Origin of the sequence: Streptomyces sp. NPDC059582, from assembly GCF_042735715.1 — a bacterium.
In the GTDB taxonomy this organism is placed as follows: Bacteria; Actinomycetota; Actinomycetes; order Streptomycetales; family Streptomycetaceae; genus Streptomyces.
This window is the reverse complement of record NZ_JBHWCC010000010.1, coordinates 62,197-118,993: the sequence shown is the minus strand read 5'-3', so window position 1 is coordinate 118,993 and position 56,797 is coordinate 62,197. Positions and strand designations below refer to the sequence as shown.

At 71.1% G+C, this 56,797-nt stretch carries 50 protein-coding genes (1 of these 50 cut by a window edge); 26 read left to right on the top strand and 24 right to left on the bottom strand.

Translation table 11 applies throughout. The features are described from left to right. Window positions 1–1,293 carry the 3' portion of an amidohydrolase family protein gene (locus tag ACFV0T_RS12035; RefSeq protein WP_385777216.1) on the top strand. 318 nt of this gene lie to the left of the window's left edge, so the window shows 1,293 of its 1,611 coding nt (coding positions 319–1,611); the start codon falls outside the window, past its left edge; its stop codon occupies window positions 1,291–1,293. A 28-nt stretch (window positions 1,294–1,321) separates the two neighbouring features. On the opposite strand, the gene ACFV0T_RS12030 is transcribed toward ACFV0T_RS12035, so the two are convergent. Together ACFV0T_RS12030 and ACFV0T_RS12025 are read right to left on the bottom strand one after the other, a co-directional pair. Then, window positions 1,322–2,230 carry a serine protease gene (locus ACFV0T_RS12030; RefSeq protein WP_385777214.1) on the bottom strand — a complete coding sequence of 303 codons (909 nt, stop codon included), beginning with the start codon at window positions 2,228–2,230 and terminating at the stop codon, window positions 1,322–1,324. A gap of 156 nt (window positions 2,231–2,386) precedes the next feature. After that, complete coding sequence (locus ACFV0T_RS12025) at window positions 2,387–3,223, bottom strand: hypothetical protein (RefSeq protein WP_385777212.1); 837 nt, start codon at window positions 3,221–3,223, stop codon at window positions 2,387–2,389. 126 nt (window positions 3,224–3,349) lie between these two features. Between ACFV0T_RS12025 and ACFV0T_RS12020 the strand changes: the two genes are divergently transcribed. From ACFV0T_RS12020 to ACFV0T_RS11995, 6 genes are all read left to right on the top strand, one after another. Continuing rightward, window positions 3,350–4,561 (top strand): pyridoxal phosphate-dependent aminotransferase, encoded by a 1,212-nt coding sequence (locus ACFV0T_RS12020; RefSeq protein WP_385777210.1) that lies wholly within the window; start codon window positions 3,350–3,352, stop codon window positions 4,559–4,561. 99 nt (window positions 4,562–4,660) lie between these two features. Continuing rightward, window positions 4,661–5,089, top strand: a complete 429-nt coding sequence (locus ACFV0T_RS12015) for a hypothetical protein (RefSeq protein WP_385777208.1) — start codon at window positions 4,661–4,663, stop codon at window positions 5,087–5,089. Between the two features lie 235 nt (window positions 5,090–5,324). Continuing rightward, on the top strand, window positions 5,325–6,401 hold the full coding sequence (locus ACFV0T_RS12010; protein WP_385777206.1) for a substrate-binding domain-containing protein: 1,077 nt from the start codon (window positions 5,325–5,327) through the stop codon (window positions 6,399–6,401). A 17-nt stretch (window positions 6,402–6,418) separates the two neighbouring features. Then, window positions 6,419–7,597: a toxic anion resistance protein gene (locus ACFV0T_RS12005; RefSeq protein ID WP_385777204.1), complete on the top strand. Its 1,179-nt coding sequence runs from the start codon at window positions 6,419–6,421 to the stop codon at window positions 7,595–7,597. Next, on the top strand, window positions 7,594–9,132 hold the full coding sequence (locus tag ACFV0T_RS12000; protein ID WP_385777202.1) for a substrate-binding domain-containing protein: 1,539 nt from the start codon (window positions 7,594–7,596) through the stop codon (window positions 9,130–9,132). Before ACFV0T_RS12005 ends, ACFV0T_RS12000 begins: the two co-directional genes overlap by 4 nt. Continuing rightward, window positions 9,119–9,721, top strand: coding sequence for a hypothetical protein (locus ACFV0T_RS11995; protein WP_385777200.1), 603 nt, complete (start codon window positions 9,119–9,121; stop codon window positions 9,719–9,721). Before ACFV0T_RS12000 ends, ACFV0T_RS11995 begins: the two co-directional genes overlap by 14 nt. 258 nt (window positions 9,722–9,979) lie before the next feature. Here ACFV0T_RS11995 and ACFV0T_RS11990 read toward each other — a convergent pair whose 3' ends face one another. Further along, on the bottom strand, window positions 9,980–11,800 hold the full coding sequence (locus ACFV0T_RS11990; protein ID WP_385777198.1) for a phosphoenolpyruvate carboxykinase (GTP): 1,821 nt from the start codon (window positions 11,798–11,800) through the stop codon (window positions 9,980–9,982). Between the two features lie 314 nt (window positions 11,801–12,114). Between ACFV0T_RS11990 and ACFV0T_RS11985 the strand changes: the two genes are divergently transcribed. The 4 genes from ACFV0T_RS11985 (at window position 12,115) to ACFV0T_RS11970 (ending at window position 15,909) form a co-directional block, all read left to right on the top strand. Continuing rightward, window positions 12,115–12,828, top strand: a complete 714-nt coding sequence (locus ACFV0T_RS11985) for a hemolysin III family protein (protein WP_385777196.1) — start codon at window positions 12,115–12,117, stop codon at window positions 12,826–12,828. 111 nt (window positions 12,829–12,939) lie between these two features. Continuing rightward, a complete protein-coding gene (locus ACFV0T_RS11980) occupies window positions 12,940–14,508 on the top strand; it encodes an MFS transporter (RefSeq protein ID WP_385777194.1) in 1,569 nt (522 codons plus the stop codon). After that, window positions 14,505–15,143, top strand: coding sequence for a TetR/AcrR family transcriptional regulator (locus ACFV0T_RS11975; RefSeq protein WP_385777192.1), 639 nt, complete (start codon window positions 14,505–14,507; stop codon window positions 15,141–15,143). Before ACFV0T_RS11980 ends, ACFV0T_RS11975 begins: the two co-directional genes overlap by 4 nt. A gap of 34 nt (window positions 15,144–15,177) precedes the next feature. Continuing rightward, window positions 15,178–15,909 carry a Mut7-C RNAse domain-containing protein gene (locus ACFV0T_RS11970; protein WP_385777190.1) on the top strand — a complete coding sequence of 244 codons (732 nt, stop codon included), beginning with the start codon at window positions 15,178–15,180 and terminating at the stop codon, window positions 15,907–15,909. On the opposite strand, the gene ACFV0T_RS11965 is transcribed toward ACFV0T_RS11970, so the two are convergent. The 5 genes from ACFV0T_RS11965 to ACFV0T_RS11945 all read right to left on the bottom strand — a co-directional run bounded on the left by ACFV0T_RS11965 (window position 15,906) and on the right by ACFV0T_RS11945 (window position 24,738). After that, complete coding sequence (locus ACFV0T_RS11965; protein ID WP_385777388.1) at window positions 15,906–18,308, bottom strand: galactose oxidase-like domain-containing protein; 2,403 nt, start codon at window positions 18,306–18,308, stop codon at window positions 15,906–15,908. The two genes, ACFV0T_RS11970 and ACFV0T_RS11965, sit on opposite strands and share 4 nt — an antisense overlap. A 77-nt stretch (window positions 18,309–18,385) precedes the next feature. Further along, window positions 18,386–19,591 carry a glycosyltransferase gene (locus tag ACFV0T_RS11960; RefSeq protein WP_385777188.1) on the bottom strand — a complete coding sequence of 402 codons (1,206 nt, stop codon included), beginning with the start codon at window positions 19,589–19,591 and terminating at the stop codon, window positions 18,386–18,388. After that, on the bottom strand, window positions 19,588–21,237 hold the full coding sequence (locus tag ACFV0T_RS11955) for an ArnT family glycosyltransferase (protein WP_385777186.1): 1,650 nt from the start codon (window positions 21,235–21,237) through the stop codon (window positions 19,588–19,590). The genes ACFV0T_RS11960 and ACFV0T_RS11955 overlap by 4 nt, the downstream gene beginning before the upstream one ends. Continuing rightward, the gene (locus ACFV0T_RS11950) at window positions 21,234–22,502 is read right to left on the bottom strand and encodes a glycosyltransferase (protein ID WP_385777184.1); all 1,269 of its coding nucleotides are present in this window, start codon (window positions 22,500–22,502) and stop codon (window positions 21,234–21,236) included. The genes ACFV0T_RS11955 and ACFV0T_RS11950 overlap by 4 nt, the downstream gene beginning before the upstream one ends. A 202-nt stretch (window positions 22,503–22,704) precedes the next feature. Further along, on the bottom strand, window positions 22,705–24,738 hold the full coding sequence (locus ACFV0T_RS11945; protein ID WP_385777182.1) for a thioredoxin domain-containing protein: 2,034 nt from the start codon (window positions 24,736–24,738) through the stop codon (window positions 22,705–22,707). Window positions 24,739–24,894: 156 nt separating this feature from the next. Here ACFV0T_RS11945 and ACFV0T_RS11940 point away from each other — a divergent pair, with 156 nt between their 5' ends. Beyond that, window positions 24,895–28,095 carry a tetratricopeptide repeat protein gene (locus ACFV0T_RS11940; protein WP_385777180.1) on the top strand — a complete coding sequence of 1,067 codons (3,201 nt, stop codon included), beginning with the start codon at window positions 24,895–24,897 and terminating at the stop codon, window positions 28,093–28,095. Between the two features lie 126 nt (window positions 28,096–28,221). On the opposite strand, the gene ACFV0T_RS11935 is transcribed toward ACFV0T_RS11940, so the two are convergent. Both ACFV0T_RS11935 and mca read right to left on the bottom strand, forming a co-directional pair. After that, window positions 28,222–28,482 (bottom strand): hypothetical protein, encoded by a 261-nt coding sequence (locus ACFV0T_RS11935; protein WP_385777178.1) that lies wholly within the window; start codon window positions 28,480–28,482, stop codon window positions 28,222–28,224. Beyond that, window positions 28,475–29,356: a mycothiol conjugate amidase Mca gene (gene mca / locus ACFV0T_RS11930; RefSeq protein WP_385777175.1), complete on the bottom strand. Its 882-nt coding sequence runs from the start codon at window positions 29,354–29,356 to the stop codon at window positions 28,475–28,477. The genes ACFV0T_RS11935 and mca overlap by 8 nt, the downstream gene beginning before the upstream one ends. 158 nt (window positions 29,357–29,514) lie before the next feature. Between mca and ACFV0T_RS11925 the strand changes: the two genes are divergently transcribed. Together ACFV0T_RS11925 and greA are read left to right on the top strand one after the other, a co-directional pair. Next, a complete protein-coding gene (locus tag ACFV0T_RS11925) occupies window positions 29,515–29,913 on the top strand; it encodes a DUF4307 domain-containing protein (RefSeq protein WP_385777173.1) in 399 nt (132 codons plus the stop codon). Between the two features lie 252 nt (window positions 29,914–30,165). Beyond that, window positions 30,166–30,666 (top strand): transcription elongation factor GreA, encoded by a 501-nt coding sequence (gene greA, locus ACFV0T_RS11920; protein ID WP_385777171.1) that lies wholly within the window; start codon window positions 30,166–30,168, stop codon window positions 30,664–30,666. Between the two features lie 54 nt (window positions 30,667–30,720). On the opposite strand, the gene ACFV0T_RS11915 is transcribed toward greA, so the two are convergent. From ACFV0T_RS11915 to ilvA, 3 genes are all read right to left on the bottom strand, one after another. Then, the gene (locus ACFV0T_RS11915) at window positions 30,721–31,566 is read right to left on the bottom strand and encodes an ABC transporter permease (RefSeq protein WP_385777168.1); all 846 of its coding nucleotides are present in this window, start codon (window positions 31,564–31,566) and stop codon (window positions 30,721–30,723) included. After that, entirely contained in the window at window positions 31,563–32,585 is a 1,023-nt protein-coding gene (locus ACFV0T_RS11910; protein ID WP_385777166.1) for an ATP-binding cassette domain-containing protein, read from the bottom strand. The genes ACFV0T_RS11915 and ACFV0T_RS11910 overlap by 4 nt, the downstream gene beginning before the upstream one ends. A gap of 284 nt (window positions 32,586–32,869) precedes the next feature. Further along, on the bottom strand, window positions 32,870–34,099 hold the full coding sequence (ilvA, locus tag ACFV0T_RS11905; protein WP_385777164.1) for a threonine ammonia-lyase: 1,230 nt from the start codon (window positions 34,097–34,099) through the stop codon (window positions 32,870–32,872). A 144-nt stretch (window positions 34,100–34,243) separates the two neighbouring features. On the opposite strand from ilvA, the gene ACFV0T_RS11900 reads away from it, so the two are divergent. From ACFV0T_RS11900 to ACFV0T_RS11890, 3 genes are all read left to right on the top strand, one after another. Next, the gene (locus ACFV0T_RS11900; protein ID WP_385777162.1) at window positions 34,244–34,768 is read left to right on the top strand and encodes a MarR family winged helix-turn-helix transcriptional regulator; all 525 of its coding nucleotides are present in this window, start codon (window positions 34,244–34,246) and stop codon (window positions 34,766–34,768) included. A gap of 156 nt (window positions 34,769–34,924) precedes the next feature. After that, on the top strand, window positions 34,925–35,437 hold the full coding sequence (locus ACFV0T_RS11895) for a sigma factor-like helix-turn-helix DNA-binding protein (RefSeq protein ID WP_385777160.1): 513 nt from the start codon (window positions 34,925–34,927) through the stop codon (window positions 35,435–35,437). A 40-nt stretch (window positions 35,438–35,477) separates the two neighbouring features. Next, window positions 35,478–35,726: a hypothetical protein gene (locus ACFV0T_RS11890; RefSeq protein WP_385777158.1), complete on the top strand. Its 249-nt coding sequence runs from the start codon at window positions 35,478–35,480 to the stop codon at window positions 35,724–35,726. Between the two features lie 97 nt (window positions 35,727–35,823). Here ACFV0T_RS11890 and ACFV0T_RS11885 read toward each other — a convergent pair whose 3' ends face one another. Continuing rightward, window positions 35,824–36,978, bottom strand: coding sequence for a cystathionine gamma-synthase (locus ACFV0T_RS11885; protein WP_385777156.1), 1,155 nt, complete (start codon window positions 36,976–36,978; stop codon window positions 35,824–35,826). Window positions 36,979–37,152: 174 nt separating this feature from the next. Here ACFV0T_RS11885 and ACFV0T_RS11880 point away from each other — a divergent pair, with 174 nt between their 5' ends. From ACFV0T_RS11880 to ACFV0T_RS11865, 4 genes are all read left to right on the top strand, one after another. Then, window positions 37,153–38,271 carry a hypothetical protein gene (locus ACFV0T_RS11880; protein WP_385777154.1) on the top strand — a complete coding sequence of 373 codons (1,119 nt, stop codon included), beginning with the start codon at window positions 37,153–37,155 and terminating at the stop codon, window positions 38,269–38,271. Window positions 38,272–38,338: 67 nt separating this feature from the next. Further along, a complete protein-coding gene (gene msrA / locus ACFV0T_RS11875) occupies window positions 38,339–39,007 on the top strand; it encodes a peptide-methionine (S)-S-oxide reductase MsrA (protein WP_385777152.1) in 669 nt (222 codons plus the stop codon). A gap of 698 nt (window positions 39,008–39,705) precedes the next feature. Then, window positions 39,706–40,353 carry a DUF2637 domain-containing protein gene (locus tag ACFV0T_RS11870; RefSeq protein WP_385777150.1) on the top strand — a complete coding sequence of 216 codons (648 nt, stop codon included), beginning with the start codon at window positions 39,706–39,708 and terminating at the stop codon, window positions 40,351–40,353. Between the two features lie 211 nt (window positions 40,354–40,564). Beyond that, on the top strand, window positions 40,565–41,671 hold the full coding sequence (locus ACFV0T_RS11865) for a serine hydrolase domain-containing protein (protein ID WP_385777147.1): 1,107 nt from the start codon (window positions 40,565–40,567) through the stop codon (window positions 41,669–41,671). A 99-nt stretch (window positions 41,672–41,770) separates the two neighbouring features. Here ACFV0T_RS11865 and ACFV0T_RS11860 read toward each other — a convergent pair whose 3' ends face one another. Further along, a complete protein-coding gene (locus tag ACFV0T_RS11860) occupies window positions 41,771–42,223 on the bottom strand; it encodes a DUF5707 domain-containing protein (protein WP_385777144.1) in 453 nt (150 codons plus the stop codon). Between ACFV0T_RS11860 and ACFV0T_RS11855 the strand changes: the two genes are divergently transcribed. Next, window positions 42,222–42,389, top strand: a complete 168-nt coding sequence (locus tag ACFV0T_RS11855) for a DUF4291 family protein (protein ID WP_385777143.1) — start codon at window positions 42,222–42,224, stop codon at window positions 42,387–42,389. The genes ACFV0T_RS11860 and ACFV0T_RS11855 overlap by 2 nt on opposite strands. Before the next feature lie 195 nt (window positions 42,390–42,584). After that, the gene (locus ACFV0T_RS11850) at window positions 42,585–43,202 is read left to right on the top strand and encodes a hypothetical protein (RefSeq protein ID WP_385777141.1); all 618 of its coding nucleotides are present in this window, start codon (window positions 42,585–42,587) and stop codon (window positions 43,200–43,202) included. Between the two features lie 12 nt (window positions 43,203–43,214). Here the strand turns inward: ACFV0T_RS11850 and ACFV0T_RS11845 are convergent, their stop codons facing one another. Further along, window positions 43,215–43,604, bottom strand: coding sequence for a VOC family protein (locus ACFV0T_RS11845; RefSeq protein WP_385777139.1), 390 nt, complete (start codon window positions 43,602–43,604; stop codon window positions 43,215–43,217). 223 nt (window positions 43,605–43,827) lie between these two features. After that, complete coding sequence (locus ACFV0T_RS11840; protein WP_385777137.1) at window positions 43,828–44,868, bottom strand: NAD(P)-dependent alcohol dehydrogenase; 1,041 nt, start codon at window positions 44,866–44,868, stop codon at window positions 43,828–43,830. Window positions 44,869–45,049: 181 nt separating this feature from the next. Here ACFV0T_RS11840 and ACFV0T_RS11835 point away from each other — a divergent pair, with 181 nt between their 5' ends. Further along, entirely contained in the window at window positions 45,050–45,958 is a 909-nt protein-coding gene (locus ACFV0T_RS11835; protein WP_385777135.1) for a helix-turn-helix domain-containing protein, read from the top strand. Window positions 45,959–46,031: 73 nt separating this feature from the next. Here the strand turns inward: ACFV0T_RS11835 and ACFV0T_RS11830 are convergent, their stop codons facing one another. From ACFV0T_RS11830 to ACFV0T_RS11815, 4 genes are all read right to left on the bottom strand, one after another. After that, entirely contained in the window at window positions 46,032–46,715 is a 684-nt protein-coding gene (locus tag ACFV0T_RS11830) for an ABC transporter ATP-binding protein (RefSeq protein ID WP_385777134.1), read from the bottom strand. A gap of 123 nt (window positions 46,716–46,838) precedes the next feature. Continuing rightward, the gene (locus ACFV0T_RS11825) at window positions 46,839–48,311 is read right to left on the bottom strand and encodes an ABC transporter permease (RefSeq protein WP_385777132.1); all 1,473 of its coding nucleotides are present in this window, start codon (window positions 48,309–48,311) and stop codon (window positions 46,839–46,841) included. A 190-nt stretch (window positions 48,312–48,501) separates the two neighbouring features. Then, window positions 48,502–49,746, bottom strand: coding sequence for an Ig-like domain-containing protein (locus tag ACFV0T_RS11820; protein WP_385777130.1), 1,245 nt, complete (start codon window positions 49,744–49,746; stop codon window positions 48,502–48,504). A gap of 234 nt (window positions 49,747–49,980) precedes the next feature. Continuing rightward, window positions 49,981–50,334: a hypothetical protein gene (locus ACFV0T_RS11815; RefSeq protein ID WP_385777128.1), complete on the bottom strand. Its 354-nt coding sequence runs from the start codon at window positions 50,332–50,334 to the stop codon at window positions 49,981–49,983. A gap of 110 nt (window positions 50,335–50,444) precedes the next feature. Here ACFV0T_RS11815 and ACFV0T_RS11810 point away from each other — a divergent pair, with 110 nt between their 5' ends. Then, window positions 50,445–50,759: an LAETG motif-containing sortase-dependent surface protein gene (locus ACFV0T_RS11810; RefSeq protein ID WP_385777126.1), complete on the top strand. Its 315-nt coding sequence runs from the start codon at window positions 50,445–50,447 to the stop codon at window positions 50,757–50,759. A 41-nt stretch (window positions 50,760–50,800) separates the two neighbouring features. Next, window positions 50,801–51,607 (top strand): hypothetical protein, encoded by an 807-nt coding sequence (locus ACFV0T_RS11805; protein WP_385777124.1) that lies wholly within the window; start codon window positions 50,801–50,803, stop codon window positions 51,605–51,607. Window positions 51,608–51,648: 41 nt separating this feature from the next. Here the strand turns inward: ACFV0T_RS11805 and hutH are convergent, their stop codons facing one another. From hutH to ACFV0T_RS11790, 3 genes are all read right to left on the bottom strand, one after another. Further along, window positions 51,649–53,187, bottom strand: a complete 1,539-nt coding sequence (hutH, locus tag ACFV0T_RS11800) for a histidine ammonia-lyase (RefSeq protein WP_385777386.1) — start codon at window positions 53,185–53,187, stop codon at window positions 51,649–51,651. Window positions 53,188–53,278: 91 nt separating this feature from the next. Then, window positions 53,279–54,421, bottom strand: a complete 1,143-nt coding sequence (locus tag ACFV0T_RS11795) for a diguanylate cyclase domain-containing protein (protein ID WP_385777122.1) — start codon at window positions 54,419–54,421, stop codon at window positions 53,279–53,281. 138 nt (window positions 54,422–54,559) lie between these two features. Further along, complete coding sequence (locus tag ACFV0T_RS11790; RefSeq protein ID WP_385777121.1) at window positions 54,560–55,360, bottom strand: enoyl-CoA hydratase/isomerase family protein; 801 nt, start codon at window positions 55,358–55,360, stop codon at window positions 54,560–54,562. Window positions 55,361–56,797 lie beyond the last annotated feature (1,437 nt).

Here is a 56,797-nt window from a genome sequence, read left to right as displayed (position 1 = left end):
ACGCTCGACGGGGTGCGCCGCGCGATCACCGGCTGGAACGGCTACGGCGACGACCTCGACCTCGACTGGCGTTCGGTGGGCGAGTACCTCGACCGGCTGGACCGCGGGATCGCCGTGAACGCGGCCTATCTGGTCCCCCAGGGCACGGTCCGCGCGCTCGCCGTCGGCTGGGAGGACCGGGAGGCGACACCCGCGGAGCTGGACCGGATGCGGCAGCTGGTCGCGGAGGGCCTGGAGCAGGGCGCCGTCGGCCTCTCCTCCGGGCTCACCTACACCCCCGGGATGTACGCCCCGGACGCCGAACTCACCGAACTGTGCCGGGTGGTGGCCCACTACGGCGGCTACTACTGCCCGCACCACCGCTCCTACGGGGCGGGCGCGCTGGAGGCGTACGCGGAGATGGTGGCGCTGACCCGTGAGGCCGGCTGCGCGCTGCACCTCGCCCACGCCACCATGAACTTCGGCGTGAACAAGGGCCGCGCGCCCGAGCTGCTGGCGCTGCTGGACGAGGCGCTGGCCGCGGGCGCCGACATCACCCTCGACACCTACCCCTACACCCCCGGCTGCACGACCCTGGTGGCGCTCCTGCCGAGCTGGGCGAGCGAGGGCGGCCCGCAGGAGATCCTGCGGCGGCTGAGCGACGAGCCGACCGCCGAGCGCATCCGCCTGGACCTGGAGGTCACCGGCGCGGACGGCTGCCACGGCGTGCCCGTCGACTGGGACACGATCGAGATCTCGGGCGTCACCGATCCGGCGCTGGGCGACTTCGTCGGCCGTACGGTCCTGGGGTCGGCGCGACAGCGCGGCGAGGCGCCCTGGACCACCGCCCGCCATCTGCTGCTCGCGGACCGGCTCGGCTCGACGATCCTCCAGCACGTGGGGCACGAGGAGAACGTCCGGACGATCATGCGGCACCGCGTGCACACCGGCGGCTCGGACGGCATCCTCCAGGGCACCAAGCCGCACCCGCGCGCCTACGGCACCTTCCCGCACTATCTCGGCCGGTACGTGCGGGAGTTGGGCGTGCTGTCGCTGGAGGACTGCGTCGCCCACCTCACCGGACGCCCGGCGGCCCGGCTGCGCCTGCCGGACCGCGGGCTGGTCCGCGAGGGCTACCGGGCCGACCTGGTGCTGTTCGACCCGGCCACGGTGGCGGCGGGCTCGACGTACGACGCCCCGCGCACCCTGCCGACGGGCATCCCGCACGTCCTGGTCGACGGCCGCTTCGTGATCGAGGACGGGCGCCGCACGGACGTGCTGGCGGGACGGGCGGTCCGCAGGACTCCCCGGTGACCGCCCGCCGTTCACCCGCCGGCCGCCGCTACGGCTTGGGCAGGGTGCAGCCGCTCGCGCTCAGGTTGAGCTTGTTGCCGGTCGTGAAGCACGCCGGGATCTGGTAGATCTCCTGCGCGTAGTTGATGCCCTCGCGGACGGTCACGTTGCCGTTAGCGTCGACCTCGCAGGGGTTGTTCTCCGTGCACCTGCCGCCGTCCTCGTTGCCCGTGTTGTTGACGGCGACCACCTTGCCGGTGGCGTTGTCGACGACCGGGGAGCCCGAGGTGCCGCCGATGGTCTGGCAGGCGGAGGTGTAGCGGACCGAGTCCTTCCAGGTCCAGGCGCCCTCCTTGATGCGGTAGACGAACCCGTCGATGTTGCAGGCGTAGGTCCGCTTCCAGTACCCGGAGACGACCGTGATGGCGGTCCCGGCGACCGGGTGCGTGTCGGCGACGGTGAGCGGGCTGATGCCGTACGAGCTCTGGATCTGCGCGTAGGTGCTGGTGAGCTGGTAGATCGTGACGTCCGTGTCCGTCATCGTCGAGTAGGCGACCTTACTGGCGCGCAGGGTCGCCACCCGGGTGCCCGCGGAGTTGAGCAGTCCGAAGGTGCGGCTGGACGCCTGGCCGACGATCACCTCGCCGGGCTCCGGGAAGCCGGTCTCCAGGCAGTGGCCGTTGGAGAGCACCAGCGCCGGGTCGGTGGTCGCGGAGTTCGGGAAGCGGATCACGGAGCCGGAGCAGTTGCTGAGCGAGACGGTGCCCGCGAAGGTGACGGCCCGGAGCGTGGGGGCTTCGGCCGGCGCCGGACTGTCGGCGCTCCTCGCGGATACGGATACGGATACGGCCGCGGACACCGGCGCGGGCGCCTCCGGTGCGGGCGCGGCGGCCGCGGGTGCCGCGCCCGCCCCGGCGATCACCAGGGCGAAGAGTGCGGCGACGAGAGGCTTTCTCATGTGGGGGTCCCCTCTTGCGACGGAGGCGACCGGAGGTCTTCCCGGTCGCCACTGTTTTGTCATGCGCATTGTGATTGCAGAGGGGTGGGTGAGCAAGGAGCCCTTTCCGGCCGGGGGCTGGCCGGATCCGGCGGACGCGCCGGGCCGCCACCCGGCTCAGCCACCGTGCCAGTGGCCGTGCCCGTGGCCGTGCCCATATCCCCCGCCGGAGCCGCCCGAGGCCGAGGCGCTCGCGGTGGGGGTCGGGGGGACGGCGGCGGCCGTCGTACCGGCGGTGGAGGGGGTGGCCGAAGGCTCAGCGGTCCCGTCCGGGGCTGCCGGGGCACTCTTCGACGGAGTCAAGGAGGGTGCGGCGGGCGTGCCGGAGGGGGACGGGGCACGGGCGGCCGGGGGGCCGGTCGTCACGGCGGGGGCCACCGGTACCGTCGCCGTCACCCGTTCGGCGTCCTCCTCGGGGACCGTGTCCGCGGGCGCCGCGGACTCCCCCGCCGTACGGTCCCGCTCGCCCCGCGCGCCGCCCGGCGAGGACCCGGAGAAGGAGAACCCGGCGAGGACCGCGGCGACGGACACGACCCCGACGGCACCGGCGACGATCGCGGGCCGCCGTCTGCGGGCCGCCGTCTGCTTCCGCCGGGCACGCCGGCCGGGACCGGAGGACTCCCCGGACTCCTGTGCTTTCCCGGACGTCCCGGACGCCCCGGCCCCGGCGGCCCCGAGCCGTCCGGCGTCGACCACCACCGCGGGCAGCTCGCGCGTCTCGTCGTAGGAGTTCGTCCAGCCGTGCGCGGCCGCGGGATCGGCGTACTCGTCGTACGCCGGGGTCGCCGCCGCCTGCGGTCGGTACACGTTCGGGTGCGCCGGGGACCCCGCGCCGGGGCGGGCGTCGGGAGCACCGGCCGGGTCGTGCGCGGCGTTCGCGGCGTGTGCGGCGTTCGCGGCGTGTGCGGCGTTCGCGGCGTGCGCCCCGTGCCGCTGCGGAGATGAGCTGGACATGATCGCGGATTGTAGGGACGGTGGGGCCGCCGGGACAGCCGCCGGACGATATCCGCACAAACCGCCGCGTCTCACGTGGTGGAAAACACGACCCATGAGGCGTTACCGAGCCGTAAGCTCGCGGACATGCAGGTGATCCAGTCGACCAAGCTCGCCAACGTCTGTTACGAGATCCGGGGCCCGGTGCTCGAGGAGGCGATGCGGCTGGAGGCGGCCGGGCACCGCATTCTCAAGCTGAACACCGGCAACCCGGCCGCGTTCGGCTTCGAGTGCCCGCCCGAGATCCTGGAGGACATCCTCCGCAACGTCTCGTCGGCGCACGGGTACGGCGACGCGAAGGGCCTGCTGGCGGCCCGCCGGGCCGTCGTCATGCACAACCAGACCCTCGGCATCGAGACGGACGTCGAGCACGTCTACATCGGCAACGGTGTCTCCGAGCTGATCGTGATGGCCATGCAGGGCCTGCTGGACGACGGCGACGAGGTCCTCGTCCCGGCCCCCGACTACCCCCTGTGGACCGCTGCCGTCTCCCTCTCCGGCGGCACCGCCGTGCACTACCGCTGCGACGAGCAGTCCGACTGGATGCCCGACCTCGCGGACGTGGAGCGGAACGTCACCGACCGCACCAAGGCGATCGTCATCATCAACCCGAACAACCCGACGGGCGCGGTGTACGACGAGGCGATGCTCAAGGGGCTCACCGACATCGCCCGTCGGCACAACCTGCTGGTCTGCTCGGACGAGATCTACGACAAGATCCTCTACGACGGCGCCACCCACACCCCGACCGCCGCGGTCGCGCCCGACCTGCTCACACTCACCTTCAACGGCATGTCGAAGGCGTACCGGGTCGCCGGCTACCGCGTCGGCTGGATGTCGATCTCCGGCCCGCGCGCCCACGCCGACTCCTACATCGAGGGTCTGACGATCCTGGCGAACATGCGCCTGTGCGCGAACATGCCGGGCCAGCACGGCGTGGTCGCCGCGCTCAGCGGACGCCAGACGATCGGCGACCTGGTGCTGCCGGGCGGGCGCCTGAAGGAGCAGCTGGACACGGCCTACGAGCTGCTGACCCAGATCCCGGGCGTGACCTGTGTGCGGCCGAAGGGGGCGCTGTATCTGTTCCCCCGCCTCGACCCCAAGGTGTTCAAGATCAAGGACGACCGGCGGATGGTGCTCGACCTGCTGCGCAGCGAGAAGATCATGGTCGTCCAGGGCACCGGCTTCAACTGGCCCGAGCCGGACCACTTCCGGGTGGTGACCCTGCCGTCGGTCGGGGATCTGCGGGACGCGATGGGCCGGATCGGCACCTTCCTGGACGGCTACAGCCAGCCCTGACGCTCACGCCGCGTGGACAGCCGGACCACTTTTGTGAAGCGCTCAACTTTAGACGAAATCTAAGCTAGGATGGTTTCCTGTCACTGAGGAGGCCATCCCATGTACGAACCGATCCGCAGCAAGTCGGTCCACAGCACGATGGCCGGCAGCACCTCCGACTTCCCGCACCGCTCCCGCGAGGAGGAGCTGGACATCCAGCTCGCGGGCCATCTCGCGGCACTGCTCACCGTCACGGACGAACTGCGCGGCTCGGCCCCCTCGGCCGAGCTGGACACCGCGGCCGAACGGCTCGCGCAGCAGGTGGCCCGGCTGCGCGGAGGACGCGCGCCGGCCCGCGCCACGGTGACCGCCTTGGGCGACGCGGCCCAGCAGACGGCAGGACACCAGCGGGCGCACGCGCTCGCGGGCCGCGCTCTCGTCGTCGCCGCCTCCCGCGCCGACACGGCGGCGGCGATCCTGGCGGCCGAGCGCATGGACGCGCACGCCGCCGCGCTGGCGGAGCTGCCGGAGCTGACCGCCACCGGCTGACGCCCCCTCACCGGGCCCCCGACAGGCCCCGGTCCCCCGAACGGCCCCGGTCCGCGTGCACCCGCAGCGACGCGCGGACCGGGCGCCATGAACGCCCCCTCCGGTCTCCCCCGCGCCGCCTCTCGCGCCCTCTCCTCGGAATCTTCCGTTCCCGTTGCATACCGGGATCGCCCCTTCACCCCCCGTTCACCCGCCTCACCCAGGAACGTGGGGTTCCGCGAGCACAGTCCCCGGCGTGAGACGAATCGCAGGAATCGTCCTCGCGGTGCTGTTGATCGGCGGAGTGGTGGCTGCCGTCGTCGCGGGCCGGGAACACGAGGACAAGGGCACGGCAACGAAGACCGTGCGCACGGTGATCGGATCGGAGAAGGCGGAGTTCTTCGCCGATCCCGACGTGGTGAAGGCCCTCGCCGCCAAGGGCTACACCGTGAAGACGGAGACCTCCGGGTCCTGGGCCATGGAAGGCCTCGACCTCAAGGGGTACGACGTCGCCTTCCCGTCCAGCCAGGCGCCGGCCGCCGAACTCGCCGCGAAGTACAAGGTACGGGGGACCCTCCCCCGCCCCTTCTACTCGCCCCTCGTCGTCGTGGCCCACCGCGGCGCCGCCGAGGTGCTCGCCGGGAACGGGCTCGCCACGCTGGACGCCAAGAACCGCGGCACCCTGAAGATGGCCGCGTACCTGGCCGCCGCCCGGGACGACCGGACCTGGCAGCAGCTCAAGGGGGCCGCCAAGTACGGGGAGCTGACCGGCACCCTCTACATCTCCAGCACCGACCCGGAGACCTCCAACTCCGGCGCCCTCTACCTCGCAGCGGCCTCCTACGTGGCCGCCGGCGGCCGGGTGGTGGCGAGCGACGCCGACGTCGACCGCACCGCACCGCTGCTGCACAAGCTGGTCAGCGTCCAGGGCGCCCAGCAGTCCAGCACCGACGCGGCCTTCCGGGACTTCGTCAGCGGCGCCGGCAACCCGCTCGTCCTGGTCTACGAGTCGCAGGTCGCCGCCCTGCTCGACGAACAGCACAACCCCGACGACCTGGTCGTCCTCTACCCGGACACCACCGTCAACAGCGACCACACCGTCGTACCGCTCACCGAGAACGGCCGCGGACTGGCCGAACTGCTGGGCAGCGACCCGGTGTTGCGCAAGCTGACCGTCCGGCACGGATTCCGGCCGCAGGGCGACACCGCCGAGTTCACGGCGGCCACCGCCGATCGCACCGCCTATCTCAAGCAGCAACTGACCGGTGTCCGGCAGGCGCCCGTGCCCACCTCGAAGGTGCTGCACGAACTGGCGCGCCGGGCACGCGGATAGAACCGGGGGACCATCAGATGACCACCAGTGAGGGCGACTTCACGCTCACCCCGCCCGAGGCCGTCGCGCCCGTGCCGCGGGAGAAGGCCGGCGGGCTCGTCCCCGTCGACGACAAGGTCCGTACGGACATCGCCGCCAAGGCCGTCGCCTACGTCGAGGGCCTGGCGGCCCTGGACGCCCGATCGCCCGAGTTCGCGGGCAAGGTCGGCGAGATCACCGCGCTGGGCGCCGGGGAGATGCGGTCCGCGGCCGCGCAGTCCAACCGCATGCTGGAGCGCACCGTGCGCAGCCTGCCCGACAAGGGCGGGGACGCCCAGTCGAAGGTCGCGGGCTCGCTCGTCGAACTCCGTCGCGTGGTCGAGGACCTGGATCCGCGTGACGCGGCGGCGAACAAGGGCCGCAAGTTCCTGTCCCGGCTGCCCGGCGGCAACAAGCTGCGCGACCACGTCGCCAAGTACGCCTCGGCGCAGGGCACGCTCAACAAGATCGTGGGTTCGCTGCGCGGCGGCCAGGACGAACTGCGGCGTGACAACGCGGCGTTGCAGACCGAGCGGGTCCGGCTGTGGGAGACCATGGGCAAGCTCCAGGAGTACGTGGTGCTGACCCAGGCCCTGGACACGGCCGTCGAGCAGCACATCGCCGGCGTGGAGGCGATGGAGCCCACCCAGGGCGACACCCTGCGCGCGGACGTGCTCTTCCCGGTCCGGCAGAAGCAGCAGGACCTGCTGACCCAGCTCGCGGTGTGCGCGCAGGGCTACCTCGCCATGGACGTCGTACGCCGCAACAACGAGGAGCTGATCAAGGGCGTCGACCGGGCGGCCACGACCACCGTGTCGGCGCTGCGCATCTCGGTGATGCTGGCCTCCGCCCTCGACCATCAGAAGAAGGTGGTCGACCAGGTCAACGCCCTGCGCGGGACGACCGAGGACCTGATCCGGGGCAACGCGGAGATGCTCGCCACCCAGAGCGGGGAGATCCAGCGGATCGCGGCCGACCCGGCGGTGGGCGCGGAGACCCTCCGTTCGGCCTTCCAGCAGATCTACCGCACCCTCGACGCCATCGACACCTACAAGGTCCAGGCGACCGAGGCGATGGCGGCGACCGTGGAGTCCCTGACCTCCGAGCTCCAGAACGCCGGCAGCTACCTGGAGCGCAGCCGGTCGCAGGGGGCGCTGGAAGGGGGTGGTCTCGGATGAGACGACGTTCCCTGGCCGTCGCCCTCGCCGCGCTGGCGCTGCTGACGGCCTGCTCCACGCATAAGCAGGACGACAAGGATCCCGCCGCCGCCGAACCGGGCACCCTGCGCGTCCTCGCCTCGAGCGAGCTGAGCGACATGACGCCCGTCCTGGAGCAGATCCGCAAGGACACCGGCATCACCGTCCGCCCCACCTACCTGGGCACCCTGGACGCCGTGGACCTGCTCGCCAAGGGCAAGGCGGACGGCAGGTTCGACGCGCTGTGGCTGTCCTCCAACGACTATCTGCGGCTGCGCCCCGACGCGGCGAGGAAGGTCGTCTCGGAGACCCCCGTCATGTCGAGCCCGGTGGCCCTCGGGGTGAAGACGCAGACGGTCAAGACCCTGGGCTGGCAGCCCGAACAGGTCACCTGGACCCAGGTCGAGCAGGCCGTGGCGGCCGGCCGGCTCACCTACGGCATGACCGACCCGGCCCGCTCCAACTCCGGCTTCTCCACCCTGATCTCGGTCGCCTCCGCGCTCTCCGGCGCCCAGTCGGCGCTCACGGACGCCGACGTCGCCAAGGCCACCCCGCGGCTGAAGGAGTTCTTCACGGGGCAGAAGCTGACCTCGGGCTCGTCGGGCTGGCTGGCGAGCGCGTACACCCGGCGCGGTGACGTCGACGCGCTGCTCAACTACGAGTCCGTCCTCAAGGGCATCCCGGGCCTCACCGTGATCCGCCCCCGCGACGGGGTCGTCACCGCCGACTACCCGCTCTCCTCGCTGGCGTCCACGGACGTGGCGACCCGCGAGGACGTCCGCCGGCTGGGCGACGCCCTGCGCAGCGACGCCGTACAGCGGCTCATCACCGAGCGCACCCACCGCCGCCCGGTGGTGGCCTCCGTACCGCCCGCGGCCGGTCTGGACACCACCCGGCGCCGCGAACTGCCCTTCCCCGGCAGTCGTTCCGTAGCCGACGGGCTCCTCGACGCCTACGAGAACGAGCTGCGCCGCCCCTCCCGGACGGTGTACGTCCTCGACACCTCCGGCTCGATGGAGGGTGACCGGCTGTCCCGGCTGAAGGAGTCGCTGACCGATCTCACCGGCGACTTCCGCGAGCGCGAGGAGGTCACGCTGATGCCGTTCGGGTCCGAGGTGAAGAGCGTGCGGACCCATGTGGTCAGCCCGTCCGACCCGGGGAGCGGACTCGCCGCGATCCGCCGGGACACCAAGGCCCTCGACGCCGACGGCGAGACCGCGATCTACACCTCGCTGGAGAAGGCGTACGACCATCTCGCCACCGACAAGGACACCTTCACGTCGATCGTCCTGATGACGGACGGCGAGAACACCACGGGTGCCGAGGCCGGTGACTTCGACGCCTTCTACCGAAACCTCGGCGACGCGCGGCGGGACATCCCCGTCTTCCCCATCCTCTTCGGCGACTCCGACCGCGCGGAACTGGAGCACATCGCCGACCTGACCGGCGGCCGGCTCTTCGACGCCCAGCAGGGCTCGCTGGACGGCGCCTTCGAGGAGATCCGTGGCTACCAGTAAGTTCCTCGGCTATCTGGAGTCCCGCAAGAACATCGCGGGCGCGGCCTGCGGGCTCGTCGGCGTGGTGCTGACCTTCACGGGGGTGGCGGGCCCGTACTGGCCGGTCGTGGTCGCGGGTCTGTACGGCGCGGGCGCGCTGATCGCCCCGCCGGAGCGGCCGCCGCTGCCCGACTTCCCGCACCCTTCCGTGCAACTCGACGAGCTGCGGGTCGACTTCGGGCGGCTGCGGGAGTATCTCGCGGACGTCGAGCTGCCGCCGGCCGCCGGGGGGCGGCTGACCGAGCTGACCGAGCTGCTGAGCGCGCTGCTCGACCCCGGCTGGGTCACCGAGGTGCTCGCCCAGGATCCGGAGGGCGTCCACGCGCTCTCCCGGGCGGTGCGGCAGGACATCCCGGAGGCCGTCGACACATTCGTACGGACGCGGTGGTGGACGCGGCTGGCGCCGGGGCAGGAGCCGCCGGAGCGGCATCTGGAGCGCCAGCTCGGTCTGTTGCACGAGGAGGCGGAGCGGCTGGCCACGGCGCTGCGGGAGACGGAGGCGCGGCGGCAGGAGTCGCACACGCGGTATCTCGAGGACCGCTCGCAGTAGCGGGGGCTCGGGCGGGACTCGGGCGGGACTCGGGCGGCCGCGTCACGCGGCAGCGGGACTCGGGCGATCGACGGACAGGGCGAAGGGGCCTGTCGCCGGGTTTCCCGTCGGGGCGGACGGGGACGTGGCGACAGGCCCGCGGCTCCGCACTCCGTTGTGCGCAGCCTCGCCGGTCTGTGGTGCTGTCACCGCGGCCGGCCGTGACGATACTGCTGGTCAGGGCTCGATCGGAGCCGGCCGCGGCGTCCTTGGGGGCGGTCAGCCCAGGCGCTGCACCAGGGCGCGGTACTCGTCCCACAGCTCCTTGGGCGTGTGGTCGCCGAAGGTGTTGAGGTGCTCGGGGACCAGGGCGGCCTCCTCGCGCCAGACCTCCTTGTCGACCGTGAGCAGGAAGTCCAGGTCGGACTCCGACAGGTCCAGGCCGTTGGTGTCCAGGGCACCCTTGGCCGGCAGGATGCCGATGGGGGTCTCGACGCCCTCGGCGCGGCCGTCGAGGCGGTCGACGATCCACTTCAGGACGCGGCTGTTCTCGCCGAAGCCGGGCCAGACGAACTTGCCCTCGTCGTTCTTGCGGAACCAGTTGACGTAGTAGATCTTCGGGAGCTTCGCCTGGTCCTTGTCCTTGGCGACGTCGACCCAGTGCCCCATGTAGTCGCCCATGTTGTAGCCGCAGAACGGCAGCATGGCGAAGGGGTCGCGGCGCAGCTCGCCGACCTTGCCCTCGGCCGCGGCGGTCTTCTCGCTCGCCACGTTGGCGCCGAGGAAGACGCCGTGGTTCCAGTCGAAGGACTCCGTGACCAGCGGGACCGCGGTGGCGCGACGGCCACCGAACAGGATGGCCGAGATCGGCACGCCCTTGGGGTCCTCCCACTCGGGCGCGATGATCGGGCACTGCGCGGCGGGGACGGTGAAGCGGGCGTTGGGGTGGGCGGCCGGGGTGCCGGTCTCCGGCGTCCAGTCGTTGCCCTTCCAGTCCGTGAGGTGGGCCGGAGTCTCCTCCGTCATGCCCTCCCACCAGATGTCGTTGTCGTCGGTGAGGGCGACGTTGGTGAAGACGGAGTTGCCCCACAGCGTCTTCATCGCGTTGGCGTTGGTGTGCTCGCCGGTGCCGGGGGCGACACCGAAGAAGCCGGCCTCGGGGTTGATCGCGTAGAGGCGGCCGTCCTCGCCGAAGCGCATCCAGGCGATGTCGTCGCCGATCGTCTCGACCGTCCAGCCGGAGACGGTGGGCTCCAGCATGGCGAGGTTCGTCTTGCCGCAGGCGCTCGGGAAGGCGGCGGCGACGTACTTGGACTCGCCCTGCGGCGGGGTCAGCTTGAGGATCAGCATGTGCTCGGCGAGCCAGCCCTCGTCACGGGCCATGACGGAGGCTATGCGCAGGGCGTAGCACTTCTTGCCGAGCAGCGCGTTGCCGCCGTAGCCGGAGCCGTAGGACCAGATCTCCCGCGCCTCGGGGAAGTGGGAGATGTACTTGGTGCTGTTGCACGGCCACGGCACGTCCGCCTCGCCCTGCGCGAGGGGCGCGCCGAGGGTGTGCACCGCCTTCACGAAGAAGCCGTCGGAGCCGAGCTCGTCCAGGACCGGCTGTCCCATGCGGGTCATGGTGCGCATGGACACGGCGACGTAGGCGGAGTCGGTGATCTCGACGCCGATCGCGGAGAGGTCGGAGCCCAGCGGGCCCATGCAGAACGGGACGACGTACATCGTCCGGCCGCGCATCGAGCCGCGGAAGACGCCCTGCTCGCCCTGGAAGATCTCCCGCATCTCCGCGGGGTCCTTCCAGTGGTTGGTCGGGCCGGCGTCCGCCTCCTCCTTCGAGCAGATGAAGGTGCGGTCCTCGACCCGGGCGACGTCGGTCGGGTCGGAGGCGGCGTAGTACGAGTTGGGGCGCTTGATCGGGTCGAGTTTGCGGAAGGTGCCCTTGGCCACCAGCTCCTCGGACAGCCTGTCGTACTCGGCCTCGGATCCGTCACACCAGACCACGTTGTCCGGCTGGGTCAGTTCGGCGATCTCGTTGACCCACGAGATCAGTTCCTGATGGTTGGTGGGAATGACGGGAGCCGCGATGTCGCGCGCCACGATTGCTCCTAAAAAGAGGGAGTTTTTTGTTGGAGGCCCCGTGGGGGCTGCGACCCGGATGCTGCACCGCGGAACCTCGTGTCCGCTCATCCGGTGCCGACTGCACTCATTTGATCATCCGACGAGTCCGCCCATATGTCCAGAGGGCGTCACAGGTGAGCGGAGTGACCATCGCCACGTGTAGACGCGCTCCTTTGCGTCCACATGGCGTTCGACCGGGAGACTTTTCGCGTTGCCCGAATCGCGTGAGATCATCGCCACTACGACTGTCGTACTGATACGTAACTTACGGTTCCGTAGGTACGATGCGACGCATGACTGCGCCCGTCCCCGACGCACCCACGGACACGGCGGCCGCCGGCCGCGGTCCCGTCACGCTCTCCCTGCCGCATCCGGTCAAGCCGAAGCTGCGCGGCTGGCTGCACCTGGGCATGTTCCCGGCCGCACTGATCTCGGGCCTGGTGCTCACCGCCCTCGCCGACTCACCCCGCGGCCGCATCGCCTGCGGGATCTACGCACTGACGGCTTGCCTGCTGTTCGGCGTGAGCGCGCTGTACCACCGGGGCGACTGGAGCCCGAGAATGGACGGCGTCCTGCGCCGCCTCGACCACGCGAACATCTTCCTGATCATCGCGGGCACCTACACCCCTCTGACCATGCTGCTGCTGCCCGGGGCCAAGGGCCAGTGGCTGCTGTGGAGCGTCTGGGGCGCGGCGACCGCGGGCATCCTCTTCCGCGTCTTCTGGGTCGGCGCCCCGCGCTGGCTCTACACCCCCTGCTACATCGCGATGGGCTGGGCGGCCGTCTTCTTCCTGCCGGACTTCATGCGCACGGGCGGTATCGCCGTGCTCGTCCTGGTGATCGTGGGCGGCCTGCTCTACAGCGCGGGCGGCGTCATCTACGGGATCAAGCGCCCCAACCCGTCGCCGCGCTGGTTCGGCTTCCACGAGGTGTTCCACTCGCTCACCCTGGCCGCCTTCGTCGTCCACTACGTCGGCATCTCCCTGGTGGCCTACCAGCACGCGTAGCACCCCTCCCCCTCCCCTCGATGGCCACGGCTCACAAGCCGTGGCCATTTCTCTGTTTCGAGAGAAGCTCGTGATTGACAGTTACTGCTTTTTGAGAGTTACTTTCATTTCATGGCTACTGTCACGCACGACGAAGGCATACGACGCGACCCGCGCCGCTGGTGGGCCCTGGGCGCCCTGGTCGCGAGCATGCTGGTGCTCGGCTTCGACATGACGATCCTCAACGTGGCGCTGCCGACCATGGCGGACCAGCTCGGTGCCACCACCGGCCAGCAACAGTGGATGGCGGACGCCTACATCGTCGTCTTCGCCGCGCTGATGCTCCCCGCGGGCCTGCTCGGCGACCGGTTCGGCCGCCGGCGGATGCTGGTCACCGGGCTCGTGATCTTCCTGGCCGGCTCACTGGTCGGCACCCTGGCCGGGGACGTGAACCGGGTCGTCGCCGCCCGCGCGGTGATGGGCGTCGGCGCCGCGCTGGTGATGCCGCTCGCCATGTCCGTGCTGCCCTCGCTGTTCGGGCCGCAGGAGCGCACCCGGGCCGTCGGCGTCGTCTCGGCCGCCTCCGCGCTCGGCCTGCCCCTCGGCCCGATCATCGGCGGCTTCCTGCTCAACCACTTCTGGTGGGGCTCGGTCTTCCTCGTCAACGTCCCGATGGTCGCGATCGGCGTCACGGCCTGCGTGTTCCTGCTGCCCGAGACCCGCGACCCGGCCTCCCCGAAGGTCGACGCCGTCTCCACCGCGCTCACCGCGTCCGGGCTCGCCGTCCTCGTCTACGCGATCATCGAGGCGCCCGACCGCGGCTGGGGCGACCCGCTGGTGGCCGTCCTCCTCGCCGCCGCCGTGGTCCTGCTCACCGGCCTGGTCCTGCGCGAGCGCCGGGCCGCGCGCCCCATGCTCGACATGAGCCTGCTCGCCCAGCGCGGGTTCCTGCTCAACACGGTCGCGGCGACCCTGGTGATGTTCGTCCTGTCGGGCCTGATGTTCGTCCTGCCGCCCTACCTCCAGGCCGTCCTCGGCCACGACGCCCTGGGCACCGGGGTGCGCCTGCTGCCGATGATGGGCGGCCTGATGGTCGCCGCGCGGACCGCCCAGCCGGTGGTGGAGCGGTTCGGGGCCCGTGCCGTCGTCAGCGCGGGCCTGGTCGTGCTGGCCTTCGCCGCGCTGCTCGGCAGCCGCACGACGGTCGACTCCGGCTACGGCTTCACCGCGCTGTGGCTGTCGATCGCGGGCGTCGGCTTCGGCTTCTCGGTCGTCCCGGCCATGGACGGCGCCCTGGCCGCCCTGCCCCGCGACCGCGCCGGCAGCGGCTCCGGGCTGCTGATGACCCTGCGCCAGGTCGGCGGCGCGATCGGCATCGCCCTGCTCGGCAGCCTGCTCGCCGGCGCCTTCCGCGACCGGCTCGACGTCACCGGGCTGCCCTCGGCGGCCGCCGACCTCGCCGGGGACTCGGTGGTGGCGGCGCACATCGTCGCCGGGCGGGCGGGCTCGGCCCCGCTCGCGGCCTCCGCGGACGCCGCCTACGTCCACGGCATGGGCCTGGTGCTGCTGGTGTGCGCCATCGCGTCGGTCGCCGCCGCGCTGCTGGCCGCCGCGTTCCTGCCGGGCGCCCCGGCCCTCCGGACCACCGCGGACGAGGAACCCCCGGCCGTGGTCACGCCCGTGGCCGATGCCGGACAATGACCAGCATGACGGCCGCACACAGCACCACCCCCGCCGACCGGCCCCCGCTGGGACTCCGGGAACGGAAGAAGATCAAGACCCGTGAGGCGATCCGTACCGCCACCTACGGGCTGATCACGGAACAGGGGTACGACGCCACGACGATCGACCAGATCGCCGAGCGCGCCGAGGTGTCGCCGTCGACCGTCTTCCGCTACTTCCCCACCAAGGAGGACATCGTCCTCACGGACGAGTACGACCCGATCCTGCTGGACGAACTGCGCGCCCGGCCGGCCGACGAGCCGTGGCCGGAGTCCATCCGGTACGTGATACGCAAGGCCATCGGTCTGGGCATCGAGGACGACCCGGAGGTGGCCCGGCTGCGCAGCCGGCTGATGGTCGAGATCCCCGCGGTCCGCTCGCGCATGATGGAGAGCATGTCGGTCACCGGCCGCATGCTCTGCCGGGCCATCGGCGAGCGCACCGGCCGCGACCCGGAGGGCATAGAGGTGCGGGTCTACGCGATGTCCCTGGTCGGCGGTCTGATGGAGACGTCCCTGTACTGGGCCGAGAAGGGGCACACGGACGACTTCGCGAGCCTCGTCGACCGCACCCTGGACGTCCTGGAGCACGGCCTCGGGCCGCGAAACCCCTGAGCCCCCGACCGGCCCGCCATGCCATCCTGACCTGGTGAACCGTGTCGAGATCCATGTCGAAGTCGCCCCCGAACTCGCCCTGTTCGTCCCGCACGCCCGACGCCACGGCGCCACCGCCCTGGCCGCCGACGGCGTATCGACCCTCGGCCACGTCGTCGAGTCCCTCGGGGTGCCGCTCACCGAGGTCGGCTCCCTGGTCGTGGACGGCCGCACCGTGCCGGTCTCTCACATCCCGGCCGCGGGCGAGTCGGTGACCGTACGGGCCGTAGAGCGTCCCCAGCGAGTTCCCGGCGCCCCGCTGCGCTTCCTCCTCGACGTCCACCTCGGCACGCTCGCCCGCCGCCTGCGCCTGCTCGGCGTGGACACGGCGTACGAGTCGACCGACATCGGCGACCCGGCGCTCGCCGCCCGGTCGGCCGCCGAGCAGCGGGTCATGCTCAGCCGCGACCGCGGTCTGCTGCGCCGCCGCGAACTGTGGGCGGGCGCGTTCGTCTACAGCACCAGCCCCGACGACCAGCTCCGGGACGTCCTGGACCGCTTCGCCCCCGCACTGCGCCCCTGGACCCGCTGCACCGCCTGCAACGGGCTGCTGAAGGAGGCCACCAAGGACGAGGTCGCCGACCAGCTCAAACACGGCACGCAGGCGTCGTACGACGTCTTCGCGCAGTGCCGGGAGTGCGGGCGCGCGTACTGGAAGGGCGCGCACCACGAACAGCTGGAGGCCATCGTGGCGCGCGCCCTGGCGGAGTTCGCGGGCGAGCGCTAGCTCTTCTTCACGTCACCCTTCCCGCAGGCGACGCCGTCCCGGTCGCGGTCCAGGCCCAGCGGGTCGTCGCCGCCGTTGACCTTCAGACGGCCGTAGTCGTTCTTCTTCAGCCAGGCGCAGCGCGCGGCCGTCGTCTTGTTCACCACCGCCGGGAAGGCGGTCGGCACGCACACGTTGATCGTGCCGTAGTGCCGGTCACAGCCGGAGACGGTGGGACTGACCTTCTGCGAGGTGCGCTTCTTGCCGGGCTCGGCGACCTTGCCCTCCAGGGAGTCGGCGAAGGAGTGCACGTGGGCGGAGGCGTCCGTGGCGCTCAGCGCCGCCGGGCCCTGGAGGTGGACCCACTTCGCCACCGACGGCACTCCGTTGGCGTCCACCGCGAAGAGCATGTACCAGCCGGGCGGCGCCAGGTCGGGGTTGCTCGTCACGTTCAGGTCGACGTTGTTGCCGTCGACGGACAGCGGCAGGTCCACGAACCGCTGGTTGGGATCGGAGGAGTGGGTGACGGCGGCCGGGCGGATCAGCTCGGCCTTGGCCACCGGACGGTCGACCGTGATCCGCTGGGTGTCGCCGTAGTTCCACTCGGTGTCGATCACCGAGGTGATCGTCGGACGCGTGCCCTTGAGCAGGTAGGGCGGGGTGTAGATCGACACGTTGTGGTTCCAGGTGCCGTTGCCCGGGTTGTCGCCGGTCGACATCACCCGGCCGTCCGGCAGCAGGAACGACGACGAGTGGTAGCCGCGGGCCTGCGGGTCGGCCGCCACCGGGTCGAAGGTGTTGGTCGCCGGGTCGTAGATCGACGACTCGAACACCGGGTCCGCCCGGTTGTGCAGCGCCCCGCCCGTCTCCAGCACCTTGCCGTCGGGCAGCAGTACGGCGGAGACGTACATCTTGCCCTGGTTGCCGGTCTCGGCCACCGGACCGTTGCCGAGGTCCACCGTGCCCTGCGGGATCGGCGGCCCGGCGACGTAGGCGGGGTTGGCCGCCTTGAGGTCGATCACGTCGGTCAGCCGGTTGCCGTCCGGGTTGGAGTCGATGTTGCCGCCGCCGAGGGTGAGGACCTTCTGGTCCTGCGCCGGGGGCAGCAGCACGCTCGCCGACTGGTCGCGCTCGTCCTTCTTCTGCAGCCCCGGGATCTGGGTGATGGTGTTCGCGCCGTAGTCGTAGATCGCCGCACCCGTGCCCGGGATGTTGTTGCCGAAGACATGGCTGCCCGAGTAGAAGAGGCGGCCGTCCTGCATCAGGATCATCGACGGGTACAGACCCCAGTACGACCAGGTCTGGTTGACCTGCCACAGCGGCAGCCACTTCTGCTGCGCGTCGGACCAGAGCTCGGCGGTCACCGAACCGGTGGAGTCCTCGCGCAGCCCGCCGAAGGAGATGATGTCGCCGTTGCCGAGCTCCGTCGCCGACGGATACCAGTGGCCGTCGTTCAGGTCGTTCGTCTTGCTGTAGGTCTCGGTGACGGGATCGAAGATGTACGAGTCCTTGAAGCCCTCGTAGCCGTGTCCGCCCGCGACCGGGAACGCCTTGTTGCCGCTCATCACCAGGACGCGCCCGTCCTGGAGCTGGACGTGCCCGGCGCAGAACATGTCCTTGGGCGTGGGGATGACCTTGTAGGTGCCGGTGGCCGGGTTGTACACCGCCGAGGTGAACGTGCCCGCGTCGAACTGCTCCTCGCTGTTGCCGGAGCCCGCGATCAGCAGCACCTTGCCGTTCTTCAGGACGACGGAGTGCATGGAACGGACCGGGTTCTGCGTGGGCAGCACCGACCACCTGCCGTTGGCGCACTCCTCGGCGGTGCCCGTGCAGGTGGCGGGCGGCAGGACGTCGGGGACCTGCTCCATCGTGTAGTCGTCGGTCGTCGCCGATCCGGAGCCGTACACGGAGACGCCCCAGGTGATGCGGTCGGTGCCGGCCGGGACGTCGGGGGTGCGGACCGAGGCCTGGGTCCAGCTGCCCCGCATCTCCAGGGTCTTGAGGTCGGTCCAGTACTGCCAGCCCGCCGTGGTGTCGTGGCGGAAGAGGGTGACGGACGCGTCCGGCGTGGTCGTCTTGTACCAGAGCGAGAGGTCGTACTGCTTGCCCGGCGACACCACCGGCGCGCACGCGGTGGACTCCGTGATCAGCGCCTTGCGGTCGCCGTCGACCCGGCGGGTCAGCGTGACCTTCATGGCCTTGGTGCCGGAGTGGGCGTCGGTGGTGGTGGCGAAGGAGAAGTCGTTGTCGCCCCAGCCGGACTTCTCCCAGCAGTACGGCATGCCGTCGGTGCCGGCCGTCTCGAAGCCGGGGTTCTTGATCAGGTTGGCGGCGGAGGCGGTCTGGGGCGAGGTGAGGAGGAGGCCCGCCGTCAGGACGCCCACCCCGACGAACGCGGTCCTCCTCCGGTACTCGTTCACCCGGTTCGTGCGGTTCACGCGGTCCGTACCGTGCACACGGTTCGTACGGTTCACGCGGCTCATGAGGTTCATACGGCTCACACGGCTCTCCTTGCTGTGCGGCTCCCGGCGGGGACGTCGGTGCGTTCCCGGCGCGGCAGATAGACCAGCGCCTCGGTCCCGGCGAAGCGCAGGACGAACGTGGTGACCAGCGCGAGCGCGGTCGCGGACAGCGCCCCCATCCCGAACCGGTCCACGAACAGGGCGATCAGCGGGATGCGCAGCAGCAGATCCGCGTTGGCGAGCAGCGCGAACCGGCCGACGCGGTCCCACCAGCGCCGGTGCCGGCGCCGGTCCCGGAACAGCAGATGCTCGATGAGCAGGAAGTTCCAGGCCACGCCGAGCTGGTTGGCGAGGATCTCCGCGGGGACGTAGTGCAGTCCCGCGACGGTCAGGGCCCACAGGCCGAGCAGGTTCGGCACGAACCCGGTGGCGCCGATCAGCCCGAAGCCGACCATGCGCGCGACCGGCGAGGCGGTGCGCAGGCCGACCAGGTGGCGCAGGAAGCGCAGGCCCTCCTGCGCGCTCGACTTGGACTCGCCCGCGAACCGGTCCTGGAAGACGAAGGGCACCTCGGTGACCTGGCGGGGACGGTTGCGCACGGCGAGTTCGAGCAGGATCTTGTAGCCGAGGGGCTTGAGGACGTCGGCGGTGACCGCGCTGCGGCGGATGGCGAAGAAACCGCTCATGGGGTCGCTGATGCCGTGCAGCTTGCGCGGGAACAGCGACTTGGTCAGCCAGGTCGCGCCGCGCGAGACGGCCACCCGGTAGCTGCCCGCGAGCCCGGCCCGGCTGCCGCCCTTGATGTAGCGGGAGGCGACGACGAGACCGGCGTTCGCCCGCTCGCCGGTGGCGACCAGTTCCGGGACGAGCGACGGCGGGTGCTGGCAGTCGCCGTCCATGACGACGATCCAGTCCGACCCGGCCGCCCTGATGCCCTCGACGACCGCCCCGCCGAGGCCGCCGACCGGCTCGTCCCGGTGCAGCACGGTCACCGGGAACGGGCAGTCCTCGGCCGCCTCGGAGATCACCTGGGGGGTGTCGTCGGTGGAGTCGTCCACGAAGACGACCTCGCAGGGCAGCCGGGCCGGCACCGAATCGGTGATCTGGCGCAGCAGCTGACGGACGTTGGCGGACTCGTTGAAGGTCGGTACGACGATGGTGACGGCGCCGGGCTCCGGCACCTCCGCGGCCTGTACGGCGGGATCGCCCAGCTCGCCCGGGACGGTGGACTCGTGGCTCATCGGACGCCTCCGGAGACGGTCTCGATCTGGCGGATCTCGATGCGGTCCTCGCCGGTGCCGAAGGTGGCGACCGGCGTCGAGTGCTGCAGGGCGTCCTTGACGCCGGGCAGGTCGGCGGCGTCGCGCCGCACGGTCGGCGAGGCGACCACGTAGTCGAGGTCCCGCCAGCCGTGCGGCATGGTCTTGCTCACCGCGGGGTCGAGGTCGGCCTTGTAGAACCAGATCGCGCCGAGTCCCGGCCGGTACCCGGCGTGCACCAGGTCCAGCCAGAGCGCGTCGTCGACCAGGACCCGGGCGTCCTCGGGGTGGGCCACCTCGGTGCTGAGCCACTGGGACGCGGCCCGGTAGGGGGCGTTGGCGTCGGCGGTGACGGCGGTGCGGTCGCCGTCGTACCAGTGCGGCACGACGTAGGCGCCGGCGGCGACGGCCAGGACCGCCGCGAGGGCGTACCGGCCGCCGGTGACATACCGGTTCTCGCCTTCGGCGCGCCGTCTGCGCAGCACGGCGTGGGCGACGGACGCGGTGCCGCCGGCCAGGACGAGGGCGAGGAAGGGCAGGGCGCCGATGACGTACATCGCGGGCAGGTAGCCGCTGGGGCGCATCGCGACCAGGGTGAGGATGGCGACCGCGAGGGCCGGTCCGGCCAGTGCGCGGGCGGTGACCGACCAGCGCCAGGTGACCAGCAGCAGGACCGCGCCGGCCAGACCGCCCAGGGGCAGGACCCGGTCGTAGTACAGCCAGGACTGCAGGACGCCGTGGGAGCCGGTGCCCGGCTCCAGGATGAAGCCCGAACCGGGCCTGGACATCTGGTACTTGATGCCGTCCCAGAGCGAGACATGGCCACCGCCGGGCACCAGCTCGCCCTTGAGCAGGGCGAACAGGGGGTAGGAGAAGCCGATCAGGGAACAGGCGGTGATGGCTCCGGTGAGCGCGAACTTACGGGTGTCCTTGTGTCCGTGCCGCCACATGGTGACGAGCAGGGCGGGCAGGACGACGAGCATCGTCTCCTTGGTGAGCACGGCCGTGGCGGCCGCGATGCCCGCGCCGAAGTGGTGCCAGAGGTGCCGGCTCGGCGAGGCGGCCAGGCAGAACGCCAGCAGCGTCCACATCACGGCGAGGTTGTCGAGGAAGATCTCGCGCTGGAGGACGACGGACAGCGGCGAGAGCCCGAACAGGACCATCCCGAGCCCGGCGGCCCAGCGGGGCAGGGACAGGCGCCGGGCGAGGACGTAGACCAGTACCGCGCTGATCGCGCTGACGAGCAGCATCGCGATCCGCATCGAGCCGACGGTCATCGAGCCGGGGCTGACCAGGGACGGGATCCACGTGAGCACGGCGATCTGGATCCAGCCGAGCGGCGGGTGGTCGTACCAGTACGTGTAGTGGGCCAGGCCCCTGCCCTCCTGGACCGCCCAGGCCTGGGCGAGGTAGGTGCCCTCGTCGTCGCTGAGGGTGGGGTAGTCGGCGATGTTCCAGCCCTGCACGACGAGGATCGCCACGAGCAGTACGGCGCACAGGATGAGGTCGGGGCGGGAGGAACGCAGCCGCTTCGGCGGCTCCGTCCGATCCGTCGAACGCGCTTCAGAGGCAGGCCGGCGCTGCGCGGGGACCTTGACTGCGGTCACCGCGGGAAGGGTGGAGGTCACGCAGGAACGTCCTCTCGGATCACTTCGGATGCGGTTAGATGCGCGCCGACATGAGTGGTCAGCTCCCAGTCGTTGCGGCCGCGTTGTTCACGCCATACGGCGCGGATGGCGGCTCCGGCGAGGAGGACCTGGTAGAAGGGGCCGCCCACGATGAGCTTCAGGTAGTGGACGAGGCGGACGCGCAGGCCGTACTGCTTGCCGAAGTCGTGCAGTCCGACGACCTCGAAGACGAAGGTGACCAGGGCCGTGACGGCCGGCAGGAAGGTGATGAAGGCGATCGCCACGGGCACGTCGAGGAAGAGCGCGATCGCGACGTTGAGCGGGATGATGACGCCGGAGAAGGCCTGGAGGAACGGCGTCATGAGGGTGTAGCGGGCGAGCAACCGCTGCCCGAAGCCCGGGAGTTGCTTCCAGTCCTTCTTCCGGTAGACCTGGAGGAAGCCCTGGTTCCAGCGGGTGCGCTGCTTCAGCAGGGACATCAGCGAGCCGGGGGTCTCCTCCCGGGTCACCATGTCGGAGTCGTAGGCGACGACGACCTTCTTGCCGACGCTGGACAGCCGCACGCCCAGGTCGCAGTCCTCGGCGAGGCAGTCGGGGTCCCAGCCGTCGGCTTCCCGCAGTACGTCGGTCCGTACGAAGACGGTGTTGCCGCCGAGCGGGATGAAGCCCTTCTGCGCGTGCAGGTGCAGCCGCGAGCGGAACCAGAAGAAGTACTCCAGGCAGTTGCGCAGGCTGTACCAGCTGGAGTGGAAGTTGATCAGCTGCACCCCGCCCTGGACGACGTCCGCGCCGCTGTCGCGGAACGCGTGGTCGACATGGGCGAGCAGTTCCGGATGGACCTGGTCCTCGGCGTCGAAGACCCCGACGACATCGCCGCGGCAGTGCGGCAACGCCGTGTTCATGGCCTTCGGCTTGTTCTTCTTCTCGTGGGTGTCGACGACGACACGGACACGCTGGTCGCGCTCCGCCGCCCGCTCGGCGACCGCCGTGGTCTCCGGATCGTCGTGCCCGACGATGACGATGATCTCGAAGTCGGTGTGGGTGGACTCCAGCAACCGCTGGATCGTGTGGTCCAGCACGGCTTGTTCGTGCCGGGCCGGCAGCAGCAGGGAGAAGGAGAGGTTGTCTCCCCCGTCCGGGCTGCTGAAACGGGTGGAAGCGAGCACTTCGGGCGTACGCCACGCGTGCATCTGCCACCACAGAGTGAAGGCCGCCATCCAGAACAAGGCCAGTGAAACGGCAGCGATGAAGACAGACGTCAGCAACAGATCCCCCCGGATCCCCTTAGCCCCCTGTCGCGACAGGAAAGCACATCCGTCGCGTTACTGTGCAGAGACTAGGGGGGAACTGTGAAGTTCGAGCGCTCTTCCGATAAATAGCGTGTTTCCGAACGCTGGAGCACTTGCCGGACGTGTCCGAACACATGCCCCATTCCGCTAGGTCGAAACCGGCGCCCCACGTCGCGTTTCAGCCGTTCAGCGCCCCGCGCAGCCGCTCCGGATCGGTGGTCGGAGCGTCACAGGTGAAGTTACGGCAGACGTAGGCCGTCGGTTCACCGCCGACCAGCGGCCGATCGGCGAGCAGCGGAAACTCGTCACTCGCCACGGCGCCCACCGCCACCACGGCACCCGGGGCGGTGCCCAGCAGCGCCGTACGGTGCAGGGCCCGGGTGGCCGGATCGTCGAGCGCCGGACCGACGACCGCGACCTCCCGCGGCCCGTCGAGCAGCGCCTCGGCGACGGCGAGCCCCCAGCCGATGAACCGCGGCACCCGCGGCCCGAGCGCCTTCACCACGCCCAATGCCCGCTCGGCGGCGACGCGATGGGGTTCGGAGCCGGTCTGCGCCGCATAGCCCAGCAGCGCGCCGGCCGCCGCGGTCCAGCCGGAGGGGGTCGCGTTATCGGTCGGATCCTGCGGCCGGCGGATCAGCCGCTCGGCGTCGGCGGCGGTGTCGTACAGGGCCCCCAACTCCGGGTCGACGAAACCGGCCAGCACATGGTCGAGCAGCAGGCCGGCGAATTCCAGCCACACACCCTCCCCGGTCACGGACGCCAGCGCGAGGAAGCCCTCGGCGACGTCCGCGTAGTCCTCCAGCACCCCCGCGTGCGCACCGACCCGGCCGTCCCTGCTGGTGCGGGCCGGCCGGGCGTGCTCGTCCAGGTGCAGCCGTACGAGGAGATCGGCGGCGGAGACGGCGGCCTCGACCAGGTCGGGGCGGTCGAAGTAGGCGCCGGTCTCGGCGAGGGCGGCGACGGCGAGCCCGTTCCAGGCGGCCACCACCTTGTCGTCCCGGCCCGGCGCGGGGCGCTCCGCCCGCGCCGCCAGCAGCCGTGCCCGGACGGAGGCGATCTTCTCGGCATCGAACACGCCTTCCTGCTGCGGAAGTTGCAGCACGGAGGCGCCCTCCTCGAAGGTGCCCTCCTCGGTCACCCCGAAGTGGGCGGCCGCGAGCGCCGCGTCCTGCTCGCCGAGCACCTCGGCGAGCTGCCGCGGGGTCCACACGTAGTACGCGCCCTCGACGTGCCGCCCGCTGCCGTCGTCGCTGTCGGCGTCCAGCGCGGAGGCGAACCCGCCCTCGTTCGTACGCAGTTCCCGCACCATGAAGTCGGCGGTCTCCAGCGCGACCCGGCGGGCGAGCTCCGATCCGGTGGCCCGCCACAGATGCGCGTACACCCGGCACAGCAGGGCGTTGTCGTACAGCATCTTCTCGAAGTGCGGCACGGTCCAGTCGCGGTCCACGGAGTACCGGGCGAAGCCGCCGCCCAGCTGGTCGTAGATGCCGCCGCGGGCCATGCGCTCACAGGTGTCCTGCGCCATCTGGAGCGCGCCCTCGGAGCCGGTGCGCGCGTGGTGGCGCAGCAGGAACTCGATCACCATGGACGGCGGGAACTTGGGCGCTCCGCCGAACCCACCGCGCTGGGCGTCGTACTCCCGGGTGAGACCGAGCAGCGCCCGCGCGATCTCCTCCTCGCCCGGGCTCTGCGTGTCGCCGTAGGAGATCTCGCGCCCCGCCAGGTCCCGCACGATCTTCCCGGCGACCTCGTCGACCTCGTCCCGCCGCTCGGTCCAGGCGCTGTGCACACCCTCCAGCACCTGTCGGAAGGAGGGCATGCCGTGCCGGGGCGCGGGCGGGAAGTAGGTACCGAAGTAGAAGGGCTCGCCCGCCGCCGTGAGGAACACGGTCATGGGCCAGCCGCCCTGCCCGGTCGCCGCCTGCACGGCCTCCATGTAGACGGCGTCGACATCGGGGCGTTCCTCGCGGTCGACCTTGATGTTGACGAAGTGTTCGTTCAGGTAGTCGGCCGTCCGCCGGTCCTCGAAGGACTCGCGCGCCATCACATGGCACCAGTGGCAGCTGCTGTAACCGACGCTCAGCAGCACCGGTTTGCCGCTGCTGCGGGCCTCGTCGAAGGCCTCCGCCGACCACGGCCACCAGTCCACGGGGTTGTCGGCGTGCTGGAGCAGATACGGGGACGTCTCTTGGGCGAGGCGGTTCGGCATGGGGTCCATCCTGCCCCAGTACCCCCGTAACTCCGGACAGCACGGGTACGGCGCGGCTCGCACCGTGGCGGCGGCCGTCCGCCCTCTCCCCTCCACTCCTCATCCGCCGCACACTTGACCACGAAGAACACCATGGCCGCCGGAGGGGGACCTGGCATGCGGGACAGTCACAAGGTGGAGGCCGAGCGGTTGATCGCTCGGGCCGTCGAGGAGGAGGTGCGGCGGTCGGGCGGGCGTACCGACGGGCAGGCGCTGCTCACGCGGACGCGTGGCGCGCTGGACGCCATGGCCCGGACGGCAGACGAGGAGTACGGGGCCTACACGCGCGCCCTGGACGAGGCGGCGGCCGGACAGCTCAGCTTCGGGCAGCGGTACGCGCGGGAGGGGAGCGGAACTCCCCTGCTGGTGGCGGCCGTCGCCGCGGTCGCCGCCGCCGTCGCCGACCTGGCGCTGGGCACCGGCGCGGGCACGGCCCTGGGCGCGGGGGTGGCCGTCGGGGTCGTCGGCGCGGCGGCCACCGTCGTGAAGGTGGCCGGTTCCCATCTGCCGGCCGCGCACCACCGGGCGGGAGCCGCGAGCCAGCCGGGCGGCCCTGAACAGCTGCGGTTGCAGTGGCTGACGGCGCTGGAGGTGCGGGGGATCCGCCCGTTCCTGGATCAGCAACGCGTGCTGAGCGCGTCCACCCGTCCGAAGAAGGCGGGGCCGCGGCTGCGCGGCGCGGACAAGAGCGCGGCCGCGCGGGGGCGGACCGTGCTGGAGCAGTCGTTCGGGCAACTCCCCGAGCTCACCGGCCCGTTCGCGGGGCGGCGGGCGGAGCTGGCGCGGATCCGGCAGTGGGTGCAGGCGGCCCGCGCGAGTACGGAGACCCGGCCGACGGTCGTCGTGCTGCACGGGGCGCCCGGCAGCGGTCGTACGACGCTCGCGGTCCGTGCCGCCCACGACCTGCGGGACCAGTTCCGGGGTGCGTGCGTGGTCGATCTGCGCGGCGACAGCCCCGGGGAGCCGCCGCTGCCCACCCGCGACGCGTTGCTGCACCTGCTGAACCGGCTCGGCGCGCCCCGCGAACAGCTGCTGTTCCGGGAGCGCTCCTCCGCCGAGCAGCAGGTCAAACGGCTGAGCGAGCTCTACCACCAGCACCTGACCGGGCTGCCGGTCACCGTGGTCCTGGACGACGCCTCCGACCCGGAGCAGGTGCGCACGCTCATGCCCGAGCGTTCCGACAGCCTCGTCCTGGTCACCGCCCGCAAGCCCCTCGACCTGCCCGCCGATCTCCCGGCCCGGGTGCACCAGCTCCCGGTGGAGGCCCTGGACGCGGCGGGCGCGGAGGAGCTGCTCGGCGCGGCCGCGACGGACACCTCGGGGCCGTACGACGCCGAATCCGCCGACCTGATACGCGAGTTGTGCGGCGGGCTGCCGCTGGCGCTGCGCGTCGCGGGCTCCGCGCTCGGCCCGCGCTCGCCCCGGCAGCTCGCCACCGACCTGGACGCGTACGGCCCGGTGGAGCCGGTCGAACGGGTGCTCTGGCTGCGCTACACCGACCAGCCGGACCCGGCGCGGCGGCTGCTGCGCAGGCTGGCCCTGGCCGGCCGGGCCTCACTCGGCGCGGCGGCCGCCGCCGCGCTCCTGGCCACCGACCAGCCGGAGGCCACCCGGCAGCTCGTGACGCTGTCCCGGGCGGGCCTGATCGACCATGTCCGGGGCGACCGCTACCGGCTGCACGACCTGGTCCGCGCCTTCGCCCAGGGCCGCCTGCTCGACGAGGAGGAGCCGGCCGAGCGCACGGCCGCGCAGGAACGGCTGATCGTGAGCTACGGCGACCTGGCCGACTCGGTGCTGCGGCTGGTCGACGGCAACATGTCGACCCGCTCGGACCGGTTCAGCCCGCACGGTTTCACCTCGCTCGACGAGGCGCTGCGCTGGCTGGACGACGAGTCGAGCTTCATCACGGCGACCCTGCGGCACGCCGAGGGCGTGAACCAGGCCGCCGTGCTGAACCTGCTCGGCGCGCTGTGCGACTACTGCCTGCTGCGCGGCGACCTCTACCGCCTGGGCGAGATCAGCGAGCTGGCGCAGGCCGTCGACCAGGGCCTGCTGGTCCGTTCGGTGCAGTGGCGCACCGGCATCGCGGCCCGTCAGCTGGGCGAGCTCGACAAGGCGCGCACGACGCTGACGTCCGTGGTCGACCTCTATATGGAGGCCCACCACGACGCGGGCGCCGCCCGCGCCCTGTGCTCGCTGGGCATCACGCTGCACCACCAGGGCAATCTGACGGAGGCGGCCGCGAAGCTGCGGGAGGCGCTGGACCTCCAGACGGCCCCCGAGCTGGCGACGGACCGCGCCTGGACCATGCACGCGCTGGCCGCCGTCGAACGCGACCGCGCCCATGTCGCCGAGTCCCTGGACCTGTTGACCCGCTCCCTGGTGCTGCACCGGGAGGGGGGTTCGGTGCACGGCGAGGCGTGGGCGCACTTCCAGCTCGGCCAGCTGGGGCTGCGCATGGGCGACGTACCGCGCGCGGAGACGGAGTTGCGCGAGGCCCTCGACCTGTACGGCCGCACCCGGGACGCCCGGGGCGAGGCCTGGGCGCTGACCCAGCTGGCGCGGGCCCGCCTGGTGGCCGGCGACCCTTCGCCGGCGGTGGACGGTCTGCGCCGGGCGGCGGCCCGGCACCGCGACAACGAGGACGCGCGCGGAGAGGCCTGGACGCTCTACTACCTGGGCCAGGCCCTGGAGGAGACGGGCGACCTGGATCACGCGGTCCGTGAACTGGAACGTTCCCGCACGATGTTCTCCCGCATGCGCGATGTCTACGGCCTGGCCTGCGCCCGCCATCACTCGGCCCGGGTGACGCGGGACCAGCGCGCGGCCCAGACGGGCTCGCTGCGCAACTCGGGCTTCGCCCGTCAGCTCCTCGTCGACGCCCGCGCCGACTTCCAGCGCATCGGCGTCGCCCACGGCGAGGCCTGGACCTGTCTGGAACTGGCGGTCGTCGACGCGGGCAACGCGCGTGCCCAGCAGGCCCTGGGCCTGTGCGACGAGGCCACGGCGCTGTTCACCTCGTACGGCGACGGCCGGGGCGCGGACTGGGCCGCGTTCCTGCGCTGCACCCTGCTGCCGTACGCCGCCGCCGGCGGTGTGGAGGTCGGCACGGCGGTGGCCCAGGAGGAGCTGGCCCGGCTCGCGCGCTCGGGGCATCCGCTGCGGGACGAGAAGCTGGGCGACTACGTGGAGGCGTACCGGCTCCTGCTGGAGCGGGGCGTGACCCTGGAGACGGGGTGGCAGGCATGGCGGCTGGGCATGGTGCCGAACCGGCACGCCCGGGAGGTGATGGGGGTGGCGGTGCCGGCCGGGCAGTGACGCCTGCCGGCCCCGGGGACCGTCAGGCGGCCTCGTGCGCCGGCCCGGCGGCGGTCACTCCCACCGTTGCGGGAGTGACTCCCCCCGATCCCTGCCGGGTCCTGCCGTCCCGGCCGACCGGCCTGGTCAGCCCTGCTGCGGCTTGACCCGGCCGGACGGCTTCGCCCGGCCCTCCCCGGATTCCGCCCCGGAGTCAGGGGACTCCTTGAAGTCGACCTTGCCCATGTGCTTGCTCATGGACCTCATCAGCCCCCACACCGCCACGGCCATCGCCGCGAAGACGATGAAGCCGAGGACGCCGGGGGTGACCTTGTTCTCGTCGACCTCCTTGGCGAGGGGGACGAGGTGCGTCATTGCCAGACTCACGCTTGCGCTCATGTCAGGCATTGTCGCGGATGCCCGCAAAGAGGTCGTCCTCGGGGAGGGAGGTGTCCACGAGGGACTTCGCGAGCTCGTACTCCTCCGTCGGCCAGACCTCCTTCTGGAGCTCCATCGGCACCCGGAACCAGCCGCCGTCGGGGTCGATCTGGGTGGCGTGCGCGATCAGCGCCTTGTCGCGGATCTCGAAGAAGTCGGCGCACGGGACATGCGTGGTGAGCGTGCGCTCGGTGCGCTCGAACTCGCTCCAGCGCTTGAGCCAGTCCCCGTAGGGCGACTCCAGGCCGCGGTCCAGCAGCGCCTCGTGCAGCGCCTCGGTGCGGGGGCGGTTGAAGCCCTGGTTGTAGTAGAGCTTGAGCGGCCGGTAGGCCGGTCCGTACTCGCTCTCCGGGTACTTCTCGGGGTCCGCCGCGCCCTCGAACGCCACCATCGAGATCTTGTGGGTCATGATGTGGTCGGGGTGCGGGTAGCCGCCGTTCTCGTCGTAGGTGGTGATCACCTGGGGACGGAACGAGCGGATCTGCTTGACCAGCTCACCGGCCGCCTTGTCGACGTCCTCCAGGGCGAAGCAGCCCTCGGGCAGCGGCGGCAGCGGGTCGCCCTCGGGGAGGCCTGAGTCGACGAAGCCGAGCCACTCCTGCTTGACGCCGAGGATCTCGCGGGCCTCGTCCATCTCCTTCTTGCGTACCTCGTGGATGTGCTCCTCGATGTACTTGTCGCCCTGGAGCTTCGGGTTGAGGATGGAGCCGCGTTCCCCGCCCGTGCAGGTCACGACCAGCACGTCCACCCCCTCGGACACGTACTTCGCCATGGTGGCCGCGCCCTTGCTCGACTCGTCGTCGGGGTGCGCGTGCACGGCCATCAGTCGCAGCTGATCAGTCAAGACACAATCCTCAGTAAGTCGGCGCCCGGTGTGATCGGGTGCGATGGGCGGCTTCTATAGTGACCGAATCGGGGGGCGAATAATTCCGGGGTCCCGCTCCGGAGCCCACTTTCGGAGCTTCATCCGACACCGCCGAGTGACATGGCGAGAGGACGATCATGAGCACGGCGAGCACGCGACTGCCCGAGGGCCGTTACGGCCGCTCCTCGGACGAACGCGCCGACCGCACACTCAAGGTCGCCGGTGCCGTGCTCGGCGCCGCCCTGCTCGCCCTGCTGGGCTTCTTCGCCTGGCACTACGTCGCCCAGAACGAGATCAGCGCCCAGGTGATCACCTTCGACGCCTCGGACAACGCCGTGAAGATCCATCTGGAGGTCCACAAGGACTCCGGCGCCGACGGCTACTGCACGGTGCGCTCACAGGCCGCGAACGGTTCCGAGGTGGGCCGGGCGGACTTCCGCTTCTCCGGGTCCGACACCCGCATCGACAAGGTCGTCACGCTCCGTACGACGTCCCGCGGTACGACGGCCGAACTGCTCGGGTGCCACACCGGCTGAATGGCTCGGGTGCCTGCCGGCTGACACGAGCTGTCACGGATTCACCCGGACTGACAAAGGCCGATACCCGCTGACGATACGGGCATCCCCCGCAATGCGTAGCCGCTGACCTGGGTTGACGTGATTCTGATGGCTTATGTCCTCCCCCTACGGCCGCTGAATTGTTAGGCTCGTGGTTTCGCCCATCCGTGAGGGACCATTCTTGTGGGGAGGGCGATGCTTTGTATTCCCTGTACCGACGAGGAGCACCCTGTGACCCAGACCAGCGAGAACGTCACCTGGCTGACCCAGGAGGCGTACAACAAGCTCAAGGACGAGCTTGAGTACCTTACTGGTCCTGCGCGCACGGAGATCGCCGCCAAGATCGCGGCCGCGCGCGAGGAGGGCGACCTGCGTGAGAACGGCGGGTACCACGCGGCCAAGGAGGAGCAGGGCAAGCAGGAGCTCCGTGTGCGCCAGCTGACCCAGCTCCTGGAGAACGCGAAGGTCGGCGAGGCCCCGGCCTCGACCGACGGTACGGTCGCGCCCGGCATGGTCGTGACGATCGCCTTCGACGGTGACGAGGACGACACGATGACCTTCCTGCTCGCCTCGCGCGAGTACGCGAGCACCGACGTCGAGACCTACTCGCCGCAGTCCCCGCTGGGTTCCGGCGTGATCGGCCACAAGGTCGGCGAGGACGCGGACTACGAGCTGCCCAACGGCAAGAAGACCTCGGTGCGGATCCTGAAGGCCGAGCCGTACAGCGGCTGACCTCCCTCTACGCCTCGACGGGCCCCCGGCGCCACCTGGACGCCGGGGGCTCTGTCATGCGGCCGCCGAGCGGTACTTGCGCACCGCGAGGGTCCTGAAGACGACGATGATCAGGACCGAGTAGATCAGCGAGGCCCAGACCGGGTGGACCATGGGCCAGGCGTCCGAGGCGGAGACCCCGGGATTGCCGAAGAGCACACGGCACGCCTGCACGGTGGCGCTGAAGGGGTTCCAGTCGGCGATGTGCCGCAGCCACGGCGTCATCCGGCTGGAGTCGGCGAACGCGTTCGAGACGAACGTGACCGGGAAGAGCCAGATCAGCCCGCCCGAGGTCGCCGCCTCGGGGGTCCGCACGGAGAGGCCGATCAGGGCGCCGACCCAGGTGAACGCGTATCCGAGCAGGAGCAGCAGGGCGAAGGCGCCGAGCACCTCGCCGATGCTGGTGTGGGTGCGCCAGCCGACCAGCAGCGCGACGACGGCGAGCACGGAGACGGTGAGGGCCGTCTGCACCAGGTCGGCGAGCGTGCGTCCGGTGAGCACGGCGCCACGCGCCATGGGCAGGGAGCGGAAGCGGTCGATCAGACCCTTGTGCATGTCGTCCGCGATGCCCGCGCCCGCGCCGGCGGTGGCGAAGGTGACGGTCTGCGCGAAGATGCCGGCCATCAGGAACTCGCGGTAGACGGAGGGGTCCGTGCTGCCGCCGATGGTCATCGAGCCGCCGAAGACGTACGAGAACATCACGACGAACATGATCGGCTGGAAGAGCCCGAAGATGATCATCTCGGGGATCCGGGACATGCGGATCAGGTTGCGCTTGGCGACGACCAACGAGTCCCGGACGGACTGGACGACGGGGTTCGAGGGCGCCGCGATCGGCACGGCGTCGGTGACGGCGCTCACTGGGTGGTCTCCTTCTTGGGCTTGCGGTCCTTGGTCTGCGCGTCGTCGCTCTGTGTCTCGTCGCTCTCCTCGGCCTTCACCTCGGCCACGTGTCCCGTGAGGGAGAGGAACACGTCGTCGAGGGTGGGGCGGCGCAGGCCGATGTCGTCGATCTCGATGCCGCGGCTGTCGAGCTCGCGGATGACCTCGGCGAGGAGCTTCGCGCCTCCGGTGACGGGCACGGTGAGCTTGCGGATGTGGTCCTCGACGGTGGTCTCGCCCTTGCCGAAGCCGCGCAGCACCTCCGCGGCCGTCGCTATGTGCTCGCGTTCGTGCACGACGACCTCGACCCGCTCGCCGCCGGTGCGGGCCTTGAGCTGGTCGGAGGTGCCGCGGGCGATGACGCGGCCGTGGTCGACGACCGCGATGTCGTGCGCGAGGTGGTCGGCCTCCTCCAGGTACTGGGTGGTCAGCAGCAGTGTCGTACCGCCGGAGACGAGGCGCTTGATGACCTCCCAGAGCAGGAGGCGGTTACGGGGGTCGAGGCCTGTCGTCGGCTCGTCCATGAACATCACGGGCGGGGAGACGACGAGCGCCGCCGCCAGGTCGAGCCGGCGGCGCATGCCTCCGGAGTAGGTCTTCGCGGTGCGGTCGGCGGCCTCCGTGAGGTCGAACTGTTCGAGCAGCTCCACGGCCCGGGCCTTGGCGGCCTTCGCCTTCATCTGGTAGAGCTGCCCCACCATCTGGAGGTTCTCGCGGCCGGTGAGGTATTCATCGACCGCGGCGAACTGGCCGGACAGGCCGATGGAGCGCCGCACCTCGTTCGGTTGCTTGAGCACGTCGAGTCCGGCGACGACCGCGCGACCGCGGTCGGGGCGCAGGAGGGTCGTCAGACAGCGCACGGTCGTCGTCTTGCCGGCGCCGTTGGGCCCGAGCAGACCCAGGACCGTGCCCTCGGGAACATCGAGGTCGACGCCGTCCAGAGCCTTTACGTCACCGAAGGTCTTGACCAGACCTTCGGCATAGATGGCGCCTGGCATATGAGTCTCCACGTCGTCGGGAATTCTTCGAAAGGTCAGGGTTCGCGGGTTGAGTCGCGCCCTTGGGGTTCGTTTGATGGGGGACAGGGGTGTCCGGACGGTCGACGGACGAACCCACGCGTGACAGCGGCTCACGCGTGCGGCGGTCCATGGGCGGCAGCGACCGCCACCGGCATGCGACACACCATAACGCGATGTATCGCGTCTCTCAATGGGTTTTCACCGACCGTGACTCGATCGAGTGAGCATCGGCTGCGCACCAGGTGAGCGGGAGAGCCGTGCCCTCAGCCGATGACGGTGTACCCCGCCGTACGCAGGGCCTGGCCGACCTCGGCGCAGTGCTCCGCGCCCTTCGTCTCCAGGTGCAGTTCGACCTCCGCCTCCGTGAACCCGAGCCGTGGATCGGTCCGGACGTGGCTCACGTCGAGGACATTAGCGTCGACCACTGACAACACCCCCAGGAGCGCCGCGAGGGCCCCCGGCCGGTCCGTCAGGCGCACTCGAACCGCCAGGTAGCGGCCCTGAGCGGTCATTCCGTGCCGCAGCACGCGCTGAAGCAGCAACGGGTCGACGTTGCCGCCGGACAGCAGCGCCACCACCGGACCCTCGAACGCCGCCGGCTCGCTCAGCAGCGCCGCGACCGGGCTCGCCCCGGCCGGCTCGACGACCAGCTTGGCCCGCTCCAGACACAGCAGCAGCGCGGTGGACAGCGCGTCCTCGCCGACCGTGCGGACCTCGTCCACCAACTCCTCGATGATCTCGAACGGCACGTCACCGGGCCGCCCCACCTTGATGCCGTCCGCCATCGTCGCGGGGTTCTCGATCGACACCGGGTGACCGGCCGCCAGCGAGGGCGGGTACGCCGCCGCGCCCTCCGCCTGCACACCGACGATCCGCACGTCCGGCCGCACCGCCTTCACCGCGACCGCGACACCGGCCGCCAGACCGCCGCCGCCGATCCCGACCACGATGGTGCCCACCTCCGGGCACTGGTCCAGGATCTCCAGGCCCACCGTGCCCTGGCCCGCGATGATGTCCGGGTGGTCGAAGGGGTGGATGAACACCGCGCCCGTCTCGGCCGCGTACTCCTGCGCGGCGGCCAGCGTCTCGTCGACCACCTGCCCGTACAGGCGCACCTCGGCGCCGTAGTGCTGGGTCGCGCTGATCTTCGGCAGCGGGGCGCCCTTGGGCATGAACACCGTGGAACGCACGCCGAGCAGCGACGACGCGAGGGCGACGCCCTGCGCGTGATTGCCGGCGCTGGCGGCGACGACCCCGGCGGCCCGCTCCTCGGGCAGCAGCCCGGCGATACGCACGTACGCCCCGCGCAGCTTGAACGACCCGGTCCGCTGGAGGTTCTCGCACTTGAAGTGCACCGGGGCGCCCACCAGCCGCGACAGGTACCTGTTGCCCTCCATGGCGGTCACCCGGGCCACGCCCGTGAGCATCTTCTGGGCTCCGCGTACGTCGTCCAGCGTGACCGGCGGCAAGGGGTCGGCCTTGCGGTAGTTCATGACTCGAGTCTCGCAGTTCACACGCGGGCGGCGCCGCTGTGACCAACCACCGAGACTGGTTTCCTCAGCGCCGGTACGGCCCGCCCCCCAGCCGCGTACCCTGTCCCCCACATCCAGCACCCTTCATGAAGTGAGCCCCCGGCCATGCCCACAACACCTGAAATGTCGATGGACATGACGACCGTCGGTGACACCGGTCTTCTCGACACCCTCCAGCACGAGGTGGCGGTGTTCGCGCGCCGCGCCGAACAGACCCGGCTCGGCGGCGTCGGACAGGTGCGCAACTCCATGGACCGCGCCGCGTACCTCCTGCTCAACCGGCTCGACAAGGAGGGCCCGATGGGCGTCAAGGCGCTCGCCGCGAGCATGGGCATCGACTCCTCGACCGTCACCCGTCAGGTGGCGCCGCTGGTCGACACCGGCCTGGTCAAGCGCACCTCGCACCCGGAGGACGGACGCGCGGTGGTGCTCCAGCTGTCCCCGCGCGGGCTGTCGCGGCTGGAGGAAGTGCGTTCGTCGAGGCGTCAGTTGATGGCCGAACTGACACACGACTGGGCCCCGGAGGAGCGCGAGGCGTTCCTCACGCTCCTCACGCGCTTCAACAGCGCGCTGTCCGCCCGGATGTCGCCCCCCGGAGGCCCGGGCGCGGAGCCGCAGCCGGCTTCCTGAGCCGGAGGCACCCGGCCGTGTCCCGGGGCGCGGCCGCGGTTTCCGGCCGTGCGCGGCTCTTGACCGAAAGGGCGCCCCTGGCCTCATATGAGACCGGGTCCCCGTCTCACACAGCAGGGGCCGTTTCCCCAGGGTGGCTGTCAGGCGGGAGGCGCGGTGCGAGAACGGCATGCGTCCCAAGGCGCCCGCCGTGCCAGGGAGTTCGAGGCGTTCGTCGCCGGCGCGGGCGGGCGGCTGCTGCACACCGCCACGCTGTTCACGGCGGAGCCGCCGGACGACAACCCACGCGCGCGGCGCCTGCTGACACTGGCCCTGGCCCAGACGTACGCGTGCTGGGACCGGCTGCGCGGCGAGGACCCCTACGATCGCGCCCGCCAGTATCTGGCCACCCGCTTCGCCCATGAAGCGTGGCACCGGTACGGCAATCTCGGTATCGGCCGCCGCGCCCGCCGCCGTCCCGTGAGCGTCCTGGCCGTCCTCACCCCGCAGGAGCGGCTGATCCTCGTCCTGCGGTTGTACGAGGGGGTGGCGGAGGAACAGGCGGCGGCCCTGCTCGGCCTGCCCGTCGAACGCGTCCACGCGATCTGCGACCGGGCGACCGCCACACTCCTGCACCCGCCCCGGGACCCCGCCCCGGCGCTGACGGAAGCGAAGGTGGCGGCGTCGTGACGGGCCGGCGCACTCGGCGGCCGAACCGGGGGAGGCACGGATGAACCGGCCCGAGCGGGAGGCGGCGGCACGGCAGATCATGCAGCGGACGACGCCCCAGGTGCCGCCCGACCTCTGCGCGGACGCCGCACGCCTCGGCGGCCGCATGCTGCGCCGCAGGACCCTCGCACGCCGCCTGGCGTGGCTGCTGCTGTGGACCGCGGTCCTGGCGTTCACGATCTGGGCGATCACGGTCCGGCCGTGGGTGGAGCCGCCGTCGGTCACGACTCCACCCCTGACAGGCTGGTGAACTCCCCGCCCCGGGGCTCCGGCTCCTGGGGAGCCGGAGCCCTGGGCATCCGGGGATCCTGGCGCCGTGGTGCTCTGACGCCGTTGGGCTCCGGGAACTAGCCCAGGGCCTGCTGGAGGTCCTCCAGAAGGTCCTCGACGTTCTCGATGCCCACGGAGAGGCGTACGAGATCGGCGGGCACCTCGAGCGCCGAGCCGGCCGCGGAGGCGTGCGTCATGCGCCCGGGGTGCTCGATCAGCGACTCGACACCGCCCAGGGACTCACCGAGCGTGAACACCTTGGCGCGGTTGCAGACCTCGACCGCCGCCTCCTCGCCGCCCTCGACCTGGAAGGAGACCATGCCGCCGAACGCCCGCATCTGCTTGGCGGCGATCTCGTGGCCGGGGTGCTCCGGCAGACCCGGGTACAGGACGCGCGTCACGCGCGCGTGCCGGGTGAGCATGTCGGCGACCTTCGTGGCGTTCTCGCTGTGCCGGTCCATACGCACCGACAGCGTCTTGGTGCCACGCAGCACCAGCCAGGAGTCGAACGGCCCGGCGACCGCGCCCATGGCGTTCTGGTGGTACGCGAGCTCCTCGCCCAGCTCCCGGTCGTTGACGATCAGCGCGCCGCCGACGACGTCCGAGTGACCGCCCATGTACTTGGTCAGGGAGTGCACCACGACGTCCGCGCCGAGCGCCAGCGGCTGCTGGAGGTACGGCGTGGCGAAGGTGTTGTCGACGACGAGCCGGGCGCCCGCGTCACGGGCGATCTGCGCGACGGCGGCGATGTCGGTGATGCCGAGCAGCGGGTTGGAGGGGGTCTCCACCCACACGACCTTGGTCTTCGGGGTGATGGCGGCCCGCACGGCGGCGGGATCGCTGGTGTCGGCGACCGACCATTCCACCCCCCACCGGGAGACGACCTTCGCGAAGAGACGGAACGTACCGCCGTACGCGTCGTTCGGGATGACCACGTGGTCACCGGGGCTCAGCAGCGTACGCAACAGGCAGTCCTCGGCCGCCAGTCCGGACGCGAACGCGAGGCCCCGGCGACCGCCCTCCAGGGCGGCGAGGTTCTCTTCGAGGGCGGTCCGGGTCGGGTTGGCGCTGCGGCTGTACTCGTAGCCGCCGCGCAGACCGCCCACGCCGTCCTGCTTGTAGGTCGAGACCTGGTAGATCGGCGGGACGACGGCGCCGGTGAGGGGATCGGCGGTGTTGCCCGCATGGATCGCGAGGGTCTCGAAGTGCTGACTGATGTGCCTGTCGCTCATGAGCCCGAGCGTAGTGCGCTCACGGGGCCGGTGACGGACGGCGGGGCACAGGCGGTCGTACTGCGGGATTTTTCGGTGGGCGGGGCGGGTCCGGGAGGGACATCCGACCGAAGGTTTTCCACCGGCTGTCGAACGGGTTGGCCAATTGTCGGCGCTGTCTGGTTCGCTTGAGCCATGGAGATTCTCTGGGTCCTGATGGCGCTGGTCATGCTGGGCTTCGTGCTGAGCCCGTTCCTGCTGCGCAGGCGTGGCCGGATCGAGCAGGTCGCACCGGGACACCCGGACGCCGCGGATCCGGCGACCTACGGATTCGTGCGCGAGGAGGAGCTGGACATCCGCATGCCCGGCCCCGACCACGACCTGCTGGACGTCCTGGACCTGGTGCAGCGCACACAGGACTACCGGGCGGCGCAGCAGCTGCTGGCCGGCACCGAGACGGATGGCGAGCTGCGCTGGCAGCGCGTGCAGGCCTTCGCGGGAGCGGCGTCGCTGGAGCTCCAGCAGCGTCCCGGCGGGGTCAGCGAGACGCCGGGCGGGCAGTGGTTGCGGGTGTGGCGGGCCGAGGCGCCGAAGGACGCGGGCGGCGCGGCGGTGCACGCGGAGTTCCTGGTGCAGCAGGCGTGGCGGACGTCGACGCCCGGGACGGACGAGTTCCGGATCATCATGGAAGAGGCCCTGGACGCCTGCGGACAGGCGGCGCTGCTCGCCCCCGGCGACCCGGTCCCGTACATCGTCGAACTGTCGGTGGCCCGCGGGCTGGCGTACACACAGCCGGAGTTCGAGCAGCTGTGGCTGAAGATCCTGGACCGCGCCCCGGCGCACATGGGAGCGCACCTCGCGGCCCTGCACTACTGGTGCGAGAAGTGGCACGGCTCGCGCGAGCTGGCGTACTCCTTCGCGGAGGCCGCGGCGGCCCGGGCCCCGCAGGGCTCGCTCCTGGCCGCCATGCCGCTGTTCGCGGTCTTCGAGCACCTCCCCGAGGTGAACCTGGTCAGCAGCTTCTACCAGAGCGAGGTCGTGACGAAGGCGATGCACGGCGCGCTGTTCGCGGTGCACGCGGCCCGTGCGGACGACCCGATGCTGGCGCACGTCCGTCACCTGCTGCTCTTCTTCCTGGTCCGCGCCGAACGCTGGTCCGAGGCCATGAACCAGCTGATACACGTCGACGGTCATGTCGGCGCCCTGCCGTGGACGCTGTCCGGTGATCCGGCCGCCGAGTTCGCGGTGTACCGGGCGCTGGCGGTGGCGGGCTACGAGGCGAACGGCGGCAACCCGGCGACCCTGCCGCACTGAGCGCGGCGGCCGGAATTCACCGGGGGCCGGGCACGTTGACGCGTGCGGACCCTCGATTGGAGACCGCATGTTCCTGCACAGCCGTACGCCCAAGCTCCCGACCCCCGAGCAGGCTCTGCGCGGGCGCCCGGAGCCGGCCTTCACGGTCCCCGACCGCCACACCGTCCTCGGCAACCCGCTGCTGGGCCCCTACCCGGAGGGGCTGGAGGTCGCCGACTTCGGCATGGGCTGCTTCTGGGGCGCCGAGCGCAAGTTCTGGCAGCTCCCGGCGGGCGTCTGGACGACCCTGGTCGGCTACCAGGGCGGCCACACCGAGCACCCCACGTACGAGGAGGCCTGCTCGGGCCTGACCGGCCACACGGAGGCGGTCCGCGTGGTCCACGACCCGAAGGTGATCTCGTACGAGCGGCTGCTGAAGACCTTCTGGGAGTCCCACGACCCTACGCAGGGCTTCCGCCAGGGCAACGACGTCGGAACCCAGTACCGCTCCGCGATCTACACCCACTCCCCCGCCCAGGCCGAAACGGCCGAGGCCTCCCGCGCCGCCTACCAGAAGGTCCTGACGTACTCGGGCCACGGCACGATCACCACGGAACTCCTCCCCGCCGAGGGCCGCCCCTTCTATCCGGCGGAGGCGTATCACCAGCAGTACCTCGACAAGAACCCGGCCGGTTACTGCGGGATCGGCGGGACGGGTGTCTCCTGTCCGATCGGTGTGGCGAAGGCCGAAGGCTGACGTCACCGGGTGGGCGTGGACGGGTGACCAAGCTGGTCCCGTTCGGCGTAAGGGCTGAGCCGTACGACTTCAACGTGGGCTCATCGTACGAGGAGGACGTCGGTGATCCGGTCGGCCTGCTCCCGGCTCGAGCTTGCGAGAACCCACTCGACTCATGACGTGCAGGGCGAGGCGCGTGCGAGATCGACTGAGGAACACTCTCCTCGACGTCTCCCCTGCGCCAGGGTCACTCATTTGCCGCGCATCCGGAGGAGCGGGGGCGGCGTTAGCGGGATATGACGAATGCAAGGTCCCATGACCTGCCTCACCGCGACACAGGGGAGGATGAACTGCCTGTGGCCCGCGATGTGGCAGTGCGGAAATACACTTACATTCCCGGTCTGACACACTCGCCGCTTACGTCGCGTGGCGCCTTGCACGGGGGTGACGCGTGGGTCGAGCTCCAGGTCACCGAGCCTCTGCTCCGCGAGTTCCTCGCGCTGCTGGAGGCGACCCAGGAGGAATTCAATCGGCGGTGGAACGACCAAGAAGAGTCCCGCTGCCACGCGGACCGTGCTTGACGGGGGCAGATTTCCATGAATCACGACTATATGGATCCCGCCTTTGCGCGGCGTGAGTGGAATTCTGACGGATCCCCGTACGGGTCGGGTGCCGACTGGCACGGTAGTCCTGTCGATGCCATTCACTCAGGAGTTCCCTTGGCACCCCCCGACTCGGGCTGGGACCCGGTCGAGGAACTTACGTATCTCTTGCAGGAGGCCGTCTCGGCGGAGCAGGTGGGCATGGTGCCGCCGCCTCGCAACGAGTCTCCGTCCAGCGTCAACTTCACCGACCCGGTGGAGAACCTGGAGAAGATCACCGCTCAGCTTCCGCCCATCCGACGCTCTTCCAGCGGGCATCGCAAGATGCGGGCCAGGAAACTCCGACTCAAGTGGTTGCAGACCGGCAGCTTCGTCATTGCCGCACTCATTGCCGTCATTACAGCAATGGTCAGCGTGTGCGGAGGCATGGTGGCATACGAACCTCTGCAGAACATCTCGTCCGGCACGGAGAGCGGGGTGATCCATCAGTGGCCTCTCCTCGTGTACGGCCCCTGGATGGTGGCGTCTCTCTCCATCCTCCGAACTGCCTTGCACCGGCGCCGAGCTATGCACTCATGGGGCATCGTTCTACTGTTTTCCTCCGTCGCCATCATGCTGTGCGTAGCCCAGGCCGACCGGACCCTGACCGGTATCGCCGGAGCCGCCCTGCCCGCCATCGCGTCCCTGACATGTTTCCAGCAACTCGTCCGACAAATCACATTGACTCTGCCACCGCGGCAGGCGTCGCGCCGTCACCGCCATTGAATGCCGAAACCTCACGCCCGCAGGGCCTTCTGAAGACGGCTACGACGTCCCGGCCCGTGGGGGCGCGCAGTGCCCGGCAGTCCTCCTCCCGCATAGCCACGCATGCCGGATGCCGGATGCCGGGCTGCGCGTGATCGGCAGAGTGCCCGGCGCATGCGTCGGCCGAGATATTCGATTGCCCCCGAGGCGCCGATGCGCGCTAATACGGCGCATGGCCGATATTCAGGGCTCGTACGACGATCTGTTCACCGCGGTGCCGAGTGCGCTGTCCGGGTTGCTCGACGACGGAGACGTGGGCGGCTCGGTCGCGGTCTTCGTGGACGGCGAGCCGGTGGTGGACGTCTGGGGCGGGTACGCCGACGCGGACCGCACGCTCCCGTGGCAGCGGGACACGATCACCAACGTCTGGTCCGTCACCAAGACGATGACGGCGCTGTGCGCGCTGGTCCTGGCCGACCGCGGCGACCTCGATCCGGCCGCGCCGGTCGCCCGGTACTGGCCCGAGTTCGCCACGGCGGGCAAGGAAGGCGTGCTGGTGCGACACCTGCTCTCGCACACCGCCGGCCTGCCCGACTGGGACGGGCCGATCGAGGACCTCTACGACTGGTCGTCCGCCACGTCACGTCTGGCCGCGCAGGCTCCGCAATGGGAACCGGGCGGCGCGGCCGGGTACCACTCGCTCACCCAGGGGTTCCTCGTGGGCGAGGTCGTCCGCCGGATCACCGGCCGCGGCCTGGGCGAATTCTTCGCGGAAGAGGTGGCCGGACCGCTGGGTGCCGACTTCCACATCGGACTGCCCGCCGAGCACGACCACCGGGTGGCGCCGGCCGTCCCGCCCTCGTCCCGGGACGAGGACTATGCCGCGAGCGCGCCCGGCAGCAGCTCGCCCTCCGCCGACGGCACCGCCGTACGGGTCCGTGACGGGAACAGCGTGGCCTGGCGTCGTGCGCAGATCCCCGCGGCGAGCGGCTTCGGCAACGCCCGCTCGGTCGCCCTCGCGCAGTCGGTGACGGCCTGCGGGGGAGCAGTGGGTGGGGTGCGACTGCTGTCGCGGGCGGGCTGTGACCGTGCGAGGGAGGAGCAGTTCAGCGGCGAGGACCGCCGCCTGGGCATGCCGGTCCGTTACGGGCTGGGCTACGGACTGTTCGGCAACACCCTCGGGTGGGGCGGTTGGGGCGGCTCCCTGGTCATGATCGATCCCGAGGCCCGTATGGCGGTGGCCTACGTGACCAACCAGATGCGCGAACCCGCGGACGACAACCGGGGGCTGGAACTTGTGATGACCGCCTACGACGGGCTCAAGGGGCTGCGGGCTTGATCGGCGGGTGCGCGTCGTCGCACGCACTCGCTCTCGCTCACGTGGGTGTCTGGGGCAGTTGACGAAAAGTCACCTGACGACAAGCTACTTGACGACGAGCTATTCGACGGTGAAGCCGGCCGCCTTGGTGTCCAGGATCGTCGTGCCGTCCTGCGCGGTGGCCAGGACGGCGACGCGCCAGACGCCGCGCGGGGACGACTCGGCCTCGGGACCGGTGACCTTCGCGGTGTAGGTGCAGTGCACGGTGTCCTCCCCTGCTGGCTTGCAGGCGGCCGACTCCACGAAGGCCATGTCCTTTGCGGTCGGCTCCTTCTTGGCGAGGGCCGAGTTCCCCGGCCAGGCCAACACCTTCACGTCCTTGACACCGGAGGACGCCGTGACGTCGGTGACGAAGGTCAGCGAGCCGTCGCGGTCGCCGTGGGGAGCGGTGTAGCGGGCGGTGCTGCCCGCCGGCGCCGGAGGCTGCTCCCCGGCGTGGGCGAGAGCGAAAGCACCGGCACCGCCGAGGACAACGACACCGGCGGCCACGGACAGGGCGATACGTCGGGACATGAGATTCGCGGACGAGTGGACCGTCGCCATCCGCGACGTGACCCCTCTCGCCCGCGAGGTCCGCGCCCTCGTCAGCGGCGGGGACCTGGACTCGGCCGCCCGGCTGCTGCCCGAGGAACGCCCCTACCCGGTCGAGGAGGGACTCCTTGTCCATCTCCAGGGATGACGGGATGCGTCACCCGGCCGCGCCCTGCTCGCCGTCGACGGAGGTGCGTACGTTCCTGGTCGGTGGGGGGTGGGACCCCGCGGCACTCGGGGCCGTGCACGGGGGCTTTCTGCGGGCGGCCGGTGGGCCGCGTATCGGGTGTGTGATCGTCGACGAGGGTGACGGGCCGAGCAGTTCGCGCGGTACGACGGCGCGTTGCGCGCGGCCGGGGACTGCGTGCCCGTGCCGCTGCTCGTGCCGGTCGGCGGGCGGTTCGATCCCGGTACGGCACTGGCGGGCGTGGACGGGCTGTTGGTGTGCGGCGGGCTGACGCCCGCGTACCAGGAGGCCTTCGCGGACTGCCTCGACCGGTTGCCCAGGATGCTGGCCGAGCGCCGTGTGCCGTACGCCGGGTTCTCCGCCGGTGCCGCCGTCGCGGCGCGGGACGCGGTGGTGGGCGGGTGGCTGTCGGACGGGGTCGCGGTGTGCCCGGAGGACACCGCGGAGGATCTGGCGGAGGTCGAGGTTCGGCCGGGGCTCGGGCTCGTGCCCTTCGGTGTCGACGTGCACGCGGCGCAGTGGGGGACGCTGGCGCGGCTGGTCGCGGCGGTGGCGGACGGGCGGATCCCGTGGGGCGCCGCCGTCGACGAGAACACGGTGGTCGAGGTGGACCAGGAGGGCCGCGCCCGGGTCGCGGGACTCGGGCGCGCGCACACCGTGCGACCCGCGCCCGGCGACAGGAGTGACGAACTCGCCTGTCATGAACCGAGGAGTCACACCCCCACGGGCGTCGGCGTCCTCGTGCGGTCCTACCCCGCCGGCGGGTGCTTCTGATCCCCGTCCCCGTCAGGTCGCGGCCTCGCTCCCGTACGGTCTTGTGAGGATTTCCAGGCGGTGGCCGTTCGGGTCGTCGAAGTAGGTGCCGCGGCCGCCGTCGTTGTGGTTGATCTCGCCGGGGCGGGTACGGAAGGGGTCCGCCCAGTAGGTGAGGCCGGCCTCGCGGACGCGGGCGAAGATGGTGTCGAAGTCCTCCTCGGACACCAGGAACGCGTAGTGCTGCGGCGCGATCTCCCCGTCGGTGGCCGCGTAGTCGAGGGTCACGCCGTTGGGTATCTGCACCGGGATGAAGGGGCCGTACCGCGGGCTCACCTCGAGGCCGAGGATGTGAGCGAGGAAGCGGGCCGAGGCCTCCCTGTCGTGTGCGACGACGATGGTGTGGTTCAGCTGCACGGTCATCGTGTGAAACCTCCTCCTTCACCACCGTACTCCTGCGTCGACTTAGGTGACCCTTACCTGGGTAGGCCTGAGTCGGAGATGGGAGCAGTCCAGCAACCACAGGGGTACGGTCCGACCCGTCCGGTACCGATTCGGGTACCGGACGGGGCCGGACCGGGCGACGGATCAGACCGTCGCGGTGTCGGTCAGGTCGTCGCGTGTCGATCAGATCGTCGCGTGTCGATCAGATCGTCGCGGTGTCGATCACGAACCGGTACCGCACATCGCTGGCCAGGACCCGCTCGTACGCCTCGTTGATCTGGTCGGCGCCGATCAGCTCGATCTCGGCGCCCAAGCCGTGCTCGGCGCAGAAGTCCAGCATCTCCTGGGTCTCCCGGATGCCGCCGATGCTGGAGCCGGCCAGCGTCTTGCGGCCGGCGATCACCGAGAACAGGTTCAGGGAGATCGGGTCCTCGGGAGCGCCCACGTTCACCAGCGCGCCGTCGGACTTCAGCAGGGACAGGAACGCCCCGAAGTCCAGCGGTGCCGACACCGTCGAGACGATCAGGTCGAAGGTGCCCTTGAGCTCCTCGAAGGTCTTCGGGTCGCTGGTGGCGTAGTAGTGGTCCGCGCCCAGCCTCAGGCCGTCGTCCTTCTTGCGCAGGGACTGCGACAGCACGGTCACCTCGGCGCCGAGCGCGTGCGCGATCTTGACGCCCATGTGGCCGAGGCCGCCCATGCCGAGGATGGCGACCTTCTTGCCGGGGCCGGCGTTCCAGTGCCTGAGCGGGGAGTACAGGGTGATGCCGGCGCACAGCAGCGGCGCGGCCTCGTCGAGCTTCAGGCCGTCCGGGATGCGGACGACGTAGTTCTCGTCGACGACGACCTTCTCGGAGTAGCCGCCGTAGGTGGGCTCGCCGTCACGGCCGACGCCGTTGTACGTCATGGTGGCGCCCTGGGTGCAGTACTGCTCCAGGCCCGCCTCGCAGTTCTCGCACTCGCGGCAGGAGTCGACCATGCAGCCGACGCCCACCCGGTCGCCGACGGCGAACCTGGTCACGCCGGGGCCGACCTCGGAGACGACGCCCGCGATCTCGTGGCCGGGGACCATCGGGAAGATGGCCTCGCCCCAGCCCTCGCGGGCCTGGTGGATGTCCGAGTGGCAGATGCCCGCGAACTTGATGTCGATCAGCACGTCGAACTCGCGGACCGCGCGGCGCTCGATCGTGGTGCGCTCCAGCGGCGCCTTGGCAGCGGGGGCGGCGTAGGCAGCAACAGTGGTCATGCCGAGGGTCTCCTAGCTGATGATTCCGCACCCGGCCGCCTTCGACCGGGCACGCTGTCCAGCCTGCCCCACGTTCCCCCCTCCACCCAGACCACACTTCTGCCTACGACCGGTGTTCCTACTACTGGCGGGGTCAGGCTCGGGTTCGTACGACCAGCAACCGGCCGTGAATACTGGTCGTATGGACGAACAGCCCGAGCCCGTACCGGGGACGCCGGACGCCGGCCGGGCCCTCGACCGCCGGACCGAGCTCAGCGAGTTCCTGCGCACGCGCCGGGCCCGGCTGAAGCCGGAGGACGTGGGCCTGCCCGAGTTCGGGCGGCACCGCAGGGTGCCCGGACTGCGCCGCGAGGAGCTGGCGCAGCTCGCCGGGGTGTCCGTGGCGTACTACACGCGCCTGGAGCAGGGCAACGGGCGGAACGTGTCGGCGGAGGTGCTGGACGCGATCGCGCGGGCGCTGCGGCTGACCGACGCCGAGCACGCGCACCTCACGCATCTGGCGAAGCCGAAGCAGCACAAGAAGAAGACCTCGGGGCGGCAGCAGCAGGTGCGGATCTCGCTGCGGCAGCTGCTGGACACCATGGACGGCGCTCCGGCGTACGTCGTGGGGCGGCGCACCGAGATCCTGGCGTGGAACCGGATGGCGGCCGCGGTCTTCGGCGACTGGAGCGCGCTGCCGGTGGCGGAGCGCAACTGGGCACGGCTGGTCTTCCTCCAGCCCGATTACCACGATCTGTTCGTGGACTGGGAGCAGAAGGCGATCGACATCGTGTGCGCCCTGCGCATGGACGCCGGCTGCTATCCGGACGATCCGCGCCTGTCGGCGCTGGTCGGCGAACTGTCCGTGAAGAGCGCGGAATTCCGGCGGCTGTGGGCGACCCACGACGTCAAGGAGAAGAGCCACGGCGTCAAGCACCTGCACCACCCGCTCGTGGGCGAACTGGCTCTTCCGTACGACTCGTTCCGGCTGGTCGACGACACCGAGCAGACGCTCGTCGCCTACCACGCCGAGCCGTGCTCCCCGTCCGCGGACGCGCTGCGCCTGCTGGCGAGCTGGGGGACGGACGCGACCCGGGTGGCCCAGGCCTGAGCCTGCCGGGACCACCCCCGCGACACGCGATGTGCCGGGGGTGATCGGGCACCACGGCGGGCGGACTGCCGGGCTACGAGTTCGCGTTCTCCTTGATCGTGATCCGGCCCTTGCGGATGGTCGCCAGCCGCGGGGCCTTCTTCGCGATCGCGGAGTCGTGGGTGACCATGATGAAGGTCAGCCCGTGCTCCTTCCACATGCGCTCCAGCACCTCCATGATCTCGTCGCGCATGCTCTCGTCGAGGTTGCCGGTGGGTTCGTCGGCGAGCAGCACCTTCGGCTGCTTCACGAGGGCGCGGGCGATGGCGACGCGCTGCTGCTGGCCGCCGGACATCTCGCCGGGCAGGTGCGCCAGCCGCTCGCCGAGCCCGACCGACCGCAGCGCCTCGGCGGCCCGTTCGCGCCTGTCCTTCGCCTTCACGCCGAGCGGTACGAGGGCGGTCTCGACGTTCTCCTGCGCGGTCAGCGTCGGGATGAGGTTGAAGGACTGGAAGACGAAGCCGATGTTCTCGCTGCGCACCTTGGTGAGCTTGGCCTCCGACAGCAGGGCGAGGTCGGTGCCGTCGAGGACGACCTCGCCCGAGGTGGGCCGGTCGAGTCCGCCGAGCATCTGGAGCAGGGTGGACTTGCCGCCGCCGGTGGGCCCCTGGATGACGAGCCGGTCGCCGTCGGCGATGGTCAGGTCGATGCCGTCGAGCGCGTGGACGGTGTCCTTGCCCCGGGTGTAGCGCTTGGTGACGCTTCTGAGTTCGTACATGGTGGGTGCAACTCCTGGGTGAGGTGTGGGACGGGGGCCCGCCGCTCGGCGGGCGGGCCCCCTGGGCCGCGGGAACCGTGCGGGGCGCCGGCCACTCGACTCGGCGCAGGCTGCTGTCCGCGGCTACTCGACGCGGCGCAGGGCGTCCGCCGGACGCAGTCGTGAGGCCCGCCAGCCGCCGAAGGCACCGGCGACCAGGCCGCCGGTGACGGCCAGGCCGACCGCGAGGGCGACGGTGGTGAGGCTGACGGGCGCGGTCAGCGCGACGTCGAGGGTCTTGGCCGCGGCCTGCCGGCCACCGCCGCCGAAGCCGCCACCACCGAAGCCGCCGCCACCGGGGCCGCCTCCCGCGCCGCCGCCTCCGCCGCCCGTCTGGGCCTGGAGCGTCGGGCTGACCGCGGTGACGACGTACGCGCCCGCCAGGCCGAGCGCGATACCGAGGGCACCGCCGAGCAGGCCGTTGACCATGGCCTCGCCGATGACCTGGCGGGTCACCCGGCCGGACTTCCAGCCCAGCGCCTTGAGCGTGCCGAACTCGCGCACCCGGCGGGAGACCGCCGAGGAGGTCAGCAGACCGGCGACCAGGAACGCGGCCACGAGCACCGCGATGGACAGCCACTTGCCGACGTCGGTGGCGAGGCTGGAGGCGGTGGACAGGGAGCCGGAGACGGTGTCCGCGAGGTCCGCAGAGGTCGTGACGGTCGTACCCGAGACGTTCTTCTGGATCGTGGACTTGACGCTGTCGATCTTCTGCGAGTCGGTCGCCTTGACGTAGATCGTGGTGACCTTGTTCTTCGAGTCGCTGATCGTCTGAGCCTGCGTCAACGGGATGTAGACGTCGGCCGCGGAATCACCGCTGTCGGCCGTCGCGACGCCGATCACCTTGAACTTGACGCTCTTGATGGTGACGGTGGAGCCGACCTCGAGCTTCTTCTCCTTGGCGTACGCCGAGTCGAGGACGGCGACCTCGGTGCCGGCCTCGGAGGTCTTGAACGTACGACCACTGCTGATCTTGGAGGAGGTCAGCGGGCCGAGCGTCGGCTTGGTGACGTCGGTGCCGTAGACGGAGTAGTTGTTGACGTCGAAGTCGGCTCCGCCGCCGCGGACCTCACCCTGCGGCTGGCCGCCGCCCTGGCCGTCGCCCCGCCGGCCGTCGCCGTTGCCGTTCTGCTGGAACTGGCCGCGGGTGAACTGGCCGCTGACCTTGATGACCTGGAGGCTCAGGCCGCCGACGACGTCCGAGACACCGCTCTGCTCGCCGACCTTGGCCACGGTCGAGGAGGGCAGGGTCTGGAAGCCCTGGACCATCACCCGGTCGGTGCTCTGCTCCTTGTCCGAGCCGCTGTCCTGCGCGTCGAACTGGAAACGCGGACGCTCCGAGGTGCCGGCGGCGGCGGGCTCGGCCGCCTTGGTGACCGTCATGTCGGTGCCCAGCCCGTACAGCGACTGGAGGACCTTGTCCTGGGCCTTCCCCATGCCGGAGGACACGGAGTTGACCACGATGACCAGCGCGATGCCCAGCGCGAGTCCGGAGGCGACGACGAGGGCCGCTTTTCTGCGGCGGCGCAGTTCGCGCCTCAGGTAGGTGAAGAACATGGCCGCAAGCTAGGTACGGCGCGTGATGACTCGATAAGGCCGAAATAAAAGAACCATGAGAAGGCTGTGCGGGACCCCATGGCGTCCCCGGAACACCCCTATCACGGCCCTGGAACGCCCCCGGAACCACCGATGCCGCCCCCCGGTCGGGGAGCGGCATCGGATCGGCTGTGGGTGGGGTCGGCCGGCGTCAGACCTCCGAGCCCGCCTTCCACTGCGCCCAGTCCATGTTCCAGCCGTTGAGGCCGTTGTCCGGGGAGACGGTCTTGTCGCCGGTGTTCCTCACGACCACGACGTCACCGACGATCGAGCCGTTGTAGAACCAGGCCGCCGGGGTGCTCGCGTCCTTGGCGCCCTTGGCGTCCGACAGGCCCACGCAGCCGTGGCTGGTGTTGACGCTGCCGAAGATGGACTTCGCGCCCCAGTAGTTGCCGTGCACGAAGGTGCCGGAGTTGGTCAGGCGCATGGCGTGCGGCACGTCCTTGATATCGTACTCGCCCTTGCCGTCGTCGTCGGTGAAGCCGACCGTCGCGCCGTTCATCCGGGTCTCCTTGAACTTCTCGGAGATCACCATCTGGCCCTCGTACGTCTTGTTCTCGGGCGAGCCGGCCGAGATCGGGATGGTCTTGATCGTCTTGCCGTCCTGCGTGACCTTCATCTGCTTGGTCTTCGCGTCGACGTAGGTGACCTGGTTGCGGCCGATGTGGAAGGTGACCGTCTTCTGCTGCACGCCGTAGACACCGGAGGCGCCCTCGACACCGTCGAGCGCGAGCTTCAGCGTGATGGTGGAGTTCTCCTTCCAGTAGTCCTCGGGGCGGAAGTCGATCCGGTTGGCGTTGAACCAGTGGCCGACGACTTCCTGGCCGCTGCTGGAGGTGACCGTGATGCCCTTCTGGACGGCGGCCTTGTCGGTGATCGCCTTGTTGAAGTTGATCGAGACGGGCATGCCGACGCCGACGGTCGAGCCGTCGTCCGGCGTGAAGTTCCCTATGAAGCTGTTGGCGGGGGACACCGTGGTGAACGAGGCGTTCTCGTGGGCCTCACGGCCGTCCGCGTCCTTCGCGCTGGCCGCGACCTTGTAGGTGGTCGAGCGCTCCAGCTGGGCGCTGGGCTTCCAGCTGGTCTTGTCGGCGGAGAGCTGGCCGGCGACGGCGGTGCCGTCGGCCGTCGTCATCTTCACCTCGGAGAGCGTGCCCTTGCGCACGGTGACGGCGGCGGAGTTGTTGATGGAGGCGTTGGACGAGCCGTCCTTGGGCGTAATCGTGATCTGCGCCACAGATGTCTTCTTGGCAGCCGCCTCATCGACCTTGGCTTGCGAGCTCTCGTTGCCACCGTCCGCGTCCGCATCCGCACCGGAGCAGGCCGTCAGTACGAGCACACCGCCGAGCAGGGCGGACGCAGCCGTGAGACGCCTGCGCCGCTTACTGTCCGTCATCACACGCTTCTCCATCGTTGCCGAATTCCCCAAAACCCCGAGAGTCCCCGTTACGAAATACCAACGCTACGACCGGTACGTCCGATTTCACGCACTTTCCCCGTGTGGGGAGTGCCACGTCCGTCAGGGCACGCCCACCGGGACCAGTGGTGCGGGCGTCGGTCAGTGCGCCCCTTGAGACGACGGAACCCCGGGCGGTGGTTGCCACCCGGAGTCACGCATTCCCCGGGCCGCTCAACCGATGCCGGACACGCGGTCGTCCTCCTCGTCCTCCACGACATCATCCTCGTCCAGGTCCCAGTCAGGCGAATCAGGGTCGTAGTCGATCAGCTCGCTCGACCAGGAGGCCTGTTGGAGCTCCACTCCGGGCACCTCGCTGACCAGGTCGAACGGATCGATCAGAAACGCGAGGGCCTCCGCGGTGTCTTCCGTCACAGCGCCCTCGGCGTGTGCCTGCTCGTCGGCCGGGAGCTCGTCGTCCTCCGCGATCCGCTGCAGCGCGGCGGCCGTCACGGCGTCGGTGTCGTGCACTTCCACGACGAGTTCCACGCGAAGTCGTACAAAACGTGATGCCTCTTCAGTAGTCATGCTCCGGAGCGTACGGCTCCGTCCTGCCGTAACTTTCCCACGACCCGCGACTTTCATTAGCATCGACCTACACGGCCAATTCACCAGCGCCACAAGGGGATCGATATTCCGTGTCATCAGCTCGCCGTTCGTTGCTGACCGCCACCGCCGCGGGGACCGTACTGGGCGCCCTGTGGTTCGTCCCGTCCGCGAACGCCTCCCAGGACGACCCGGCGAGAACTCAGCCCCCGGCGACCGCGTCGGCCGGGGCCACCACGCAGGCGCGGGCCGCGTCCCTGACCACGTCCGATCCGGGCGTGGAGACCCAACTCGCCGACACCGGAAGCTTCGACACCACCCCGTACGTGGTGGGCGGCAGCCTCTTCCTCAGCGTGGGGGCGGGTTTCGTGGTGTATTCGATACGCCGCGAACGCCTCGGTTTTTAATCGACTTGACGTTCCCTTGACCTCCGCTTCATAGTCCGCTCATGAAGAGATCATCGGGGGCGCGTCTCGGCGCCACGGCCGCCATGAGTGTGTTGTCGCTCGCCCTCATCACGGGCTGTTCCGACGAGGGTTCCGGCGATGCCGAGGGAGCGGGCAAGGGTCCGCAGTCCTCGGCCTCGTCCGCGTCGCCCACGGGACCGGCCGCGAAGGCGCTCGGCCCGGCCGAGTTGAAGAAGCTGCTCGTCGCCCAGGGCGACGTCAAGGGATACAAGGTCGAGGCGACCGACGAATCGTTTCCGCGCTCCAAGAGCGCCGTGAAGGTCGACAAGGCCCCGTGCCGGCCGCTCGCCTACGCCATGGCGGGCCTCGCGCCGGGCGACACCGACGCGAGCGTCAGCAGCACCGCCACCGAGGACAAGAAGCCCACGAGCACCGCCACGTCCCTGGAGGACGTGTCCGAGGACGACTTCGCCAACGCGTTCGACGTCACCGTGACCGTCGTGGGCCTGTCCTCCTACGACGGCGACGGCGCCGAGAAGGCCTTCAGGTCCGTGTCCGACGCGGTCGCGAGCTGCTCCGGCGGGTTCACCATCGCGGCGCAGGGCGAGGACCAGAAGCTCACCAAGGTGGCCGCGGAGAAGGGCTCCGGCACCGGAGACGAGTCGGTGGCGTTCGCCGCTTCCGGGAAGGTGGACGGGGGCGAAACGGGCGACGTGCACACCGAGGTGGTGCGGCACGGCAACACCATCGCCACGTACTACACGGTCAGCTTCATGAAGCTGACGTCCGGCGGGGCGTACACCGTCCCGGCCGTCGTGGTCGACGCCCAGGCGGCCAAGCTCAAGTGACGTGCGGGGCCCCGCCGTACGCCGGCGGGGCCCGAACCGTCCTACTGCAGGGGACCGGTGACGCTCTCCACCGCCGTCACCAGCAGGCCGGCCCGCACGAACGCGTCGGCGGCGGCCAGGTCGGGCGCGAGGAAGCGGTCCGGTCCGGGACCCTGCACCCCCGCCGCCCGTACGGCGTCGATGGCCGCCCGCGAGGCCGGCGCCGGGGTGAGACCCTCACGCAGCTCGATGGCGCGGGAGGCGGCGTACAGCTCCACGGCGAGCACGCGCGCGAGGTTGTCCACGGCCGTGCGCAGCTTGCGCGCCGCCGACCAGCCCATGGAGACGTGGTCCTCCTGCATGGCGGAGGACGGGATGGAGTCCGCCGAGGCGGGCACCGCGAGCCGCTTGAGCTCGCTCACCAGCGCGGCCTGCGTGTACTGAGCGATCATCAGCCCGGAGTCGACGCCGGCGTCGTCCGCCAGGAACGGCGGCAGACCGTGGCTGCGGTTCTTGTCCAGCAGCCGGTCGGTGCGGCGCTCGGCGATGGAGGCCAGGTCGGCGGCGGCGATGGCGAGGAAGTCCAGGACGTAGGCCACCGGGGCGCCGTGGAAGTTGCCGTTGGACTCGACCCGCCCGTCGGGCAGCACCACCGGGTTGTCCACGGCCGCGGCCAGCTCGCGCTCGGCGACCAGCCGGGCGTGCGCCATGGTGTCCCGGCCGGCGCCCGCGACCTGCGGGGCGCAGCGTACCGAGTAGGCGTCCTGGACCCGCGGGGCGTCGTCCTGGTGATGCCCGGTCAGACCCGAACCCTTCAGCACGGCCAGCATGTTGGCGGCGGCGGCGCCCTGGCCCGGGTGCGGGCGGATGGCGTGCAGTTCGGGGGCGAGGACCTGGTCCGTGCCGAGCAGGGCCTCCATCGACAGCGCGGCGGTGACGTCGGCGGACTTGTAGAGGGTGTCGAGGTCGGCGAGCGCCATGATCAGCATGCCGAGCATGCCGTCGGTGCCGTTGAGGAGGGCCAGGCCCTCCTTCTCGCGCAGTTCGACGGGCACGATGCCGTGCGCGGCGAGCAGTTCGCCGGCGGGCCGGACGACCCCGTCGGGGCCTTCGGCGTCGCCCTCCCCCATGAGCGTCAGGGCGCAGTGGGACAGTGGTGCCAGGTCGCCGGAACAGCCGAGCGAGCCGTACTCGTGCACGACCGGGGTGATGCCCGCGTTCAGCACGTCGGCCATGGTCTGCGCGACCTCGGGCCGCACGCCGGTGTGCCCGGAGCACACGGTCTTCAGCCGCAGGAACATCAGGGCCCGTACGACCTCCCGCTCCACCCGCGGTCCCAGACCGGCGGCGTGCGAGCGGACAATGTTGCGCTGGAGCTGCGCGCGCAGCTCCGGGCTGATGTGCCGGGTCGCCAGGGCGCCGAAGCCGGTGGAGACGCCGTAGACGGGCTCGGGTTTGGCCGCCAGCGCTTCGACGATCTCGCGGGCCGCGGCGAGGGCCGCCACCGCCTCGCCGGAGAGTTCGATCCGGGCGCCGTCGCGCGCCACGGCGAGAACGTCGGACGCGGTGACCCCGGACGTCCCCACCACCACAGTGTGCATATCCATATTCAGGAGCGTACGCACTGAATTCCTGACTGTCACCAGTGGGCGACCGGTTCACCCCTTACCGATTCGGTCACATGTCGGGGCGTCAGCGGCGCCCTCGGAAGCGGCGGCGCTCCGGGGTCGCCTCCCGCGAGGGCGTGTCCGCCAGCCGGACGACGGGGTCGTCGGGTCCCTCCCGTCCGGCGACCACGGGCCGGGCCGCCCGTACGGCCTTGGCCTGGTACTGGGCCGCGTCGGCGAGCCGGAACAGCCGGCGCGCCGAGTGGACCGGCCCGATGGGGTCCTCGGTGGACGCGACCCCGCAGGCGACCCCCTCGCCGAGCTCCAGCTCCGCCGCTCGGCGGCAGAGTTCACCGGCGGTCCGCACCACGTCGTCGGCGGGCGGGCCGACGGAGAGGAGGCAGAACTCGTCCCCGCCGAGCCGGGCGGCGAGGGCGCCGGGCAGCATCGCCCCGCACAGCGACAGCACGGACCCGAACCGTTCGAGGAGCCGGTCGCCCACGGCGTGCCCACGGGTGTCGTTGACGCGCTTGAGGCCGTTGAGGTCGCAGACGACGAGGCTGACCGCGACACCGTCCCGCCGGTGCCGCTCGATCGCCTCGTCGAGGCCCACGTCCACGGCGCGGCGGTTGGCGAGCCCGGTCAGCGCGTCGGTGAACGCGAGCCTGCGGGCCTCCTCCAGCCGCTCGGTCTGGGCGATCCCGGCGGCGACGACCGAGGCCAGGACGGTGGCGAAGTCGGCGTCCCCGCGGTCGAAGACGGGGTCGGAGGCCGAGCGGGCTACATAGAGCTCGCCCCAGGCGCGGCCGTGCAGCACGAGGGGGGCGACGACACAACAGCCGCGACCTCGGCGACGCAGGGCGGAGACGCGCTGATGGCAGTAGCCGGGACTGCCGTGGGCCGGGCCGTAGGCGGTCTCGACCCAGGCGTTGGGCTCACCGCCCGCGGCCCAGCGCTCGTGCAGGAACTCGGTGATCTCCGGGAACTGGTGCACGGGATAGGCCTCCCCCTCGGGGAACTCCTCCTCGTCCGGGGCGCGGTCCCCCACGTTCACGAGGACCCGCAGCCGGCCGAGCTCCCGCTCCCACGTCGACAGTGCGGCGAAGTTCCCGGACAGCGCCCGGCAGGCCCCGAGGGCCGCCGCCCGCCAGGACTCGCGCGGGGAGTGGGCCGCCGCCATCCCCTGCGCCAACGCCACCACGCCCGCGAGCCGCCTGTCCTCACCCATCACTCCAGGTTAGGGACGTTCGGTGGCAATAGGGACATTGATACGGCGAACAGGTGGACGGTGCGGAATCGAGCTCCCGCCGACCCACGGGGCCGTACGGCGCACGACCGTACGACCGCCCTCACCTCGCCTCGCGGCTCACTCCCCGGGCCACTGGGGCTTCCGCTTCTCGTTGAACGCCGCCACGCCCTCCGCCCGGTCCCCCGAGAACGCCACCGACCGCCAGGCCGCGTCCTCGACCTCCAGCCCGGCCCGCAGATCCAGCCCGTGCCCGAGCCGCAGCGCCCGCTTCGCTGCCCGCAGGCCCACCGGCGAGTTGGCCGCGATCCGGGACGCCAGCGCCAGCGCCTCCACCCGGTCCCGCCCCTCCTCCACCAGTACGTCCACCAGGCCCAGCTCCCGCGCCTCGGCGGCCTCGACCCGTCGCGCGGTGAAGATCAGCTCGGCGGCCCGCGCGGCCCCGATCCGGCGCGGCAGCAGCTGGGTGCCGCCACCGCCCGGAATCACGCCCACGGACACCTCGGGCAGCCCCACCACCGCCGTGGCGTCGGCCACGATCACATCGCAGGAGAGCGCGAGCTCGAAGCCCCCGCCGAGCGCGAACCCGTGCACCGACGCGACCGTCGGCACCGGCAGCTCCAGCACCCCGGTGTACGCGCCTCGCGCGACCGGCCGCTGCCGCACCAGCTCGGCGTCGCTGAAGGAGTTGCGCTCCTTCAGGTCGGCCCCCACACAGAACGCCCGCTCGTGCGTCGAGGTCAGCACCACCACCCGTACGTCCCGGTCGGCGCCCAGCGCGGCGCACGCCTCGGCGATCGACCCGGCCATCCCGGTGGACACGGCGTTCATGGCCTTGGGCCGGTCGAGGGCGAGTTCGGCGACATGCCCGTCACCGTGCCGCCTCACCAGCACGAACTCCCCGAACCGCTCCTCGCTCATGACACCCTCCGGTTAACGCGGGTTAACAACCGACTTCGCCCCGATCATCGCAGCCCGGCCGCGCGGGGGAAAGGGCGGCCGTCTACCCGGCCGTCCACTGGACCGGTTCCCGTGTCACCGCCCGATTCCCCGTTCGAGTGACATCCCGCCCAACTACCGCCCCATCGCCCACGGCAGCGCATAACGTGCGCTCCGCCACGGCGCATCGGGGGCGCGAGCGCATCGGGGAGGGATCACGATGACGAACACAGCGGTCGACAGAACCAGGCGGACCACGGGAACCACCGGGGCCGGGACAGCACCTGCGGCTGCGGGCGCAGAAACGACGGCGAGCGGTGGGTCCGGCCCGGCCGAGAACGACGCGGCTGACGCGGGGGGCCCGGGGGGCGAGGTGGGCCCGGGCCCGGGGGGCCCGGGGGGCAAGGTGGGCACGGCAGGTCCGGCGGGCCATACGACCCCGGCACGCCCGGCGGGCGCGGGGGGCGCGGCGGCTCCAGCAGGCGCGGGAGGAAAGGTCGGCACGCCTGGCCCGGAAGGGAAGGCGGCCCAGGAGGGGCCGGCCAGTCCAGCGGGCAGAGCAGGCGCGGCAGGCTCGGCCGAAATACCGACTCCGGCGAACACGGCAAGCGCGGTCGGTGCGCGAGGCCCGGTCTGCAAGACGGGCCGGGCAGTCCCAGCGGGCACAGCGCCCGCACCGAGCCAAGCAGGCACGCCACGCACCACGGGCCAGGCAGGCACGCCACGCACGACGGGCCAGGCGGGCACGACTGGCGCGCCACGCACGACGGGCCAGGCGGGCCAGGCGGGTGCGCCACGCACGACGGGTGCGGCGGGCCAGGCGGGTGCGGCGGGTCACGGCCGTATGCCGGGTGCGGCAAGCCCGGCGGGCCCGGCAGGCACCACGGGTGCGGCGGGCACGACGGGTTCGGCAGGCAATGCCGGAACGCGAGGTCCGGCGAACACGGCAAGCGCGGTCGGTACGCGAGGCCCGGTCTGCAAGACGGGCCGGGCAGTCCCAGCGGGCACAGCGCCCGCACCGAGCCAAGCAGGCACGCCACGCACGACGGGCCAGGCGGACACGACTGGCGCGCCACGCACGACGGGTGCGGCGGGCCAGGCGGGTGCGGCGGGCCAAGACCGTAGGCCGGGCGCGGCGGGCCCGGCAGGCAAGGCGGGCAGGACGGGCGTGGTGGGCCAGGCCCGCACGCCGGGGGCAGCAGGCGCGCCACGCACGGCAGGCCCAGCGAGCCCGGCGGCGCCGAAACGCACGACGGGTGCGGCGGGCCAAGACCGTAGGCCGGGCGCGGCGGGCCCGGCAGGCAAGGCGGGCAGGACGGGCGTCGTGGGCCAGGCCCGCACGCCGGGGGCAGCAGGCGCGCCACGCACGGCAGGCCCAGCGAGCCCGGCGGCGCCGAAACGCACGACGGGTGCGGCGGG

Bases quoted from the DNA above. Each gene is read 5' to 3' on its own strand.
- ACFV0T_RS11890 (WP_385777158.1), top strand. From the start codon at position 35,478: ATGAACCGGCCCGAGCGGGAGGCGGCGGCACGGCAGATCATGCAGCGG.
- ACFV0T_RS11925 (WP_385777173.1), top strand. From the start codon at position 29,515: ATGAGCACGGCGAGCACGCGACTGCCCGAGGGCCGTTACGGCCGCTCC.
- ACFV0T_RS11795 (WP_385777122.1), bottom strand. From the start codon at position 54,421: ATGGGTGAGGACAGGCGGCTCGCGGGCGTGGTGGCGTTGGCGCAGGGG.
- ACFV0T_RS11790 (WP_385777121.1), bottom strand. From the start codon at position 55,360: ATGAGCGAGGAGCGGTTCGGGGAGTTCGTGCTGGTGAGGCGGCACGGT.
- ACFV0T_RS11860 (WP_385777144.1), bottom strand. From the start codon at position 42,223: ATGTCCCGACGTATCGCCCTGTCCGTGGCCGCCGGTGTCGTTGTCCTC.
- ilvA (WP_385777164.1), bottom strand. From the start codon at position 34,099: ATGAACTACCGCAAGGCCGACCCCTTGCCGCCGGTCACGCTGGACGAC.
- ACFV0T_RS11845 (WP_385777139.1), bottom strand. From the start codon at position 43,604: ATGACCGTGCAGCTGAACCACACCATCGTCGTCGCACACGACAGGGAG.
- ACFV0T_RS11885 (WP_385777156.1), bottom strand. From the start codon at position 36,978: ATGAGCGACAGGCACATCAGTCAGCACTTCGAGACCCTCGCGATCCAT.
- ACFV0T_RS11900 (WP_385777162.1), top strand. From the start codon at position 34,244: ATGCCCACAACACCTGAAATGTCGATGGACATGACGACCGTCGGTGAC.
- ACFV0T_RS11865 (WP_385777147.1), top strand. From the start codon at position 40,565: ATGGCCGATATTCAGGGCTCGTACGACGATCTGTTCACCGCGGTGCCG.
- ACFV0T_RS12015 (WP_385777208.1), top strand. From the start codon at position 4,661: ATGTACGAACCGATCCGCAGCAAGTCGGTCCACAGCACGATGGCCGGC.
- ACFV0T_RS11835 (WP_385777135.1), top strand. From the start codon at position 45,050: ATGGACGAACAGCCCGAGCCCGTACCGGGGACGCCGGACGCCGGCCGG.
- ACFV0T_RS11840 (WP_385777137.1), bottom strand. From the start codon at position 44,868: ATGACCACTGTTGCTGCCTACGCCGCCCCCGCTGCCAAGGCGCCGCTG.
- ACFV0T_RS12025 (WP_385777212.1), bottom strand. From the start codon at position 3,223: ATGTCCAGCTCATCTCCGCAGCGGCACGGGGCGCACGCCGCGAACGCC.
- ACFV0T_RS12005 (WP_385777204.1), top strand. From the start codon at position 6,419: ATGACCACCAGTGAGGGCGACTTCACGCTCACCCCGCCCGAGGCCGTC.
- ACFV0T_RS11935 (WP_385777178.1), bottom strand. From the start codon at position 28,482: ATGCCTGACATGAGCGCAAGCGTGAGTCTGGCAATGACGCACCTCGTC.
- ACFV0T_RS11985 (WP_385777196.1), top strand. From the start codon at position 12,115: ATGACTGCGCCCGTCCCCGACGCACCCACGGACACGGCGGCCGCCGGC.
- ACFV0T_RS11820 (WP_385777130.1), bottom strand. From the start codon at position 49,746: ATGACGGACAGTAAGCGGCGCAGGCGTCTCACGGCTGCGTCCGCCCTG.
- ACFV0T_RS12020 (WP_385777210.1), top strand. From the start codon at position 3,350: ATGCAGGTGATCCAGTCGACCAAGCTCGCCAACGTCTGTTACGAGATC.
- ACFV0T_RS12000 (WP_385777202.1), top strand. From the start codon at position 7,594: ATGAGACGACGTTCCCTGGCCGTCGCCCTCGCCGCGCTGGCGCTGCTG.
- ACFV0T_RS11960 (WP_385777188.1), bottom strand. From the start codon at position 19,591: ATGAGCCACGAGTCCACCGTCCCGGGCGAGCTGGGCGATCCCGCCGTA.
- ACFV0T_RS11855 (WP_385777143.1), top strand. From the start codon at position 42,222: ATGAGATTCGCGGACGAGTGGACCGTCGCCATCCGCGACGTGACCCCT.
- ACFV0T_RS12030 (WP_385777214.1), bottom strand. From the start codon at position 2,230: ATGAGAAAGCCTCTCGTCGCCGCACTCTTCGCCCTGGTGATCGCCGGG.
- ACFV0T_RS11830 (WP_385777134.1), bottom strand. From the start codon at position 46,715: ATGTACGAACTCAGAAGCGTCACCAAGCGCTACACCCGGGGCAAGGAC.
- ACFV0T_RS11975 (WP_385777192.1), top strand. From the start codon at position 14,505: ATGACCAGCATGACGGCCGCACACAGCACCACCCCCGCCGACCGGCCC.
- ACFV0T_RS11910 (WP_385777166.1), bottom strand. From the start codon at position 32,585: ATGCCAGGCGCCATCTATGCCGAAGGTCTGGTCAAGACCTTCGGTGAC.
- msrA (WP_385777152.1), top strand. From the start codon at position 38,339: ATGTTCCTGCACAGCCGTACGCCCAAGCTCCCGACCCCCGAGCAGGCT.
- ACFV0T_RS11825 (WP_385777132.1), bottom strand. From the start codon at position 48,311: ATGTTCTTCACCTACCTGAGGCGCGAACTGCGCCGCCGCAGAAAAGCG.
- ACFV0T_RS11805 (WP_385777124.1), top strand. From the start codon at position 50,801: ATGAAGAGATCATCGGGGGCGCGTCTCGGCGCCACGGCCGCCATGAGT.
- ACFV0T_RS11880 (WP_385777154.1), top strand. From the start codon at position 37,153: ATGGAGATTCTCTGGGTCCTGATGGCGCTGGTCATGCTGGGCTTCGTG.
- ACFV0T_RS11980 (WP_385777194.1), top strand. From the start codon at position 12,940: ATGGCTACTGTCACGCACGACGAAGGCATACGACGCGACCCGCGCCGC.
- hutH (WP_385777386.1), bottom strand. From the start codon at position 53,187: ATGCACACTGTGGTGGTGGGGACGTCCGGGGTCACCGCGTCCGACGTT.
- ACFV0T_RS11945 (WP_385777182.1), bottom strand. From the start codon at position 24,738: ATGCCGAACCGCCTCGCCCAAGAGACGTCCCCGTATCTGCTCCAGCAC.
- ACFV0T_RS11940 (WP_385777180.1), top strand. From the start codon at position 24,895: ATGCGGGACAGTCACAAGGTGGAGGCCGAGCGGTTGATCGCTCGGGCC.
- ACFV0T_RS11815 (WP_385777128.1), bottom strand. From the start codon at position 50,334: ATGACTACTGAAGAGGCATCACGTTTTGTACGACTTCGCGTGGAACTC.